This window comes from Pseudarthrobacter sp. NPDC092424, from assembly GCF_044754925.1.
GTDB lineage: Bacteria > Actinomycetota > Actinomycetes > Actinomycetales > Micrococcaceae > Arthrobacter.
Genome location: NZ_JBIVQC010000007.1, coordinates 27,326 through 83,048, shown reverse-complemented (window position 1 = coordinate 83,048; position 55,723 = coordinate 27,326). Strand labels below are relative to the sequence as shown.

The 55,723-nt window shown below is 68.0% G+C and carries 50 protein-coding genes and 1 riboswitch (1 of these 51 only partly in view); of the genes, 24 read left to right on the top strand and 26 right to left on the bottom strand.

Features of this window, described 5'->3' with window-relative positions; all coding sequences use genetic code 11:
* A protein-coding gene (locus tag ACIQCN_RS11580; RefSeq protein ID WP_400611065.1) for a phenylacetate--CoA ligase family protein crosses the window boundary here: on the top strand, positions 1–815 show its 3' portion. 547 nt of this gene lie to the left of the window's left edge; the window shows 815 of its 1,362 coding nt (coding positions 548–1,362); its start codon lies off the left edge, out of view; the stop codon is at positions 813–815.
* Positions 816–836: 21 nt separating this feature from the next.
* On the opposite strand, the gene ACIQCN_RS11575 is transcribed toward ACIQCN_RS11580, so the two are convergent.
* Genes ACIQCN_RS11575 through ACIQCN_RS11550 form a run of 6 tightly spaced genes read right to left on the bottom strand, consistent with a single transcriptional unit; the run spans position 837 to position 7,253 of the window.
* Positions 837–1,640: an HpcH/HpaI aldolase/citrate lyase family protein gene (locus tag ACIQCN_RS11575; RefSeq protein WP_400611063.1), complete on the bottom strand. Its 804-nt coding sequence runs from the start codon at positions 1,638–1,640 to the stop codon at positions 837–839.
* Positions 1,625–2,410: a 2-oxo-hept-4-ene-1,7-dioate hydratase gene (gene hpaH / locus ACIQCN_RS11570; protein WP_400611061.1), complete on the bottom strand. Its 786-nt coding sequence runs from the start codon at positions 2,408–2,410 to the stop codon at positions 1,625–1,627. Before hpaH ends, ACIQCN_RS11575 begins: the two co-directional genes overlap by 16 nt.
* A 2-nt stretch (positions 2,411–2,412) precedes the next feature.
* On the bottom strand, positions 2,413–3,495 hold the full coding sequence (gene hpaD, locus ACIQCN_RS11565) for a 3,4-dihydroxyphenylacetate 2,3-dioxygenase (protein ID WP_400611060.1): 1,083 nt from the start codon (positions 3,493–3,495) through the stop codon (positions 2,413–2,415).
* Positions 3,496–3,549: 54 nt separating this feature from the next.
* On the bottom strand, positions 3,550–5,079 hold the full coding sequence (gene hpaE, locus ACIQCN_RS11560; RefSeq protein ID WP_400611058.1) for a 5-carboxymethyl-2-hydroxymuconate semialdehyde dehydrogenase: 1,530 nt from the start codon (positions 5,077–5,079) through the stop codon (positions 3,550–3,552).
* Between the two features lie 12 nt (positions 5,080–5,091).
* The gene (locus ACIQCN_RS11555; protein ID WP_400605299.1) at positions 5,092–5,775 is read right to left on the bottom strand and encodes a GntR family transcriptional regulator; all 684 of its coding nucleotides are present in this window, start codon (positions 5,773–5,775) and stop codon (positions 5,092–5,094) included.
* Positions 5,775–7,253: a fumarylacetoacetate hydrolase family protein gene (locus tag ACIQCN_RS11550; RefSeq protein WP_400611056.1), complete on the bottom strand. Its 1,479-nt coding sequence runs from the start codon at positions 7,251–7,253 to the stop codon at positions 5,775–5,777. Before ACIQCN_RS11550 ends, ACIQCN_RS11555 begins: the two co-directional genes overlap by 1 nt.
* A gap of 217 nt (positions 7,254–7,470) precedes the next feature.
* On the opposite strand from ACIQCN_RS11550, the gene ACIQCN_RS11545 reads away from it, so the two are divergent.
* Positions 7,471–9,387, top strand: coding sequence for an FAD-binding monooxygenase (locus tag ACIQCN_RS11545; protein WP_400611054.1), 1,917 nt, complete (start codon positions 7,471–7,473; stop codon positions 9,385–9,387).
* On the opposite strand, the gene ACIQCN_RS11540 is transcribed toward ACIQCN_RS11545, so the two are convergent.
* The 3 genes from ACIQCN_RS11540 to ACIQCN_RS11530 all read right to left on the bottom strand — a co-directional run bounded on the left by ACIQCN_RS11540 (position 9,363) and on the right by ACIQCN_RS11530 (position 13,035).
* Positions 9,363–10,214: a prephenate dehydratase gene (locus ACIQCN_RS11540; RefSeq protein ID WP_400611052.1), complete on the bottom strand. Its 852-nt coding sequence runs from the start codon at positions 10,212–10,214 to the stop codon at positions 9,363–9,365. The genes ACIQCN_RS11545 and ACIQCN_RS11540 overlap by 25 nt on opposite strands.
* A gap of 41 nt (positions 10,215–10,255) precedes the next feature.
* Complete coding sequence (locus ACIQCN_RS11535) at positions 10,256–12,154, bottom strand: amylosucrase (RefSeq protein ID WP_400611135.1); 1,899 nt, start codon at positions 12,152–12,154, stop codon at positions 10,256–10,258.
* Between the two features lie 212 nt (positions 12,155–12,366).
* Positions 12,367–13,035 (bottom strand): GntR family transcriptional regulator, encoded by a 669-nt coding sequence (locus ACIQCN_RS11530; RefSeq protein ID WP_400611050.1) that lies wholly within the window; start codon positions 13,033–13,035, stop codon positions 12,367–12,369.
* A gap of 124 nt (positions 13,036–13,159) precedes the next feature.
* Here ACIQCN_RS11530 and glyA point away from each other — a divergent pair, with 124 nt between their 5' ends.
* Genes glyA through purU form a run of 7 tightly spaced genes read left to right on the top strand, consistent with a single transcriptional unit; the run spans position 13,160 to position 21,999 of the window.
* Positions 13,160–14,515, top strand: a complete 1,356-nt coding sequence (glyA, locus tag ACIQCN_RS11525; protein ID WP_400611048.1) for a serine hydroxymethyltransferase — start codon at positions 13,160–13,162, stop codon at positions 14,513–14,515.
* Positions 14,512–15,732: a sarcosine oxidase subunit beta family protein gene (locus ACIQCN_RS11520; RefSeq protein ID WP_400605288.1), complete on the top strand. Its 1,221-nt coding sequence runs from the start codon at positions 14,512–14,514 to the stop codon at positions 15,730–15,732. Before glyA ends, ACIQCN_RS11520 begins: the two co-directional genes overlap by 4 nt.
* 25 nt (positions 15,733–15,757) lie before the next feature.
* Entirely contained in the window at positions 15,758–16,084 is a 327-nt protein-coding gene (locus ACIQCN_RS11515) for a sarcosine oxidase subunit delta (protein ID WP_400605286.1), read from the top strand.
* Positions 16,081–19,041 carry a sarcosine oxidase subunit alpha family protein gene (locus ACIQCN_RS11510; protein WP_400611047.1) on the top strand — a complete coding sequence of 987 codons (2,961 nt, stop codon included), beginning with the start codon at positions 16,081–16,083 and terminating at the stop codon, positions 19,039–19,041. Before ACIQCN_RS11515 ends, ACIQCN_RS11510 begins: the two co-directional genes overlap by 4 nt.
* A complete protein-coding gene (locus tag ACIQCN_RS11505; protein ID WP_400611045.1) occupies positions 19,034–19,684 on the top strand; it encodes a sarcosine oxidase subunit gamma in 651 nt (216 codons plus the stop codon). Before ACIQCN_RS11510 ends, ACIQCN_RS11505 begins: the two co-directional genes overlap by 8 nt.
* Positions 19,684–21,099, top strand: a complete 1,416-nt coding sequence (locus ACIQCN_RS11500; protein ID WP_400605280.1) for an L-serine ammonia-lyase — start codon at positions 19,684–19,686, stop codon at positions 21,097–21,099. Before ACIQCN_RS11505 ends, ACIQCN_RS11500 begins: the two co-directional genes overlap by 1 nt.
* A gap of 3 nt (positions 21,100–21,102) precedes the next feature.
* Positions 21,103–21,999 carry a formyltetrahydrofolate deformylase gene (gene purU, locus ACIQCN_RS11495; protein WP_400611043.1) on the top strand — a complete coding sequence of 299 codons (897 nt, stop codon included), beginning with the start codon at positions 21,103–21,105 and terminating at the stop codon, positions 21,997–21,999.
* A 120-nt stretch (positions 22,000–22,119) separates the two neighbouring features.
* Here the strand turns inward: purU and ACIQCN_RS11490 are convergent, their stop codons facing one another.
* The 3 genes from ACIQCN_RS11490 to ACIQCN_RS11480 form a co-directional block, all read right to left on the bottom strand.
* The gene (locus tag ACIQCN_RS11490) at positions 22,120–25,764 is read right to left on the bottom strand and encodes a PQQ-binding-like beta-propeller repeat protein (protein ID WP_400611041.1); all 3,645 of its coding nucleotides are present in this window, start codon (positions 25,762–25,764) and stop codon (positions 22,120–22,122) included.
* Positions 25,761–26,879 (bottom strand): HupE/UreJ family protein, encoded by a 1,119-nt coding sequence (locus tag ACIQCN_RS11485; RefSeq protein WP_400611040.1) that lies wholly within the window; start codon positions 26,877–26,879, stop codon positions 25,761–25,763. Before ACIQCN_RS11485 ends, ACIQCN_RS11490 begins: the two co-directional genes overlap by 4 nt.
* 383 nt (positions 26,880–27,262) lie before the next feature.
* The gene (locus ACIQCN_RS11480; RefSeq protein ID WP_400611038.1) at positions 27,263–30,727 is read right to left on the bottom strand and encodes an SNF2-related protein; all 3,465 of its coding nucleotides are present in this window, start codon (positions 30,725–30,727) and stop codon (positions 27,263–27,265) included.
* A 262-nt stretch (positions 30,728–30,989) separates the two neighbouring features.
* On the opposite strand from ACIQCN_RS11480, the gene ACIQCN_RS11475 reads away from it, so the two are divergent.
* Positions 30,990–31,853, top strand: coding sequence for a hypothetical protein (locus ACIQCN_RS11475; protein ID WP_400611134.1), 864 nt, complete (start codon positions 30,990–30,992; stop codon positions 31,851–31,853).
* 30 nt (positions 31,854–31,883) lie between these two features.
* On the opposite strand, the gene ACIQCN_RS11470 is transcribed toward ACIQCN_RS11475, so the two are convergent.
* The gene (locus ACIQCN_RS11470) at positions 31,884–32,504 is read right to left on the bottom strand and encodes a DUF5655 domain-containing protein (protein ID WP_400611036.1); all 621 of its coding nucleotides are present in this window, start codon (positions 32,502–32,504) and stop codon (positions 31,884–31,886) included.
* 205 nt (positions 32,505–32,709) lie between these two features.
* Between ACIQCN_RS11470 and ACIQCN_RS11465 the strand changes: the two genes are divergently transcribed.
* From ACIQCN_RS11465 to ACIQCN_RS11455, 3 genes are all read left to right on the top strand, one after another.
* Complete coding sequence (locus ACIQCN_RS11465) at positions 32,710–33,351, top strand: protein tyrosine phosphatase (RefSeq protein WP_400611034.1); 642 nt, start codon at positions 32,710–32,712, stop codon at positions 33,349–33,351.
* 93 nt (positions 33,352–33,444) lie between these two features.
* Entirely contained in the window at positions 33,445–34,023 is a 579-nt protein-coding gene (locus ACIQCN_RS11460; RefSeq protein ID WP_400605266.1) for an RNA polymerase sigma factor, read from the top strand.
* A complete protein-coding gene (locus ACIQCN_RS11455; protein WP_400611032.1) occupies positions 34,016–34,795 on the top strand; it encodes a hypothetical protein in 780 nt (259 codons plus the stop codon). Before ACIQCN_RS11460 ends, ACIQCN_RS11455 begins: the two co-directional genes overlap by 8 nt.
* Positions 34,796–34,817: 22 nt before the next feature.
* Here ACIQCN_RS11455 and ACIQCN_RS11450 read toward each other — a convergent pair whose 3' ends face one another.
* From ACIQCN_RS11450 to ACIQCN_RS11440, 3 genes are all read right to left on the bottom strand, one after another.
* The gene (locus ACIQCN_RS11450; protein ID WP_400605262.1) at positions 34,818–35,663 is read right to left on the bottom strand and encodes a DUF1206 domain-containing protein; all 846 of its coding nucleotides are present in this window, start codon (positions 35,661–35,663) and stop codon (positions 34,818–34,820) included.
* A gap of 82 nt (positions 35,664–35,745) precedes the next feature.
* Positions 35,746–36,669: a tRNA (guanosine(46)-N7)-methyltransferase TrmB gene (gene trmB / locus ACIQCN_RS11445; RefSeq protein ID WP_400611030.1), complete on the bottom strand. Its 924-nt coding sequence runs from the start codon at positions 36,667–36,669 to the stop codon at positions 35,746–35,748.
* A gap of 67 nt (positions 36,670–36,736) precedes the next feature.
* Positions 36,737–37,165 (bottom strand): hypothetical protein, encoded by a 429-nt coding sequence (locus tag ACIQCN_RS11440; RefSeq protein ID WP_400611028.1) that lies wholly within the window; start codon positions 37,163–37,165, stop codon positions 36,737–36,739.
* Between the two features lie 147 nt (positions 37,166–37,312).
* On the opposite strand from ACIQCN_RS11440, the gene ACIQCN_RS11435 reads away from it, so the two are divergent.
* Positions 37,313–38,602 (top strand): MFS transporter, encoded by a 1,290-nt coding sequence (locus ACIQCN_RS11435; RefSeq protein ID WP_400611132.1) that lies wholly within the window; start codon positions 37,313–37,315, stop codon positions 38,600–38,602.
* A gap of 1 nt (position 38,603) precedes the next feature.
* Complete coding sequence (locus ACIQCN_RS11430) at positions 38,604–40,001, top strand: MFS transporter (protein WP_400611131.1); 1,398 nt, start codon at positions 38,604–38,606, stop codon at positions 39,999–40,001.
* Here the strand turns inward: ACIQCN_RS11430 and ACIQCN_RS11425 are convergent.
* Positions 39,998–40,747, bottom strand: a complete 750-nt coding sequence (locus ACIQCN_RS11425) for a class I SAM-dependent methyltransferase (protein WP_400611026.1) — start codon at positions 40,745–40,747, stop codon at positions 39,998–40,000. The two genes, ACIQCN_RS11430 and ACIQCN_RS11425, sit on opposite strands and share 4 nt — an antisense overlap.
* Positions 40,748–41,066: 319 nt before the next feature.
* Here ACIQCN_RS11425 and ACIQCN_RS11420 point away from each other — a divergent pair, with 319 nt between their 5' ends.
* Complete coding sequence (locus tag ACIQCN_RS11420) at positions 41,067–42,968, top strand: DEAD/DEAH box helicase (RefSeq protein WP_400605252.1); 1,902 nt, start codon at positions 41,067–41,069, stop codon at positions 42,966–42,968.
* 86 nt (positions 42,969–43,054) lie between these two features.
* Here ACIQCN_RS11420 and ACIQCN_RS11415 read toward each other — a convergent pair whose 3' ends face one another.
* From ACIQCN_RS11415 to ACIQCN_RS11385, 7 genes are all read right to left on the bottom strand, one after another.
* The gene (locus ACIQCN_RS11415; protein ID WP_400611024.1) at positions 43,055–43,705 is read right to left on the bottom strand and encodes an MBL fold metallo-hydrolase; all 651 of its coding nucleotides are present in this window, start codon (positions 43,703–43,705) and stop codon (positions 43,055–43,057) included.
* Between the two features lie 10 nt (positions 43,706–43,715).
* Positions 43,716–44,708: an aldo/keto reductase gene (locus ACIQCN_RS11410; protein ID WP_400605249.1), complete on the bottom strand. Its 993-nt coding sequence runs from the start codon at positions 44,706–44,708 to the stop codon at positions 43,716–43,718.
* Positions 44,709–44,724: 16 nt separating this feature from the next.
* Positions 44,725–45,348: a nucleoside/nucleotide kinase family protein gene (locus ACIQCN_RS11405; protein ID WP_400611022.1), complete on the bottom strand. Its 624-nt coding sequence runs from the start codon at positions 45,346–45,348 to the stop codon at positions 44,725–44,727.
* 125 nt (positions 45,349–45,473) lie between these two features.
* Positions 45,474–45,815: a DMT family transporter gene (locus ACIQCN_RS11400; RefSeq protein ID WP_400611020.1), complete on the bottom strand. Its 342-nt coding sequence runs from the start codon at positions 45,813–45,815 to the stop codon at positions 45,474–45,476.
* The gene (locus ACIQCN_RS11395) at positions 45,815–46,138 is read right to left on the bottom strand and encodes a DMT family transporter (RefSeq protein ID WP_400611018.1); all 324 of its coding nucleotides are present in this window, start codon (positions 46,136–46,138) and stop codon (positions 45,815–45,817) included. The genes ACIQCN_RS11400 and ACIQCN_RS11395 overlap by 1 nt, the downstream gene beginning before the upstream one ends.
* A gap of 9 nt (positions 46,139–46,147) precedes the next feature.
* Positions 46,148–46,212: riboswitch (guanidine-III (ykkC-III) riboswitch) on the bottom strand.
* Positions 46,213–46,282: 70 nt separating this feature from the next.
* Positions 46,283–46,813 carry a ferritin gene (locus ACIQCN_RS11390; RefSeq protein ID WP_400605243.1) on the bottom strand — a complete coding sequence of 177 codons (531 nt, stop codon included), beginning with the start codon at positions 46,811–46,813 and terminating at the stop codon, positions 46,283–46,285.
* An 86-nt stretch (positions 46,814–46,899) separates the two neighbouring features.
* Positions 46,900–47,475 (bottom strand): HutD family protein, encoded by a 576-nt coding sequence (locus tag ACIQCN_RS11385; protein WP_400611017.1) that lies wholly within the window; start codon positions 47,473–47,475, stop codon positions 46,900–46,902.
* A gap of 90 nt (positions 47,476–47,565) precedes the next feature.
* On the opposite strand from ACIQCN_RS11385, the gene ACIQCN_RS11380 reads away from it, so the two are divergent.
* Both ACIQCN_RS11380 and ACIQCN_RS11375 read left to right on the top strand, forming a co-directional pair.
* Positions 47,566–48,177, top strand: coding sequence for a phosphoribosylanthranilate isomerase (locus ACIQCN_RS11380; protein WP_400611015.1), 612 nt, complete (start codon positions 47,566–47,568; stop codon positions 48,175–48,177).
* 94 nt (positions 48,178–48,271) lie between these two features.
* Positions 48,272–48,673, top strand: a complete 402-nt coding sequence (locus ACIQCN_RS11375; protein ID WP_400605238.1) for a YccF domain-containing protein — start codon at positions 48,272–48,274, stop codon at positions 48,671–48,673.
* 48 nt (positions 48,674–48,721) lie between these two features.
* Here ACIQCN_RS11375 and ACIQCN_RS11370 read toward each other — a convergent pair whose 3' ends face one another.
* Positions 48,722–49,531 carry a 2-phosphosulfolactate phosphatase gene (locus tag ACIQCN_RS11370; protein ID WP_400611013.1) on the bottom strand — a complete coding sequence of 270 codons (810 nt, stop codon included), beginning with the start codon at positions 49,529–49,531 and terminating at the stop codon, positions 48,722–48,724.
* Positions 49,528–50,397, bottom strand: coding sequence for a DUF4031 domain-containing protein (locus tag ACIQCN_RS11365; protein WP_400611011.1), 870 nt, complete (start codon positions 50,395–50,397; stop codon positions 49,528–49,530). The genes ACIQCN_RS11370 and ACIQCN_RS11365 overlap by 4 nt, the downstream gene beginning before the upstream one ends.
* Positions 50,398–50,721: 324 nt before the next feature.
* On the opposite strand from ACIQCN_RS11365, the gene ACIQCN_RS11360 reads away from it, so the two are divergent.
* The 6 genes from ACIQCN_RS11360 to ACIQCN_RS11335 form a co-directional block, all read left to right on the top strand.
* Complete coding sequence (locus ACIQCN_RS11360; protein ID WP_400605233.1) at positions 50,722–51,132, top strand: molybdopterin-binding protein; 411 nt, start codon at positions 50,722–50,724, stop codon at positions 51,130–51,132.
* 50 nt (positions 51,133–51,182) lie between these two features.
* Positions 51,183–51,932, top strand: a complete 750-nt coding sequence (gene modA, locus ACIQCN_RS11355) for a molybdate ABC transporter substrate-binding protein (protein WP_400611129.1) — start codon at positions 51,183–51,185, stop codon at positions 51,930–51,932.
* On the top strand, positions 51,929–52,774 hold the full coding sequence (locus tag ACIQCN_RS11350; RefSeq protein ID WP_400611009.1) for an ABC transporter permease: 846 nt from the start codon (positions 51,929–51,931) through the stop codon (positions 52,772–52,774). Before modA ends, ACIQCN_RS11350 begins: the two co-directional genes overlap by 4 nt.
* Positions 52,771–53,853 carry a sulfate/molybdate ABC transporter ATP-binding protein gene (locus ACIQCN_RS11345; RefSeq protein WP_400611007.1) on the top strand — a complete coding sequence of 361 codons (1,083 nt, stop codon included), beginning with the start codon at positions 52,771–52,773 and terminating at the stop codon, positions 53,851–53,853. The genes ACIQCN_RS11350 and ACIQCN_RS11345 overlap by 4 nt, the downstream gene beginning before the upstream one ends.
* Positions 53,854–54,045: 192 nt before the next feature.
* The gene (locus ACIQCN_RS11340) at positions 54,046–55,029 is read left to right on the top strand and encodes a hypothetical protein (RefSeq protein WP_400611005.1); all 984 of its coding nucleotides are present in this window, start codon (positions 54,046–54,048) and stop codon (positions 55,027–55,029) included.
* Between the two features lie 89 nt (positions 55,030–55,118).
* The coding region (locus tag ACIQCN_RS11335) for a hypothetical protein (RefSeq protein WP_400611003.1) at positions 55,119–55,723 on the top strand (605 nt) is incomplete at its 3' end.

Sequence of the window (55,723 nt, the reverse complement as noted above, 5' to 3'; positions counted from 1 at the left end):
GCCTGGTTCCCACCCTGAGGCTGGATGTGACCGCACCCATGGAGGAGTCCGTTGCGGCGCTCAACCGCTTCCAGCCGAGGGTACTGGTTGGTTACGCCTCGGCCCTCCAGCCACTGGCGGCTGAGCAGCGTTCAGGACGCCTCCGCATTGCACCTGAAGGCGTCATGTCCGCCTCCGAAGTCCTCACCGGGCAGGCGGCGTCGGAGATGCGGGAGGCCTGGGGCAGGACGCCGTTCGACGTGTATGCCGCCACCGAAACGGCGGGGATCGCCTCCCCCTGCGCCCACCGCAACCGCCATGTCTACGAGGACCTTGTCATCGTAGAACCCGTGGATGGAGACGGTAATGGGGTTGAGCCGGGGACCACCGGCGCGAAGCTGCTGGTCACGGTGCTTTTCTCCCGGACCCTGCCGCTCATCCGCTACGAACTGTCCGACACCGTAAGGCTCGGCGGCCGAGGCTGCCCGTGCGGGCGTTCCTTCAGGCTGCTCCAGGACGTCGAGGGCCGCCTCGAAGACGTCCTCCAGCTGCCAGGCAGGACCGGCGCCGTCAGGGTCCACCCCATCCTCTTCCACCACGCGCTGGACTCCGCAGCGGTCTCGGGGTGGCAGGTCATCCAGGAGCCGTCCCGCCTGCGGATCCTGGTCGCGGGCATCAGGCCCGGCTTGTCCGCCGACGGGATCCGCGCTGCCGTGTCGGCCGAACTGACAAAGGCAGGCGTCGCCGGGATCCCCCTGGACGTCCAGGTGGTGGAACGGCTGGAACGGACGCCGCTGGGCAAAGCTCCCTATGTGCGGAGGCTGCCCGGCGGCTGATCCCGGCTTCCGCCATGGCGCTCAGTAGCTGGCGTGCGGGTCGCCGTCGGCCGGCTCGATGTACTGCGCGGCGAGGGCTTCGGAGCCTCGGGCCAGGAGGGCGACGTCGGCTCCGACCAGGATGAAGTCCGCGCCGTTGGCGAGGTAGTGCCGGGCGGTGTCCGGGTTGAAGGCGTTGACGCCCACCGGCTTCCCGGCCGCCTTCGCAGCGGCTAGGCAGCGTTCGACGGCGGCGCGCACCTCGGGGTGTTCCTGCTGGCCCAGCAGGCCCATTGATGCCGCGAGGTCGGAGGGGCCGAGGAAGATGGCGTCCACGCCGTCGACCTTCAGGATGTCCCCGACCGCGTCCACGGCGGCGGTGGATTCAATCTGGACGGTGACGCTGATGATTTCGTTGGCCCGGGCCAGGTAGTCCGGGATCCGGTTCCAGCGGGCGGCGCGGGCCAGGGCCGAGCCGACGCCGCGGACGCCGTGGGGCGGGTAGCGGGTGGCTGCCACGGCGGCCTCGGCTTCAGCCACGGAGTTGACCATGGGGATAAGCAGGTTCTGCACGCCCAAGTCCAGGTACTGCTTGATCACCACGGTGTCGTTGACCGGCGGCCGGACCACGGTGTGGACCGGGTAACCGTGGATCGCCTGGAGCTGGGCGAGGACGGACTCGAGCCCGTTGGGGCTGTGCTCCGCATCCACCAGCAGCCAGTCCAGGCCGGACCCGGCGCAGAGCTCGGCGACAAGCGGGCTGCCGGAGCAGATCCACATCCCGGCCAGCGGCCGCTTGGCCGAAGCCAGCGCGGACCGGAAGGTGTCCTCTATTCGAAGCGGCATGTGACACTCCCCAGGGGTCCGTAGTCAGCGTGGACGGTATCGCCCTTGTACACCCACATCGGGCGGGTGAAGGAGCCGGCCAGGATGATGTCCCCGGCCTTCAGGGAATCACCGTGTGCTGCGATCTTGTTGGCCAGCCAGTGCACGCCGTTGGCCGGGTGGTCCAGGACGCCGGCGGCCACGCCGGTTTCCTCCACGGTCTGGTTCTTATAGAGGATGGCCGGGACCCAGCGCAGGTCCACCGCATCCGGCTTTACCGGGTTCCCGCCGATCACCATGGCGCCCATCGCGGCGTTGTCCGAGATGGTGTCCACGATGGTCCGGCCCTCCATCTCAATCCTGGAATCCAGGATCTCCAGGGCGGGAACAACATAGTCGGTGGCCTTCAGGACATCGAAGATGGTGGCGCCGGGGCCCTTGAGACCGTCCTTGAGAACGAATGCCAGCTCCACCTCCACCCGCGGATGGGTGTACCGATCCCATTCCACCGAGCAGCCGGTTTCCAGCACCATGTCATCGAAGATGGCGCCGTAGTCCGGCTCGGTGATGCCAGTGGCGGCCTGCATTGCCTTGGATGTGAGGCCGATCTTGCGCCCCACGAGGGTCCTGCCGGCTTCCTCGTTACGGCGGCGCCACAGCTGCTGGACCGCGTAGGAATCCTCCACCGTCATGCCCGGGTAGCGGGTTGTCAGGAGGGGAACAGGGGTGCGGGTTCGGCCGGCTTCCAGCAGCTCGTCCGCGATGGCCTTAATCGTCTCGGCGTCCAGCATGACTAGAGCTGCGCCCCCAGCTTGAAGCCTTCAGCCTGCGCGCCCTCGTCCGGTTTGCGGGTGTAGGAGAATCCGTCGGCCCCCACGGTCACCGCCATTTCGCTCTTTTCCTCGCGGACGACCACCGGCTGCGGGTTGCCGTCCAGGTCCAGGACCAGGGAGGCCTCGGTGTACCAGGACGGGACCACCGGGTTGCCCCACCAGTCGCGGCGCTGGTTGTCATGGACGTCCCAGGTGATGGTGGGGTTGTCCGGGTCGCCCGTGTAGTAGTCCTGGGTGTAGATCTCCACGCGGTGGCCGTCCGGATCCAGGATGTAGAGGTAGAACGCGTTGGAGACGCCGTGCCGTCCGGGGCCGCGTTCGATCCGGTCGCTGATGCGCAGGGCGCCCATCTTGTCGCAGATCTGGATGATGTTGTGCTTCTCGTGCGTGGCGAACGCGACGTGGTGCATGCGCGGGCCGTTGCCGCCCGTGAGGGCGGTGTCATGGACTGTCTGCTTGCGGTGCATCCACGCAGCGTACGTGACGCCGTCGGAATCCTTGATGTCCTCGGAGACGCGGAAGCCGAGGTCCTCCAGGTAGGCCCGGCCGCGCGGGACGTCCGGGGTGACCTGGTTGAAGTGGTCCAGGCGGACCAGCTCGCCTGCGGAGTAGAGGTCGTAGCGCTGGGTGAGGCGCTCCACGTGCTCCACTTCGTAGAAGAACTCGTAGGGGAAGCCCAGCGGGTCCTCTACCCTGACCGAATCGCCGATGCCCTTGGTGAAGCCTTCCCTGCGGCGCTCCACCCGGCAGCCGAGTTCGCGGTAGTAGGCCTCGGCGGCGTCCACTTCGGCGGGCGACTTCACCCGGTAGGCGAAGGCGGCGACGGCGGCGATGGGTCCCTTGCGCAGCACCAGGTTGTGGTGGATGAATTCCTCCAGGGAGCGCAGGTAGATCGCGTTTTCGTCTTCCTCGGTGACGTGCAGGCCCAGGACGTCAACGTAGAACTCGCGGGACTTCGCGAGGTCCGTGACCACGATCTCCATGTAGGCGCAGCGGACGATGTCCGGTGCCGGGACCGTGGGGGTGGGGACGAAATTGGTCATGATGGTCTCTCTTCTTTGAAAGGGGTTGTGAAAGTCCGACGGCGGCCGGCCGGCTTACGCGCCGAACTCGGGGGTGTGGCCAAATTTAGGAGTATGCACAGGGCCGAGGGTGATGTGCACGGCCTGCTGGTCGGTGTAGAAGTCGATGGAGCGGTAGCCGCCCTCGTGGCCCAGGCCCGAGGCCTTGACGCCGCCAAACGGGGTGCGCAGGTCGCGGACGTTATGGCTGTTCAGCCACACCATCCCGGCCTCGACGTTCTGCGAGAAGTTGTGGGCCCGGGTGAGGTTCTGGGTCCAGATGTAGGCGGCGAGGCCGTACTTCGTGTTGTTGGCCAGGGCGAGGGCCTCGTCGTCGTTCTCGAACGGGGTGATGGCCACGACGGGTCCGAAGATTTCCTCCTGGAAGATCCGGGCGTCGGGGGCGACGTCGGCGAACACGGTGGGTGCGATGTAGTTGCCTTCGGGCAGGTGGTCGGGGCGGCCGCCGCCGGCCAGGAGCCGTCCCTCGGACTTGCCGATCTCCACGTAGGATGCGACCTTCTCGTAGTGCTCCGGGTGGACCAGGGCGCCCACCTGGGTCTTGGGATCGTGCGGATCTCCCACCACGATGTTCCGGGCCCGGGCGGCGTACTTCTCGCAGAACTCGTCGTAGATCGCGCGCTCCACCAGGATGCGGGACCCGGCCGTGCAGCGCTCGCCGTTCAGGGAAAAGACCCCGAACAGGGCGGAATCTATCGCGGCGTCCAGGTCGGCGTCGGCAAACACGACGCACGGGGACTTGCCGCCGAGCTCCATGGAGAGGCCCTTGAGGCTCGCCGCCGCGTTCCGGAAAATCGTCTGGCCGGTGGTGGTCTCGCCGGTGAAGGAGATCAGCGGAACGTCCGGGTGCTTGACCAGGGCGTCGCCGGCTTCCTCGCCCAGGCCGTTGACCAGGTTGAAGACGCCGTCAGGGAGGCCGGCGTCCTTGAAGATGGTGGCCCAGAGCGAGGCGGAGAGCGGGGTGAACTCGGCCGGCTTCAGGACGACGGTGTTGCCGGTGGCCAGCGCCGGGGCGAGCTTCCAGGACTCCAGCATGAACGGAGTGTTCCACGGCGTGATCAGGCCGGCGACGCCTATCGGCTTGCGGTTCACGTAGTTGATCTGCGAGCCGGGGACCTTCATGGCGTCGTCGAACTGGGCCACGATCAGGTCCGCGAAGAAGCGGAAGTTCTCGGCCGCGCGCAGGGCCTGGCCCTTGGCCTGGGTGATCGGCAGGCCGGTGTCGAAGGTTTCGAGCTCGGCCAGGCGTGCTTCCTGCGCTTCGACGGCGTCCGCAATTTTGTTCAGGACGCGGGCCCGCTCACGGGGCTTCATCTTCGGCCACGGGCCGTTCACGAAAGCTTCGCGGGCGGCGGCGACGGCCAGGTCGATGTCCTCTTTCTGGCCGGCCGCGGCGGTGGCGTAGTTGCGGTTGGACACCGGGTCCAGGACGTCGAAGGTCTTCCCGCCCACGGAGTCAACGAACTCGCCGTTGATGTAGTGCTGGATATGTGCGGGCAGGTCCTTCGGGACGTAGTGCCGGGAGGTTTCTACGGAGGTCGTCATCGTTGATGTCCTTTACTGGTGCTTTGCTTGGGCGAGGTATGCGTCCAGGGTGGCCGCCCGGTGCTGGCGGGCGGCTTTTTCGATGGTGTCCGGATCGGCGCCGGATTCGATGAGCTGCAGCAGCCCTTCGTGCTCCGCCACGGATTCGCGGGCCCGGCCGGGGACGAAGCGGAACGTGGAGGACCGCAGTGCGGCCAGCCGGTTCCAGCCGCGGTGGACCAGGTCCAGGATGTGCGGGTTGGGGCAGTGCTCAAAGAGGACGCTGTGGAAGTCCTGGTTCAGCTGGGTGAACCGGACGGGGTTGAAGTGTTCAAGGCATTCGCGCATTTCCTCGTTCACGGCGCGGGCGCGTGCGATGGCCGCCGCATCGATCAGCGGGGCCGACAGCGCCGTGGCGGCACCCTCCACGATGCTGAGCGTCTGCATGGTGTACAGGTATTCGGTGGGGTCGATGCCGGCTACGGTAGCGCCCACGTTGCGTTCGAACTTCACCAGGCCCTCGGCCTCCAGCCGGCGGATGGCTTCGCGGACCGGGACCACGCTGAAACCGAGGTCCTTGGCGATGGTGCCCAGCACCAGCCGGTACCCGGGGGTGTAGGTGCCCTCGACGATCCGCGCCTTGACGGCCCGGTACGCCTGTTCGGACTTGCTGCCGGGAGCGGCAGCGGGGAGGTCGGTGACGGCTGTTTCAGTCATCAGCTTTTCCTGCTTCCCATTCGTTCCCACTCCGCGTACTTGTTCTGCCATTCGGCGTTCATCGGGTAGAGGCCGTCAACGCTGTTGCCCTGTTTGACCATTTCGAAGATGAAAGCTTCTTCCTTCTCCTGCTGGATGCAGTCGTCCACCAGTTCTTCGGCGATGGCCGGCGGTATGACTAGGATGCCGTCGGCGTCGGCCACGATGATGTCGCCGGGCTGGACCGTGGCACCGCCGCAGGCGATGGTGATGTCCGTGTCCCAGGGGATATGGCGGCGGCCGAGGACCGCGGGGTGCGGGTTGGCGAAGTACGTGGGCATGTCCAACCCCGCCACGGCGGTGAAGTCGCGGACACCGCCGTCGGTGATGATGGCTGCGGCGCCGCGGACCTGGGCGCGAAGGGCCAGGATGTCACCAACAGTGCCCGTGCCCTTCTCGCCGCGGGCCTCCATCACCAGGATTTCGCCCTCGTTGACCGAGTCGATGGCCTTCTTCTGCGCATTGAAACCGCCGCCGTGGGTCTTGAAGAGGTCCTCGCGGTTGGGCACGTAGCGCAGGGTCCTGGCCAGTCCCACCACGCGGCGGTCCGGGCGAGTGCCCTGCAGGCCATCGATGCTGACATTGTTCAGGCCGCGCTTGCGCATCTGCGAGGAGAGGGTGGCGGTGGCCACGGATTCCAGCTTGGCCTTCAGCTCCGGGGACAATGCAGGTCCGACAGCGGCTTCCGCAGCAGGTGCCAGCCCCGCCGCTTCGCGCGAGCCGTACGCTTCCTCCCGCTGCAGGTCATCGACCTTGGGCCCGGCACCAAAGTCCGCGAACGGCGTCGTGCCTTCCACAACGGTGGTGGCCAGCCGGCCCGTGGTGAGGTTGCTGGCGGAGACCTCCACCTCGAGCACATCGCCGGGCTTGGCCACCGACGCGCCGGCCGGGGTGCCGGTCAGGATGATGTCCCCCTCCTCCAGGGTGAGCAGCTGGGACAGGTCCGCCACCAGCCGGGCGAACGGGAAGAGGAGGTCTTCCGTGGTGTCGTCCTGGACCAGGTGGCCGTTGTGCCAGGTGCGGATCCGCAGCTGCGCGGGGTCGACGGCGTCTGCCGGGATCAGTGCCGGGCCCACCGGGGTGAAGCCGTCCCCGCCCTTGGACCGGAGGTTGGACCCCTTGTCCGCCCAGCGCAGGTCGTACACCCCCAGGTCGTTGCTGGCGGTCACGGCGGCAACGTGGCTCCACGCGTCCTCGATGCTGACGCGGCGGGCCGCCTTGCCGATGACCAGGGCGATCTCGCCCTCGTAGCCAAGCAGTTCACAGCCCGCCGGCCGCTCCACGGTGCTGCCGGTCAGTGCCAGGGAGCTGGAGGGCTTGAGGAAGTAGGAGGGCTGGGCGGGGGTGCGGCCGCGCTGGGCCGCCCGGCTGGGGTAGTTGATGTGCACCGCGATCACCTTGCGCGTTGACGCCAGCGTGTCCTCGTTGACCTGCTCCAAAGCTTCTCCTCATCAGGTACGAAATCGTATACGATCACTATGGCGCGTTGCGTCGGGTCCGTCAACCCCTCCCTTCGACGGCGTCCGGGGCGGCCAGGGGCCCCTTGTCGCCCGCGTTACATCCGGCGTAAAGTTGGAAACCAGCCCAGCTATTTCTAATATCGAACCTGATGTTCTGATATAGAACAAAATCCACCACAACGAAGTGAGGAAGCCCGTGCAGTTCCACCACCACGGTTACGTATCCGGTGACCCGCGGGTCCAGCCGGCCGCCGGCGTCGGCATCAACCGCCCTGAAGAACTTCCGGACGAAGTGGATGTGCTGATCGTTGGCACGGGCCCTGCCGGCATGCTTGCAGCCGCACAGCTCTCGATGTTCCCGGACGTCACCACGCGCATCGTTGAGCGGCGCCCGGGACGACTGGCCATCGGCCAGGCGGACGGCATCCAGGCGCGCAGCGTGGAGACGTTCCAGGCCTTCGGGTTCGCTGAGCGGATCACCGCCGAGGCCTACCGGATCACCGAGATGGCGTTCTGGAAGCCGGACCCCGGCAACCGCGCCAACATCGTCCGTGCCGCGCGCGCCGTGGATGACGAAATGGGCATCAGCGAGTTCCCGCACCTGATCGTCAACCAGGCCCGCGTGCTGGACTACTTCGCGGAATTTGCGGCCAACTCGCCGTCACGCCTGAAGCCGGACTACGGCTACGAGTTCCAGGGCCTGGAGGTCGCTTCCCACGGGGAGTACCCGGTCACCGTCAGACTGCTCCGCACCGCCGGGCCGGACGAGGGCCAGGAGCGCGTTGTCCGCGCCAAGTACGTGGTGGGGGCCGACGGCGCACGCAGCAAGGTGCGCCAGGCCATCGGCTGCACCCTCGCCGGCGACCAGGCCAACCACGCCTGGGGTGTCATGGACACGCTCGCGGTGACCGATTTTCCGGACATCCGCACCAAGTGCGCCATCCAGGGTGAAAAAGGCAGCATCCTGCTGATTCCGCGCGAAGGCGGACACCTGTTCCGGATGTACGTGGATTTGGGGGAGGTGGACCCCGCGACCCACCATGCGGTGCGGAACACCGGCATCGACCAAATCATCCACAAGGCGAACGAGATTCTCCACCCCTACACCCTGGACGTCCGCAACGTCGCCTGGCACAGCGTCTACGAGGTGGGCCACCGCCTCACTGACCGGTTCGACGACGTCCTGCCGGAGGACCGCGGCACCCGCACGCCGCGCGTCTTCATCACCGGCGATGCCTGCCACACGCACAGCGCCAAGGCCGGCCAGGGAATGAACGTGTCCATGCAGGACGGCTTCAACATCGCCTGGAAGCTCGGCCATGTCCTGGAGGGCCGCAGCCCGGAGAGCCTGCTGGCCACCTACTCCGCCGAACGCCAGGTGGTGGCGAAGAACCTCATCGACTTCGACAAGGAATGGTCATCCATGATGGCCAAGAAGCCCGAAGAGTTCGAACACCCCTCGGACCTGGAAGATTTCTACGTCCGCACCGCCGAATTCCCGGCGGGGTTCATGACCCAGTACGCCCCGTCCCTGATCGTCGGGACCGACGACCACCAGGGCCTGGCAACCGGCTTCCCCGTGGGCAAACGCTTCAAGTCCGCCCCCGTGGTCCGGGTCGCGGACACCAACCCGATCCACCTGGGCCACCACGCCACCGCGGACGGCCGCTGGCGGATCTACGTGTTTGCCGACCCGGCCCAGCCGGGAACCGGTTCGGCCACCGACATGCTGGCCGAATGGTTCGCCGGCTCGCCGGAATCACCGCTGGCCGCCACCCCGGCCGGGGCCGACCCGGATGCCTGGTTCGACCTGAAGGTCATCTACCAGCAGGGGCACACCGCCGTCGACATCAGCAAGGTTCCCGCGGTGTTCAAGCCGCAGGTGGGCCCGTTCAAGCTGACTGACTACGAGAAGGTCTACGGCACCGACCCCAACGCGGACATCTTCGACGAACGCGGCCTGGACCGGGCCGGCGTGGTGGTTGTTGTCCGTCCTGACCAGTACGTGGCGAATGTCCTGCCGCTGACCGCCACCGCGGAACTCGGGGCGTTTTTCGCCCAATTCCTGAAGCCCGGGCAGCAGCCGCGTCAGGCCGTGGCCGCCGCCCGATAGCCCGCCGCGGGGTACACGCCGAGGATCCGTACCTCGGTGGTGAAGAAGTCCAGCTCCTCGAGGGCCAGCTTCAGCGGCTGGTCCTCGGGGTGGCCTTCGACGTCGGCCATGAACATGGTGGCGGCGAACTCGTTACCCACCATGTAGCTCTCAAGCCGGGTCATGTTGACTCCGTTGGTGGCAAAACCGCCCAGCGCCTTGTACAGCGCGGACGGGACGTTGCGCACGCGGAACACAAAACTGGTGACTGTCGGTCCGGGAAGTTGAACCCTCGCCGGGAGTTCCTTTTCCCGGGCCAGGACCACGAAGCGGGTGGTGTTGGAGGGATCGTCCTCCACCCGGGACGCGAGGACTTCGAGGCCGTAGATCTGCGCGGCCAGTGGAGGAGCGAGGGAGAGCTTTCGGGGATCGTTCCACTCTGCGACTTCCCGCGCGGAACCTGCGGTGTCTCCGGCAATGACGGGTTTGAGGCCATGGTCCCGGATCAGCTTCCGGCATTGGCCCAGGGCGTGGATGTGGCTGTGCACCTCGGTGGCACCCTCGATGGTGCTGCCCGGAATCCCCAGCAGGTCAAAGTGGATGGGCAGGAAGTATTCGCCCACGATCTGCAGCTTGGACTGTGGCAGCAGGATATGGATGTCCGCCACCCGGCCGGCGATGGAGTTCTCGATCGGGATCATGGCCAGCTGGGCCTCGCCGCTGGACACGAGCTCAAACGCGTCCTCAAAGCTCGCGCAGGGCACGCTTTCCATGTCGGGGAACATCTGCTTGCACGCGATATTGGAGTTGGCGCCGGGCTCACCCTGGTACGCAATCTTGGAGGCCATGATCCGTATGGTTTCACGGGCCGACGCCCATTGGGAAAACGCTACAGCGGCGTGACACGCAGCCAGACGTACTGACGGGGCAGCAGGGTGATGCCCTCGTCCAGGTGCAGTGCGGCTTCGGAGAGGAGGTCGACGGCGGCGGGCGCGAACCCTGCGAAGGTTTCGGCGGGCAGGGCCTCGGGGGAGTCGCTGAAGTTGGCGAGGGCCAGCACCGTGCTGCTTTCTCCGGGCCGCTGGTAGCCGAGGACCGCACGGTCGCCGGTGTGGAAGTCCACCAGCCGGGTTCCGGCCAACTCCGGGGTGGCCGCGCGCACCGCAATCATCCGCTTCAGCCCGGCGAAGACTGCGCCCTCGGGAGTGGCCGGATCACTGCGGCGGGCGTAGTGGCGAGCCGGATAGTGGGGCCGGTGCACCCAGCGGCTGTCGGCGTCGTGCCCTTCCTCCAGGGCGTAGTTGTAGTCGTTAAGCTGCGCCACCTCGTCGCCCAGGTACAGCAGGGGAATGCCGCCGGTGCTGAAGGGCACCGAGTGGGCCAGGAGGATTCGCTCCACAGCCTCAGCAGGGTCGACCTCCATGCCGCAGAGGGACGCCGTCGTGCCTGAAATGCGGCAGTCCCCGGTCTTGGGATTGTCCTGGAAGGGGACGCCGCGGGCGAAACTGCCCGGGAAGCGGTTGACGTAGAAGGAGTTCAGGAAGCGGCGGTGGTCGAAGCCGTTGATGCCGAGCTCTGCGGCGTCCTCGTCGGCGAAGGTCCAGCCGATGTCGTCGTGGCTGCGGACGTAGTTCACCCAGGCGGTGCCGTCCGGGATGTTGTGCCGCCGCTCCAGCGCCTGGGCAAGAAGGGAGACGTCGCGGGTGGCCAGGGACTCCCAGATCAGCGCCATCTGGAGGGGGTTGTAGGAGAGCTGGCATTCGGCGGGATCGATGTAACGGGCCACCTCGTCCGGGTGCACGATGGCCTCGGACTTGAACAGCAGCGACGGTGCGGCCAGCCGACAGACGGAATTGAAGGCTTGCAGCAGCGAGTGCGCCTCCGGCAGGTTCTCGCAAGTGGTGCCGAGCTGCTTCCAGATGAAGGCCACAGCGTCCATGCGCAGGATGTCCACGCCCTGGTTGGCCAGGAACAGCATCTCGCCCGCCATCGCGCGGAAGACGTCAGGGTTCGAGTAGTTCAGGTCCCACTGGTACGTGTGGAAGGTGGCCCAGACCCAGCGCCCGTCGGGCATCTGGATGAAGGAGCCGGGGTGGTTCTCCGGGAAGATCTCCCGGACGTTCTGCTCGAAGGCATCCGGCATGGTGCGGTCCGGGAAGATCCAGTAATAGTCGCTGTATTCGGGGTCGCCGGCTGCGGCCTTCCGCGCCCATTCGTGCTCATCCGAGGTGTGGTTGAAGATGAAGTCCACCACCAGGCTGATGCCGTTGCGCCGGAGTTCGGCGGCCAGCGACTTGAGCTGCTCCATGGTGCCCAGCCTCGGGTTGACCTGGCGGTAGCTGGAGACCGCATAACCGCCGTCCGAGTGCGGTTCGGGAGCCAGGAACAGCGGCATGAGGTGCAGGTACGTCAGCCCCAGCTCCTTGAAGTAAGGAATGCGGGCGCGGACCCCCTCCAGGCTTTCGGCGTAGCGGTCCACGTAGCAGACGCCGCCAAGCATGGCGTTGGACTGGAACCAGCCGGTGTTGGTTTCCCTTTCGGCGTCCAGGGCTTTGAGGTCCTCGGGCCGCTCCTGCCAGGACCGGGCGCTCTGGACCACCAGCGCCGCGAGCTGGTCCAGCCAGTCCGGCCGGGATCCGTAAAGGGATTGGAACAGCCCGCGCAGTGTGGGGAAATGTTGGTCCAGGCGGCGGCGGAACGCCGGGTCCGGGGCCAGGCCATCCGCACCGTGCAGGGCGGCCAGGACGTGCTGCCGCGTCTTTTCATCCAGGCTGACGGATTCCTGCATGGCCATGGTCCCTTCCGGCGCGCCGGCGGATCCGGCGGAAACCTGTACCGGCAGTATTTCACGTCACACCGGGGCCGGGCGGGAGCCGTTTTCGACGCGCATATTTGTCGTCGACCCGGACTTGCACCGGCGCACCCCGTATATGGGGCGCGCCAGCGCACACGCGCGTCGGGAATGAGCCTGCGCGTCGAAATGAGGTTGGTCGTCGCGGCTCAGAGCACGCTGCGGATGGCCTCTTCGAAGCTGGTGACATGCTCCAGGGCCAGCGTGGCAGCCCGGTCCGCTTCGCCGTCGGCAATCGCCTCCAGCAGGGCCACATGCTCGGCCACGTGCTCAGCGACGGACGGGACCTTTTCCAGCACCATGCACCAGATGCGGGTGGCCAGGTTGTCGTAGCGGATCAGGACGTCCTCGAGGTGCGTGTTGGCGGCGGCCCGGTAGATCAGGCGGTGGACCTGGATGTCGTACCGCATGAGTTCGTACGGGTCGTCGCCATCCTGCATGCGGGCGATCGCCGCGGCGGTGTCGCGCAGTTCCGCGCGGAGGGCGGGGGTGGCCAGTTTCGCGGCGCGCCGGGCGGCCAGGGGTTCCAGCGCCTCCCGGAGTTCGGAGACGTCCGCGAGTTCGGTGATGTCGACGACGGTGGCGAACGTTCCGCGGCGCGGGTACGAGATCACCAGGTGGTCGGTTTCCAGGCGCTTGAGTGCCTCGCGCAGCGGCGTGCGCCCGATGCCCAGCTCGGCGGCCAGCCTGCCGTCGTTGATCGCTTCGCCGGGGCGGATTTCCAGCATGATGAGCCGGTCGCGCAAAGTGCGGTAGGCCTGCTCGGACAGGGAGGGTTCCGGGATTTCCGTCAGCTGGTTCCCTGGCGCCAGGCTCATGTGCGACTCCCAAAACTTTCTGTTGACTGCTGCGTGATCTACAACATACTATTGCGTCAGTTCTAATATATCAGTCGCGGATCAGTTGTTGATCAGCTCCCGGAAAGCTTCTGTAAGGAGAAACATGCAGAACGTACTCAATGCCCCCCTCGCCACGGTGGACGCAGATGTAGCTGCTGCCGTCGCGCAGGAACTGCACCGGCAGCAGGCCACGCTGGAAATGATCGCCTCGGAGAACTTCGCTCCCTCCGCCGTGATGGAAGCCCAGGGCTCGGTGCTGACCAACAAGTACGCCGAGGGCTACCCGGGCAAGCGCTACTACGGTGGCTGCGAGCACGTCGACGTCATCGAGCAGCTGGCCATCGACCGCGTGAAGGCCCTGTTCGGTGCCGAATACGCCAACGTCCAGCCGCACTCCGGCGCCCAGGCCAACGCCGCCGCCATGTTCGCCCTGCTGAACCCGGGCGACACCATCCTGGGACTCTCCCTGGCCCACGGCGGCCACCTGACCCACGGCATGAAGATCAACTTCTCCGGCAAGCTCTACAACGTGGTTCCGTACCACGTCCGCGAAGAAGACCTCCGCGTCGATATGGCGGAAGTGGAAGCCCTGGCCCTGGAGCACAGGCCCAGGCTCATCGTGGCCGGCTGGTCCGCCTACTCCCGCCAGTTGGACTTCGCCGAGTTCCGACGCATCGCCGACCTGGTGGGCGCCTACCTCATGGTGGACATGGCCCACTTCGCCGGCCTGGTGGCCGCAGGGCTGCACCCCAACCCCGTCCCATTCGCGGACGTGGTGACCACCACCACCCACAAGACCCTGGGCGGCCCCCGCGGCGGGGTCATCCTGGCGAAGGAGGAGTACGCCAAGAAGATCAACAGTGCCGTCTTCCCCGGCCAGCAGGGCGGCCCGCTGGAACACGTCATTGCCGCCAAGGCCGTGGCCTTCAAGCTCGCCGGCACTCCCGAATTCGCGGAACGCCAGGCGCGCGTCCTGCAGGGTGCGCAGCTTCTGGCCGAGCGCCTGCTGCAGCCTGACGTCCAGGGTGCCGGGATCTCCGTGGTCAACGGCGGCACCGACGTGCACCTTGTCCTGGTGGACCTGCGCCACTCCGAACTGGACGGCCAGCAGGCCGAGGACGTCCTGCACCGCATCGGCATCACCGTCAACCGCAATGCCGTCCCCTTCGATCCCCGGCCGCCAATGGTCTCCTCCGGACTCCGGATCGGGACGCCGGCGCTCGCCACCCGCGGCTTCGGTCCCGCCGAGTTCGCCGAAGTGGCGGACATCATCGCGACGGCGCTGGTTTCCGCAGCGGGCACCGGAACCAACGCGGCGGGCTCCCTTCCCGGGGACACCGCCGTCGGACTCCGCGCCCGCGTGACGGCCCTGGCCGGCCGCTTCCCGCTGTACCCGCACCTCAACGACGACGCCGCCCTCGCCGCCGCAGAGGCAGACCTGATTGGAGCCGCCCAGTGAGCACCCAGCACCTTCCGGAACACCCGGAATTCCTCTGGCGGAACCCCGAACCCAAGTCCTCGTACGACGCCGTGATCGTCGGGGGCGGCGGGCACGGCCTGGCCACCGCCTACTTCCTGGCCAAGAACCACGGCATGACCAACATCGCCGTCCTGGAAAAAGGCTGGCTGGCCGGCGGCAACATGGCCCGGAACACCACCATCATCCGCTCCAACTACCTCTGGGACGAGAGCGCCGCCATCTATGAGCACGCCCTCAAGCTCTGGGAAATCCTGCCCGAGGAGCTCGAGTACGACTTCCTCTTCAGCCAGCGCGGCGTGATGAACCTGGCCCACACGCTGGGCGACGTCCGTGAAAGCATCCGGCGGGTGGGGGCCAACAAACTCAACGGCGTGGACGCGGAATGGCTGGACCCGCAGCAGGTCAAGGAACTCTGCCCCATCCTGAACATCAGCGACAACATCCGCTACCCCGTCATGGGCGCCACCTACCAGCCCCGCGCGGGCATCGCCAAGCACGACCACGTGGCCTGGGCCTTCGCCCGCAAGTGCGACGAATTGGGCGTGGACATCATCCAGAACTGCGAAGTCACCGGCTTCATCAAGGACGGCAACCGCGTCACTGGAGTCAAGACCAGCCGCGGCACCATCAACACCGAAAAGGTGGGGCTCTGCGCGGCCGGACACAGTTCGGTCCTGGCCGAGATGGCCGGATTCGAACTGCCCATCCAGTCCCACCCGCTGCAGGCCCTGGTCTCCGAACTGCACGAGCCGGTCCACCCCACGGTGGTCATGTCCAACCACGTGCACGTCTATGTTTCCCAGGCCCATAAGGGCGAACTGGTCATGGGTGCCGGCGTCGATTCCTACAACGGCTACGGCCAGCGCGGCTCCTTCCATGTGATCGAGCAGCAGATGGCCGCCGCCGTCGAACTCTTCCCCATCTTCGCCCGTGCGCACGTGCTCCGGACCTGGGGCGGCATCGTGGACACCACCCTGGACGCGTCCCCGATCGTGGGTACCACTCCGGTGGAGAACATGTTCGTGAACTGCGGCTGGGGTACCGGCGGATTCAAGGGCACGCCCGCCGCCGGTGTCACCTTCGCCCACACCATCGCCACCGGGGCCCCGCACAAGCTGAACCAGCCGTTCTCGCTGGAGCGCTTCGAAACCGGCGCCCTCATCGACGAACACGGCGCCGCCGCCGTGGCCCACTAGCCGGCACCAGAAAAGGACTACGCACATGCTGCTGATCTCATGCCCCAACTGCGGCCCCCGGGATGAAACCGAATTCCACTATGGCGGCCAGGCCCACGTTGCCTACCCGGAAAACCCGGACGAACTGAACGACACGGAGTGGTCCCGCTACCTCTTCTACCGTGCAAACCCGAAGGGCACTTTCGCTGAGCGCTGGGTCCACAGCACCGGCTGCCGCCAGTGGTTCAACATGCTGCGCGACACCGCCAGCTATGACATCAAGGCCGTGTACCGCATGGGCACGCCCCGCCCCGACGCCGGCGGTTCCCGCACGGACACCACCCCCGCAGCCCCGGAAGGAGCAACCCGATGACTTCCCACAACCCCGCGACTTCCCAGAACGCCCGCCTGTCCACCGGCGGCCGCATCGACCGCACCATTTCCTGGCGTTTCACCGTTGACGGCGAGGAATTCACCGGCCACCCCGGTGACACGCTGGCCTCCGCACTGATCGCCAGCGGCCGCGTCGCCGTCGGCAGCTCCCTCTACGAGGACCGCCCCCGCGGCATCCTGGCCGCCGGCGTGGAGGAACCCAACGCCCTGGTCAAGATCGCTCCCCGCTTCCCGGGCCACGTGGCCGAGTCCATGCTCCCCGCCACCACCGTGTCCCTGGTGGACGGCCTGAAGGCTGAACTGCTGAACGGACTGGGCCGGCTGGATCCCGACGAGGACCGCGCCGAGTACGACAAGAAGTACGTCCACACCGACGTCCTGGTGATTGGCGGCGGCCCCGCCGGCCTGGCCGCTGCCCGTGAAGCCGTCCGCACCGGCGCCCGCGTCATGCTGCTGGACGACCAGCCCGAGCTGGGCGGCTCGTTGCTCTCCGGCTCCACGTCGCCGGAGCTTGCCGAGACCATCGAGGGCAAGCCCGCACTGGAATGGGTCGCGGACCTGGAAGCCGAGCTGGTCTCCACCGAGGACTGCACGGTCCTGAACCGCACCACGGCGTTCGGCGCGTACGACGCCAACTACGTCATTGCCGTGCAGAACCGCACCGACCACCTCCCCAGCCCCGCCGCTCCCGGCGTGTCCCGCCAGCGGATTTGGCACATCCGTGCCAAGCAGGTGGTGGTGGCCCCCGGCGCCCACGAGCGTCCGCTGGTGTTCGAGAACAACGACCGCCCGGGCATCATGCTCGCCTCGGCCGTCCGCAGCTACCTGAACCGCTACGCAGTGGCCGCCGGCCAGCGCGTGGTCATCAGCACCACCAATGACAGCGCCTACGCCCTGGCCACCGACCTCCAGGCTGCCGGCGTCAAGGTGGCCGCCGTCGTGGACGCCCGGCCGCAGATCTCCCCGGCGGCAGCCGCCGCCGTCGAGGCAGGCACCCGGGTGCTGATCGGCAGCGCCGTTGCCAACACCTCGGCAGATGCGGACGGCCGCCTCAACGGCGTCACCATCCGTAGCATCAACGACGACGGCGAGCTCACCTCGGGCGTCGAGCAGATGGCCTGCGACCTGCTGGCCGTGTCCGGCGGCTGGAGCCCGCTGGTGCACCTGCACTCCCAGCGCCAGGGCAAGCTGCGCTGGGACGAGGACCTGGCCGCGTTCGTGCCGGGCACAGTGGTCCCCAACCAGCAGACCATTGGCTCCGGCCGCGGCTCCTTCGCCACCCAGGACTGCCTCGCCGAAGGGATTTCCGCGGGCGCGTCCGCAGCCATCGCCGCCGGCTTCAGCTCAGCGGTCGAGCCGTCCCCGCTGGGCGAACCGAAGGCCGCCGCACCCACCCGCCAGCTGTGGCTGGTCCCGGGCGAGAACGGCACCCCGGATGACTGGCACCACCACTTCGTGGACTTCCAGCGCGACCAGTCCGTGGCGGACGTCCTGCGCTCCACCGGAGCCGGCATGCGCTCGGTGGAGCACATCAAGCGATACACCTCCATCAGCACCGCCAACGACCAGGGCAAGACCTCCGGCGTCAACGCGATCGGCGTGATCGCCGCGGCGCTTCGCACGGCCGGCGAAGCCTCCCGGGGCATCGGTGAGATCGGCACCACCACCTACCGCGCCCCGTTCACGCCCGTGGCCTTCGCCGCGCTGGCAGGGCGCCAGCGCGGCGAGCTCTTCGACCCCGCCCGCATCACCTCCATCCACCCGTGGCACGTAGCCAAAGGCGCGCTGTTCGAGGATGTGGGGCAGTGGAAGCGGCCCTGGTACTACCCGCAGGCCGGGGAAGACATGGACGCAGCCGTCCTGCGCGAGTGCGCCGCCGTCCGCGAGTCCGTGGGCTTCATGGACGCCACCACGCTGGGCAAGATCGAGATCCGCGGCAAGGATGCGGGGGAGTTCCTGAACCGGGTCTACACCAACGCGTTCAAGAAGCTCGCCCCCGGCTCCGCCCGTTACGGTGTCATGTGCCTGGCTGACGGCATGATTTTCGACGACGGCGTGACCCTCCGCCTGGACGAGGACACCTACTTCATGACCACCACCACCGGCGGCGCCGCCAAGGTGCTGGACCACCTGGAGGAGTGGCTGCAGACCGAGTGGCCGGAACTCGACGTGCACTGCACCTCGGTGACGGAACAGTGGAACACCATTGCCGTCGTCGGGCCCAAATCCCGTGAGGTACTCGCCAAGGTGGCACCGGAACTGGCGGCCAACGGCGGACTGGAGGCTGAGGCGTTCCCGTTCATGACGTTCCGGGAAACCACGCTGGCCTCCGGGGTCCGTGCCCGGGTCTGCCGGATTTCGTTCTCCGGTGAGCTGGCGTACGAAATCAACGTCCCGGCCTGGTACGGGCTCAACACCTGGGAGGCGGTTGCGGCCGCGGGTGCCGAATTCAACATCACCCCTTACGGCACCGAAACCATGCACGTGCTGCGTGCCGAAAAGGGCTACCCGATCGTGGGGCAGGACACTGACGGCACCATAACCCCGCAGGATGCAGGCATGGAATGGATCATCTCCAAGGCCAAGGATTTCATCGGCAAGCGCTCCTACTCCCGGTTGGACACCCGGCGCGCAGACCGCAAACACCTGGTCAGCGTCCTTCCCGTGGACGGCGCGCTCCGCCTCCCGGAAGGCACCCAGCTCGTGGAAAAGGGGCGCTCCACCAACCCGGCCTACGGGCCGGTACCCATGGAGGGCTTCGTCACCTCCAGCTACCACAGTGCAGCGCTGGGCCGGTCGTTCGGCCTGGCCCTGATCAAGAACGGCCGCAACCGCATCGGCGAGACCCTGGTGGCCGCCGCGGGTGACCAGCTGGTTGACGTTGTCGTGGCAGAAACCGTGCTTTTTGACCCTGAAGGGACCCGCAAAGATGGCTGAGACAGCAGCATCCCCCACTGCCCCGCAGAACTCGGCAGACAAGAACCTGGCCGCCCGCGTAAGCCCGGCTGGCAGCCTGAAGGACGCCTTCACGGCAGGCTCCCTGGCGGGAACCGTGGAAATTAGGGAACTGCCCTACCTGACCATGGCGGGCCTCCGGGCCGACGTCCGCAGCGACACCGCGCAGCGGCTGGCGGCTGTCACGGGAGGACTGCCGGCCGGCTCCGGTTCCGTGGTGGTTCACGGTGACACCGCGGTGTTATGGCTGGGACCGGCCGAATTCCTGGTGGTGGCTCCCACCGAGGCGCACGAGTCCCTGGGCGGGGACCTCCTTCCCGCCCTGCGGGAAGCGCTGGGCGGGGACGCGGGCCAGGTGGTGGACCTCTCCGCCAACCGCACCACATTCGAACTGACCGGCCCCCGGGCCCGGGCAGTGCTGGAAAAGGGATGCTCGCTGGATCTGCACCCGCGGGTGTTCAAGGCCGGGACCGCCTTCTCCACGGAAATCGCGAACATCCCCGCGATCCTGTGGAAGACCGGCGAGGAAACGTTCCGGATCTTCCCGCGGGCTTCGTTCGCCGAGTTCCTGGGCCGCTGGCTCCTGGACGCCATGCGGGAGTATGCCTCACCAGAGGTTCCCTGATGGCCCTTAGCGTCCTGGACCTGTTTTCCGTCGGCATCGGGCCCTCGTCCTCGCACACGGTGGGCCCGATGCGGGCGGCGAAGCTTTTCGCCGACGGCCTCAAGGCGGACGGACTGCTGGCCGCCACGGCCAGGGTGCAGTCGGAGCTCTTCGGGTCCCTGGGCGCCACCGGCCGCGGGCACGGTTCCGACAAGGCCGTGGTCCTGGGGCTGCAGGGCCTGGAGCCGGAGACCGTGAACACCTTTACGGCCGATGACCAGGTGGCGGCCGCAGCTTTGGACGCCGAACTCCACATCGCCGGCACGCACCGGGTGGACTTCAACTGGGAAGAGGACGTGGTGCTGCATCGGCGCAAGTCCCTCCCGGCCCACCCGAACGGCATGACCTTCCGGGCGCTGGACCACGCCGGCGCCGTGCTGGCCGAGCGGAGCTTCTACTCCATCGGCGGCGGTTTCGTGGTGGACGGCGACGCTGAAGGGGCGGACAAGGTGGTGGCCGATGACACCGTGCTGCCCTATCCCTTCTCCACGGCGGACGAACTGCTGGAGGTGTGCCGCCGCGAGGGCATGTCCATTTCCGACGTCATGCTGGCCAACGAACTCACCTGGCGCAGTGAAGCGGAACTCCGGAAGGAGCTGCTGGGGCTCTGGGCCGTGATGCGCCAATGCGTGGAGAACGGCTGCAACGCGGAGGGCATCCTGCCCGGTGGCTTGAAAGTGACCAGGCGCGCACCCGCGCTGTTCCGCACCCTGGCGGCCTCGGCCGCCACCGCGGAAGCCGCGGCAGCATCGCCGTCGCCCGTTAGAGCGCCGGCCGATCCGCTGCTGGCGATGGAATGGGTGAACCTGTTCGCGCTCGCCGTCAACGAGGAAAATGCGGCCGGCGGGCGGATCGTCACCGCCCCCACCAACGGTGCGGCAGGGATCGTTCCTGCCGTCCTGCACTACTACGTGAAGTTTGTTCCCGGAGCGGACGACGACGGCGTGGTCCGCTTCCTCCTGGCGGCGGCCGCCGTCGGGATTCTTTTCAAGACGAATGCCTCCATCTCGGGCGCCGAGGTGGGGTGCCAGGGCGAAGTGGGGTCCGCCTGCTCGATGGCTGCGGCCGGGCTCTGCGAAGTGCTCGGCGGGACGCCAGCGCAGGTGGAGAACGCCGCCGAGGTGGGGATTGAGCACAACCTGGGCCTCACCTGCGATCCCGTGGGCGGGCTGGTACAGATTCCCTGCATCGAGCGGAACGCCATCGCCAGCGTCAAGGCGATCAACGCGGCCCGGCTGGCCCTGCACGGGGACGGCAGCCACAAGGTATCCCTGGATAAAGCCATCAAGACCATGCGCGACACAGGAGCTGACATGAAAACCAAGTACAAGGAAACCTCCCGGGGCGGCCTGGCCGTGAATGTGATCGAGTGCTGAGCCATGACTGTTACTGAAACCTCCATCCCCGCACCCAAGGCCCCTACCACCGTGGAGCACGTCCTGACCCTGGACTGCCCGGAAGGGCCGGGCATCGTGCACGCGGTCTCCGGCTTCCTGCTGGAACACGGCTGCGACATCATCGACAACAAACAGTTCGGGGAGCGCTCCGAAGGGCACTTTTTCATGCGCGTGCATTTCGCGTCCGAAGGAGACGAATCCACCCTGGACGTCCTCCGTGACTCCTTTGCCCCGGTGGCGGAGCGCTTCGGCATGCGTTGGCAGCTGGAACGGCAAGGGTCCAAGCGCCGCGTGCTGATCATGGTCTCCAAGTTCGGGCATTGCCTGAACGACCTGCTGTTTCGGGCCCGGATCGGCGAGCTGCCCGTGGACGTGGTGGCCGTGGTTTCCAACCACCGGGACCACCAGGCCCTGGTGGAATGGCACGGCATCCCGTTCCACCACGTCCCGGTCACGGCGGAGACCAAGCCGGCGGCGGAAGCTGCGCTGATGGCCCTGGTGGACGGGCTGGACGTTGAGCTGGTGGTGTTGGCGCGCTACATGCAGGTGCTCAGCGACAACCTGACCCGGAAGCTGGATGGCCGGGCCATCAACATCCACCACTCGTTCCTGCCGAGCTTCAAGGGCGCCAAGCCCTACCACCAGGCCTACGCGCGCGGGGTCAAGACCGTCGGCGCCACCGCCCACTACGTCAATGCGGAACTCGATGAGGGGCCAATCATTTCCCAGCAGGTGGTGGACGTGGACCACACGTACGGGCCTGAGGACCTGGTGGCCGCCGGCCGCGACACCGAGTGCAAGGCCCTCTCCAACGCCGTCCGATGGCACTGCGAGGGCCGGGTCATCCTGCGGGGCAGCCGCACTGTGGTGCTGCGGTAGGTTGGCGGACTCGCAAAGGGACTGCGGCTACGGAAACGGTCCGGGGACACGTGGATCCACGCGTCCCCGGACCGTTTGCGCGTCCGGTTACGAAAGCTGACGCTGGGAGCGTCGGACTGGCTACTGCCCGGCGAGCTGATCCAGTACCGCGAACGGGTTCTGGGTCCCGCTGTTCGCTGCCACCACGATCCTGCGTTCCAGGACATGGCTGCCGCCGGCCGGGATCTCCACCTGGAACTTGCTCATGATCCAGTTACGGAAGCCGTACCCGGTGAAGGATCCGCTTTCAGCCGTGTAGACGAGGCCGTAGGTTTGCTGGTCCGCGCCTGTGCCGGTTTGGCCGATCCACCGGCCGTTGGGCTCGTAGGCCGCGGCGGTGCCCGTGTCGATGACCGGGTGGCCCGCCACTCCGCTGCGCTGTCCGGTGCCGTCATGGTCCATGGCGTCACCAACCCAGAGCGGGAGCGCAGCCCCGGATGTGTTTCGGAATTCCGATTTCGCGGTGATCCACTGGTCCTCTGCATTGGCCGAGTAGGTGGTGGTCAACAAGAGTCCCGGGTGCTCGGCGGACGTGCCCGAGGCCCGTACAACGGCCCGTTCGCCGGTGTTCTCGACGATCTCCACGGACTCTGTCCGGACCTGGGTCTGTGCCCACGCGTTCCCGCCGGTTGGCTCCGACGATGTCACGTAGGGCAGGTTGATCCAGTCCAGTTGGTCGGGCTGCCCGGTGAGGGCCATGTCCAGCGGCTTGCCCGTGGTGGACTGGTCCAGCTGGGGGTCGTTGAAGACCTTGGAGATGGCGAGGGCCAACTTCCTGTTCTCGATCACGATGTCCTGGACGCCGCCTTCAACGAGGCCGCCGGCCAGTCGTTTCCCTGTGCCGGCGTCCACGCTGACCGGCCGCATTTCGAGGTCGACGGTGGGGGATTGCCCCGCCGCGACATCGATCTGCTTGGCGGCCGTGGCTGAACCGAACCTGGCTGCCTGCACAGTGTATGTTCCGACGCCCTTTTCAAGGCCCAGCCGGTACGTTCCGTCAGTTGCCGTGGTGGTGGTGCCGGCAAGGGCGCCGTCTCGGAGTACTTGCACTCCCACCCCGGCCGCCGGCTGCCCGGTGGCAGCGTCGGTAACGGTTCCCGAAACGGAGGACCAGCGCGTTGCGGCCGTCCCGCCGGGGGTGAAGGCGTAGAGGTTGCCGTCCAGGGCGCCTGCCACCACCGTGTTCCCGCTGACTGCGGGGCCTGCGGCGACCCAGGTGCCGATGTTGTGCTGCCAGAGCGGCTGTCCCGTCCGGGAGTCCAGTGCGTAGAAGTTGCCGTTGTTGGCTCCGACGAAGAGGGTATCGCCGCTCAGTGCGGGAGAGGTGTGCACGCCGCCGCGGTACTTTTCCCCTGGCAGCAACCGGTCCCAGAGCACAGCGCCGGTGGTGGCGTCCAGTGCGGTCACGGCACCGGAGGGGAAACCCATGTAGACAGTGTTTCCGGCAATGGTCGGCGCCGCCGGGGTGGCGTTGCCGTTGACCAGCGAGGGGTGCTGGCTCCGATAGGTCCAAAGGGTCTGGCCCGTAGCGCCGTCCCGGGCAATGATCCCGTTGCCGGAGCCGATGTAGACGCGGCCGCCGGCCGCTGAAGGGATGCCGTCCTGCCAGCCGCCGAGGGTCGCGGCGCCGGTCCACAGTGCCTTGCCTGTGGCGAGGTCGTAGGCCATGACGCGGTCAGCGGTCTGGTTGCCCACATACACGCGGCCGTCAGCCACTGCGGGCGTCCCGTCACTCATGGTGCTGCCACTCATCGGCGAAGCCCATACGCGGTTGCCGGTCTTCACGTCCAGCGCGATCAGCAGCCCCTGCTTCGCCTCGCCGTGGCGGGTCTGGTAGGGGTAGAGGACCTTGCCGTCGGCCACGGTGACGCCGTAGTAGCCGTACGTGCGCTGGTTGTAGTTTTCGGGTGCAGGCTCGGGATCGTGCTGCCACATCAGCTGCCCGGACGCAGCGTCGACGGCGAAGAGGCTGCCGCGGAGAGTGGGAACGAAAACCAGGCCCTCGGACACGGCGATGCTTCCGTGCACCGATGACGGCACCTTATAGGTCCAAAGCTGCTTGCCCGTGGCCTGGTCCACCGCGTGGACGGCGCTGTTGCCGTCCCCGTTTTCGTCGCGGGTACCGGCGTAGACCACGCCGTTGACGATGGCGGGTGAACCTGTCAGGAAGGTCCCTTCCGTCCGGTAGGACCACGCGAGCCGCTGCCCGGCAGCGATGCGGTCTGCCGCCACGCCCGTGTGCCCCTGGTCGCCGTGGTGCTGCGACCAGTCGGCGCCCTTCACGGGAATGACCGCCTTGTCGGCAGTGAAGGTGAAGGTTGAGGTCTTGGTCCAGGACGCGCCGGTGGCGTCTGTGGCCCGTACCTCGACCGTGTGTTTGCCGGCGTTCCTCAGGTCGCCCTGCAGGTCGGAGTGCCAGGTGAATTGGCCCGTTGCTGCCAGCGGGCGCCAGTTGCCGCCGTCGAGCCTGAACTCGGCTTTCACTGGGGCATCCGTCGTGTCATAGGCGTTGGCCTGGATTCCCGGGAACTTGTCCAGCGGGATGCTGCTGCCGTCCGCCGGGCTGGTGATGGTCAGGTCCTTTTCCGCACCATACATGCGGAAGGGATTCTCGAAGGACTCGTCCGTCATGGAAATGTAGCGGAAACCGCGGGGCGAGTTATCGATGGAGTACGAGCTCGACGTCGTCTGGATGTGCTTCGCCGTGCCTGCGAAGGCACTGTCCGGCTCGACGTCGTTGGAGTGTTCATGGCCAACGAGGATGAGCTGCGCCTTGTACTGCTCCAGCAGGGCGCCGTACTGGTCGTAGATGTTCTGCGAGCCGAAGGGAACGTTCATCGGCTGGTGGGTCAGGACCACCAGCTCCTTGTCCCCGACGTTCTTCGCCAGGTCTTCCTTTGCCCACGCGAGCTGCTCGTCGAAGGGTGCGCTGCCGTTGTTTTCCAGCACGATGAAGTGGCGGTTCCCGTAGTCGAAGGAGTACCACTCCGGGCCCACATGGTTCCGGTAGTTGTTGATGCGGTTGGCGTACCCCGTTCCGGCGGAGTATTCATGGTTGCCGACGGCGGGCCATACCGGAACCTTGGACAGGGATGTTGCCGCCTTGAACGCTTTGAATTCCGCGTCCGTTGCGTTATTCGTGAGGTCACCGCTGACCTGGATAAAACCAACGTCCTGACCGGTGGCGTTGATTTCCTGGATCTGCTCCGGCAGATCGGCATTGACGTGGGGATCGGCGATGTTGCCGAAAGTGAAGTTGCTGCGCGCCGCGTCCGCGTCCTTCGTCAGGGCGAAGTCTGCAGTTTTCTGCTCATCGGCGGCAAGCGTGCCGAGGTTGCGGTAGAAGCGGGGCGCCATGAATTCGTCGGTACCCACGGAGTATCCGGCGGGCTGGCTGACGAACACCAGGTCCGTGTTCCGGCGCTCAGTACGGGTTTCGAGGCGATACCGGCCCTCCGCGTCCGTCACCACGATGGTGGCACCGTCCGATACCGAGACGCCCGGGAGAACAGGCTCGCCCGGGTCGAAGGCGTCGTTTCCGTTGCGGTCCTCGAAGACCGTACCGGAAACTACGGCGGTGGCAGGATTGAGGGCTTCGTCGACGGCGGAGCTCACCGGGGCGGCGACGACCAGGCCGCCAAGGGCGGCTGTGCCGGCATACAGGGCCAGCCGCAAGCGGCGCGTGCCGGAACCCATGCGGGAGGGCGCCGGGGGTGTGGGTTTCATGCGAGTAAGAACCTTTCAATGAACCAGAAGAGGCCAACAGCTGCGACCGTGGCGGTCGCCCCACGCAACACCGGGACCGACCAGCGGAGTCGGCGTGCGAGCAGGATCAGGGGAAAAGCGGCGAGGAGCAGCAGCGCCTGTCCAGCCTCGATACCGATGTTGAAGCTGAGCAGGGACGTGACCAGGCTCCAGCTGAACTCATCGGTGACACGGAGGGAGCCGGCGAACCCCAGCCCGTGCAGCAGGCCGAAGACAAACACCGCCGGCAGCCTTCGGCGTGTGGCACCCAGCAGGTTTTCGGCGGCGACGAACGCGATGGATAACGCAATCAACGGCTCTACGACTTCGGCCGGGAGGCGGATCCAACCGAGGAGGGCGCTGATCAGGGTGATGCTGTGCGCCAGGGTGAACATGGAGACCACTCCGAGCAGGCTCCGCACGTTGGCGGCGCCCAGGGCCAGGGCGACAACGAACAGCACGTGGTCCAGGCCGGACAGGATATGTTCCACGCCCATGGCGCCGAACCGGGCAGCTGCCGCTGCCGCTGATCCCTCGCCGACAGCGAGTTCAGCGTTGCTGCCATCCAGGACCGCCTGGCCTTCGACGCCGCCCAGGCGGTAGTTCACGATGTTTGAATGGTCGTCCGCCACCGCATCCGTTTCCCGGAAGACGCCGTACTTAATCAGGTAGGAACCAGCGGAGGCCCCGCAGCTGTACTCCAGCTTCAGTTCGGCGTAGGGAACGCCGTCCCGGTTTTTGATGTCGGTGCCGGCCAGGTCCGGCTGGCACGCCGCCCCGTCGAGGAAGAGGGTTATTCGGTCGGCCAGGTAGGCCTCGAGATTGCCTCTGCCTGCTGTCAGGGCAGCCTTTTGCCGCGGCGCATCGCTGGCGGAGACCGCATCCGGGCCGAGGTCGACTGCGCGCGCCAGCATCGCGTATTCGAGGCTGAGGTCGTAGGAAACTGACGGCCCGTCGGCGGTGACGCGTGAATACCCGGTTGAGTCCCGGACGTGGGCCGACGCGGGTAGGACCCCGGTCCCCAGGAACACAACGATCAACAGCAGGAGTCCGGCGCTTTGGCGCAGCAGCGGCAGGGGTGACACGGGGATGCTCAATTCGCGGGGCAGGGTGATGGGTATGCCCAGTCCATACCTGTTGGTTAACCGGCCTCCGAATACGGGGTGAACTCCAGGGAACCGGCCACGAAAGCATGGCCGCGTTTAGTCCCCGAGCGGGCGCGCAGGCTTACGGGGCCACCACACTGACCAACGTCTACCCGGGCGAAGTGCTGCCAACGGAGATCCGGGGCATCGGAACCGGCTTCGCTGTAGCGTCAGCCGCGTGGGTACGCGCACTGACCCGCGTCCGCTGCGTTTTCGACGCGCATATCCATTCCGGACCGGGAACGGCACTGGCGCACCTCATATCTGGGGTGCGCCAGTGCCGATGCGCATCGAAAACAAGTTTGCGCGTCGAATAGGCGAACAGGGGCGCCGCGCTACTCCTTGAACAGCCCCGCCAGGTCCTCGGCCGTGATGGCACCGCCGGCCAGGGCATCGCCCTCCATCACGTCCGCGAACAGCTGCGACTTGCGGGCTTTGAGTGCCATGACTTTCTCTTCGATGGTGTCTTTGGCAACCAGCCGGTACACCATCACGTTCCGGGCCTGCCCGATCCGGTGCGTCCGGTCCACGGCCTGCGCCTCGGATGCCGGGTTCCACCAAGGGTCCAGCAGGAACACATAGTCCGCTTCAGTGAGGTTGAGCCCGAACCCGCCGGCCTTCAGCGAGATCAGGAACACCGGGGCGGAACCATTCTTAAACTCGCTCACCACGTCAGCGCGGTTGCGGGTGCTGCCATCCAGGTAGCAGTACTCCACGTTCTCGGCGTCCAGCCGCTCGCGGACCTTGCCCAGGAACCCAGTGAACTGGCTGAAAATCAAGGCGCGGTGCCCCTCGGCCACCAGATCCTCGAGCTGCTCGAACAGCACGTCCAGTTTCGACGAGCGCACCGCGGACAGCGCAGGATCCACCAGCGAAACGTCCAGGCTGAGCTGCCGCAGCAGGGTCAGCGACTGGAAGATGGTGAACCGGTTCTTGTTCACATCCTCGATCAGCCCCAGGATCTTCTGCCGTTCCCGCTGCAGGTGCGTCTGGTAGACCTTCTGGTGCCGAGGGTTCAGCACTACCTCCAGGATCTGCTCCTGCTTGGGCGGCAGGTCCTTGATCACCTGGTCCTTGGTGCGGCGCATCATCAGCGGGCGGACCCTACGGCGAAGCTTCTCCAGCTGCCCCTTGTCGCCGTTCTTTTCCACCGGCTTCTGGTAGTACTCGGCGAACCGTTTGGGGCTGGCGAACAGGCCCGGCGCCACGATGGACGTCAGCGCCCAGAACTCCATCAGGTTGTTCTCCAGGGGGGTGCCGGTGATGGCCAGTTTGAAGGCGGCCGGCAGTTTCCGGGCGCACTGGTAGGCCTTGGACTGGTGGTTCTTCACGAACTGGGCCTCGTCCAGCACCAGCCCGGACCAGGCGTGGGTGGCGTACGAGTCGTAGTCGATCCGGAACAGCGCGTAGGACGTGATCACCACATCCACACCGGCCAGCACCTCCGCAGGGTCCTGCCGGCTCTTGGCGAACGTCTCGCCCACCGCACGCACCGTCAGGCCCGGCGCAAAGCGGGCAGCCTCCGCGGCCCAGTTCCCCACCACGCTGGTGGGTGCAACCACCAGGAAAGGCGCGACGGCGGCCGGCCGGGAGGCGGGTGAAGGCACCGTGGCGGCGGCAGCAGCGCCGTCGGCCGCGGCGCTGCTGGCCGCTTCAGCGAGCTCCTTTGCCGCGCACATCAGGGCGAGCGCCTGCACGGTCTTGCCCAGGCCCATGTCGTCGGCCAGGACGCCGCCCAGGCTGTGCCGGTAGAGGAACGTGAGCCAGTTGAAGCCCTCCAGCTGGTACGGGCGCAGCTCGGCGTTGAGGGAAGCCGGCAGCGGCAGCCCGTCCACGCCGCCCTCCAGCAGCCCGCCCACGGCGGACCGCCACGCCGCAGCCTGCTCGTCCACGATCCCCAGCTGCGCCAGCTCGTCCCACAGCCCGGCCTGGAAGCGGCTGATCTGCAGCGGCGCGTCCTTGTTGTCCTGCAGGGACCGGGCTTCCTCGATCAGCGCCCGCAGCTGGTGCAGCTCCGGCAGGTCCAGGGAGAAGTAGGCTCCGCTGGGCAGCAGCATCTTGGTCTGGCCAGCCGCGAGCGCGGAGAAGACGGCGGCGAAAGAGACCGGCTGGCCCTCGAGGGAGATCTGGATACCCAGGTCGAACCAGTCCCGCTGCTCGGTGGCCTTGGTGGAGATCGAGACGACGGGCGCTTCCTCCGCCTCGCGGTAGTCCGCGATCTCGCCGGTGGTGTCCACGTCCACGTCCGGCGTCCGGCGCAGCTGCGGCAGCACCTCTTCGGTGAACGCGAGGGTGTCCAGGCCGGTGAGCTCGGCGGTGGCCGCCAGCCGCGGGGTGCCCCACCCGTCCGTGGCCGATTCGGCCAGTGCCGTCACCGTTTCCCACGGCCGTCCGACGCCCTCCAGGATGCGGGCCTCGGCGGCGTCGTCCCGGTAGCCGGGATCGCCCGGGTGGCGCCACAGCGGCTGGGCGGTCACCAGGCTGCCCGACTTGTAATGCCATTCCCAGTGCAGCCGGACGCGGTGGTCCGCGCCGTAGTTGGCCAGCAGGGACAGCGTGGGGACGGCCAACGAGGGCAGCTCCACGGACTCGTCCCGCGCGGTGACCCGGGCCGTCTGCTTGAGCTTGGGGTAGAAGCCGGTGAGGAAGCGGGATTCGTCCCTGGCCGGGATGTGCAGCGTGCTGCCCGCGGTCACGAACGCCAGCAGCTCCTCGCTCAGGCCCTCTTCCAGCGGCGCCAGGGTGATGACGTCCGGGTCGCCGGCACCCGCGAGTGTGTCGCCGGTGCCGGTGAAGAAGATGCCGTGCGCGGGGCGGCCGATCGTCCCCACCGTACCCGGGCTGACCTCAGTACCCTGCACGGTGATGGTGGGCGCGAGCTCCAGCCCGCCGTCGTCGGCCGCCTGCCCGGTGCTTTCTGCAGCAGGCGCTCCGTAGCGCCCCAGGTTAAGCCCGACGGCGGCGGGAGACTCCGCGAGCCGCACCGGTTCGCTGCCACGCGTGTGGACCAGGGCGAGCCCGATCTTCTTGGCCTCCGCCAGCAGCCGCCACAGGTCCTTGCCGGCATAGGAATTGAGGCCCAGCCACATGAGGCCCGAGGGGTTGTAGGTCCGGCCGCCGGACGCTGAGAACCCCGAGAGGAAGTCCTGGAGCCAGCGGACATGCTCCTCGTTGCAGTCACGCCGGAAGCCCATGTAGCTGAGAGTGTTCCAGGTGACGTCGCCGCGGATCCACTTGCCCCGGGCGCCCATTATCACCGGCCGGGCCTTGAGCTGCCGGACGCCGCGGACAGGGTCGCGCCGGCCTGTGTACGAAAAGTGCGGCGCCGGTTCCTCCACCTCGAACTGGAGCGCCAGGGGAGTGCCGCCGGATTTCTGCGCCGGGTCCGGGCGTGAGATCAGCGGGCTGAGGGCCTGCTCCCAGTCGGCGAGGGCGGCCGCAGGTTCGCGGGAGAGCTGCGGCGCCATGCCGGGGGAGAGAAGCTGGACGCGGATGGCCGGGTTGTCCTCGGCCGCGAACAGGAGGGCGGCGACGTGCTTGCAGTCCTTCCGGACCGGGCAGCTGCAAACGCCCACCGTGCAGCTCCAGCCTCCGCCGCGGCGCACCAGCTTCGCCGTGGTGGAGTAGGGCACTTCCGCGCCGCCCCGGACCTTGCCGAGCATGAGCCCGGTGCCGGCGTCGAACGATATCCCGGACACGCGGCTTCCCATGGCATACGCCAGTCCGGCCGCCAGGGAGCGGTCGTTGATGGCTGGGGTCTGGATCGCCAGGTCCGCACTCTCGTCCGGTTGGGATGGCATGGGGGCGCTACTTTCAGCAGGCCGCGGCGGGGCCGGGTCCGGTGGGTGGTTATCTAATCCATCTTAGTTCCGGCATGGGACCGGTCCGAACCGGCAGGACCGTGCAGAACCCGGGGCGGCAGGCCGCCGTCGGCCGTTCCCCGAACTTCGCGGCCCTGAAAACTTCGCTTGACGTTCACTTCCTCCTCGGCGGACCCGATGCCTGCCCCACGTAGCGTGAAAAGTGTTCCCCACCCTCCACTACAAGAACAGCGAGGATCCCATGATCACCACCCCGCAGCCTGTCGTCCTGACCAGCACGAGCATTGATGGCACCGATGAGGAGGTGGTGGAGTCGAACGTCAGCATTGTCGATGCCATGCACACAGCCCTGCTCCGGGCCGAGGAGATGTCGCCCGTTGCCATCCGCAGCTACTATGTGGACTTCTACCTCACGCAGGCGCTGGAAGGCGGCTTCGCGCAGTACGTCTTCATGACCCTGGACCGCGGACAGACCGACGCCCTGATCCGTGAGGGCATGACCGGTATGGGTGCCACGGCGCACCTGGACCTGTTCAACCGTGCCGCCGCCGCGTTCGACGCCCTCTCCGGGGAGGACAGCGGGCACTACCTGGACGGCGCCCTGGACGACACGGAGGAAACTCCCGAAGCCGTCCTGCACATGGAAGAGCTCGACGGTGAATTCGAGGAACTGCTGGAGCGCGAAAACATCACTGCCCTCAACGCTGCCTGGCTTCGCGGCCAGGACGACCTGCTGGTACTCAACGACGAGGACGTCGCCGGCCACATTAAGGAGCTCGTGGCCCGGGTTCCGGACCTGCCCGAGCGCCAGGCACAGGCCGACGCCGAGGCGCTCGCCGACGCCCCCGACTTCGAGGTCATCATCCGCGAACTCTGCGACATCGCCGGCTACAGCCTCGAAAAGATCACCATGGGCGACCCCAACTACATGCACGACGGCGAAAAGACCCTCGCCTGGCACTTCAGCACCGACCACGGCGATTTCCTCATGGTCGAGGAAGAGGACGAGGCGTTCATGATCAATCCGGAAACCCTGGAGATCGTGGCGGCAGTGGAGTTCGAGGAAGAGGACGAGTTCGAGGAAGCCCAGCTGGCGCGCCGGTAGCGGATATGCCCGGCCGGCCGAAGCGCCGGCTCAGCTGTTCCGGGCCAACGCGTCCGCCAGGATGGCCAGGAGTTCGTCGTCCACCTGGTCGGGGGAGGTCAGCCGGACCCGCAGCGTGAACGGATCGTCCGGCCGGGTCCGCACCTGTTCCAGCCTTCCGCCGGCGGGGGCGTCCAGGCGCAGGATCACATCCACGGCACTGTTGGTGGTGCGGGTGACCTGCGCGAACTTGCGGCGTGGGCCCTGGAGTGAAACGAAGCCCTTGCGCAGCTGGACGGACACGCCGTCGGTGGCTGCGGCCCAGGCAAGGAGGGCGTCGGCGATGGGCCGGAGGTTCGGATGGGATGCGTACTGCCCGTCCAGCAGTTCGTCGGCGTCGCGCAGCATGAAGTCCGGGTAGCCGAACATCTCCCAGGACACCGCATACTGTGCGTAGCCCGTCACGCCGAAACCGTCGCGCATCCAGTCGCGGAGCCCGGCGTCGCTTTCCACTCCGGCCGCGCGTGCCTGCTCCACCCAGTGGTGCACGTCCTGACCGGTCTTCCGCAGCAGGAGCGCCTGGTTGCCGGCCACCATGGACTGCCACGTGCCGGCCCCCTGCGGCGCGCCGGAATGTGGGCGGGAGGCGGGAGCCGTGTCTGATGTGGGCATGCACCGATCGTAGCGGCAGCCGTCACGACGGCGGCAACCACCCCGTCGGCGCGGGCCCGGGCGCACGGCGGGCCCCGTGGAACGCCCCATGAAAAGAATTTTGGCGCCAGCGTAACTTTCCCGGCGGCCCGGGCGATGTAGGAGGTGATGGGCCCGCCCGGCGGGCCTGATCGGACCAGTCTTCTACGCAATCTGGAGTTCCTTTATGTCTTTCTTCACTGTCCTCGCCACCAGCAAAGTCGCCGCCGGAGTCCTGGCCGCAGGTACCCTCGCCGCCGGCGGAACCGGTGTTGCTGCCGCTTCCGGCGTCCTCCCCGGCCAGGCCCAGCAGACCGCCCACGAGGTCTTCGGCGCACCGGCTCCGAAGCCGGCCGAGGTTTCTGACGTGCAGTCCGCCGTGGCCGCTGACGCTTCCGCGGACGCCGAGGCTGCCGGGACCGCTGAAGTTTCCGACAGCAAGGTTGCAGCCCAGGCTTCCGCTTCCGGCGAGGCCGCGGGCGCTGTCGACGCTGCCGGCGCTGCTGCCCTGGGCCTCTGCACCGCCTACACCAGCGGTGGCCTGAACGCCTCCTCCGAGGGCTTCTCCTCGCTGGTCATCGCCGCCGAAGGCGAAGCCAACATCGAGAGCTTCTGCACCGACGTTGCCGCCCAGGCGGACGCAGCTGCCGAGGCCCGCGGCGAAGCCGCAGGCTCGGGAGCCATCGAGGTTGAGCTGCCGGAGGCCCCCGAAGCGCCGGCCGCCCCCGCTGTTTCTGAGGTCGACGGCGAATCCGCCGTTCCGGCTGTTCCCGCAGTTCCCGCCGCAGGCGCCGACGCCGTGGAGTCTGCCGCGGTTTCCGTTCGCTAAGCGGACTTAGCTAGTCTGGACGACTGGCTTACCTGCGGGGCCGGCCCGGGCCGGCCCCGCAGGCAACCTGCCGCCTTCCGGAAGGAACCGCTGGTGCTGGACACTTTGGCCCAGGAAGAGACCGACATATTCGACGACGCAGCCGGGACGGATCCGGCCGCGCTCTTCGCTGTTGCCTACCGGTCCTTCGCCGGCCCGGTGCTCGGCTACCTTAGAGCCCGCGGCGTGGACGACCCCGAAGCGGTCACCCAGGACGTCTTCATGGCGTTCTACCCGATGGTGGAGGAACTCACCGGCGGGCTGCAGGGCGCCAAATCGCTCATTTTCTCGATCGCGCACGCGCGGCTGGTGGACCATTACCGGCGCGTGGACCGGCGGCCACGGCTCAGTCCGTACGATCCTCAGGACGACCACCGCACCTCGCCCTCGGCCGAAGAGCAGGCGGTGGACCCGGGCGGCGGCGCATCGGCACTGCTGGAAGGGCTCAGCCGGGAACACCAGGAAGTGCTGGCCCTGCGCGTAGTGGCGGACCTGTCCATCGAGCAGGTCGCCGGCATCATGGGCAAGAGCACCGGAGCCATCAAACAGCTCCAGCGGAGGGCCCTCCAGAACCTCAAAGAACAAACACTGACTGATCAAACGCTGACAAGAAACCGGGCGAACCATGAGTGACACCGCAGGAAACCACCACGACCGCGTGGTGGACCAGCTGCTGCTGGAAGCAGGGCTGGACGACGACGGCCAGCTCCGCCCCGCGCTGCTGGAGCTCCGCGCCCTCGCCGGTGCCGCACCTGAACCGTCCGCGGCGATCGCCGCGCTGATGGCCGGCCATGCGCCCCAGGCGCGCACCGCCACTGCCGTACCTGCGCACCAAAGCCGGCATGCCGGCGTCGTCCCTTCCGCAGCGGCCGGGGACGATTTCCCCGTCCGTGAACCGGCGGTGGAGGAACCGCCGGTGGACGAACTGGCCGCCCGCCGCCGGTTCAAGCGCCGCGCCACCCTCACCGCGCTGTCCGTCGCCGTTTCGCTGACCGCCGGGGGAGCAGTGGCCGCCGCATCGGACCAGGGAATCCGCCAGTCCATCAGCGACCTGAACGTCGCGGTCACGGCCTTTGTGACCGGCGGCAAGCCGGCCGGGGACGCGCCGGAGGTCCCCGGCGGCCAGGATGTGCCGCTTCCCGCAGGGCCCGCGCCGACGCCGGCAGCTCCGTCCCCCGCGCCCGACGGCGGCACCCCCTCAGCGCCGGCCGTCCCGGGAGCCGGCACTACAGCACCCGGGAAGGACCCCGGCACCGGGACTGGCGGGGGCCCGCCGGAGCGGATCCTGCCGTCCGAACTCCCCGGCGGGCTTACCGGCGGAGTGGAGCAGCCGCCGAAGGTTCCCGTCGATGGATACCCGGACGTTCCGCTGCCCGACGCGCTTCCGGAGCCCCCGCTGCCTTAAGCGCAGGTTACCTGTGGCCCGCCTAGTCCATCCGGGCGAGGCGTGCCCGGACCATCATGTACACCCCGTAGCAGACCAGGCCTGCGCCCACGGCTGCCAGCAGGTAGACGCCGAACGGCTGGTCGCGGAGGGCGCGGAGCCCGCCGTCCAGGCCGGTGGAATCTTCCGGATGGGCCTGCAGGGTGGCCACCACGATCAACAGCCCGGCGAGCAGCAGGACGGTTCCCTTGGCCACGTAGCCGGCAATCCCGAGGGCCCGGACGGCCTTGCGCATGCGGTCGTTGGAGGGCATCACCAGGTGTTTCTCGAAGGACTTCCGCAGGCCGCGGATGCCGTAGGCCACGCCAGTGACGGCGATGCCGGCTCCGAGCAGCACCAGCAGGGCAATGCCTCCGGGGGCCTGCATCATCTTGATGGTGAAATCAGAGGCGCTGCGCTGGTTGTCCGCGCCGGAGCCGGTTCCCATGGCGAAGGAGAAGAGGGTCAGGGCAAGTCCTGCATACACGATGGCCTGCGCGGCGGCTTTGCCTTTCCTTGCGGCTTTCTTCCTGGTCGGTAGCCGGTTGTAGTCAAAGATTGCGTCGCTTGCCTGCCACAGCGCCAGCGCGGCACAGGCGACGAAGCTGGCCCAGAGCAGGAACGGCCCGGCCGGTTGGGTGGACAACTCCGCCACCGCGCCGCTGAAATCCGCGTTGCCGGTGCCGCCCATCGCGAGCCGGACAGCGATCGCCCCGACCAGCAGGTGCAGGATCCCGCTCGCAGCGAAGCCCGCCCTGGCCAGCACTTCCATGGTCCGTGAGTTCGTCACGTTCTCCGCCGCGGCGGCGGCCTGCTTCAGTTCTCTTTTGATGACTCGTCCTTTACGCAAAGCGCACACTGCGCGGGTGCCGGTTTCCCCCACCCAAGCCCATCGTGCCACTACTGCCCTGCGAAGGACAGCAGGGCAGCTGTCAGCGCCTGCGGTAGCAGAGATCGAAGATCAGTCGGCCGGCCTCATGCGCCTTCGCTTCGAAACTGGTGCGGATCCGCCCCTCGAAGCGGGGTGCCCAGCCGCCGGTCTCGTCCACACCCTCGTTGGGGCCCGTGTGTTCGGTGCTGACCGGGGCGCGGCCCTCGCGCACCGGGGCGCCGCCCACCACGGTTTCGACGCCGGTCTGCCACACCTGGGTCAGGGGGCTTTCCGGGCCGCGGCGTTCGCCGGTGTGCAGGTTCTCGAAGTCGGGAGAGCCGGCCAGGACATCGCGGACGTGGACGGCGTAGTTGGACCAGTCCGTGGCGATCCGCCAGAGCCCGCCCGGCTTCAGCGCGCGGGCTGCGAGGGCGGCGAATTCGGGCTGGATGAGGCGCCGCTTGTGATGGCGGGACTTGTGCCACGGGTCCGGGAAGAACACCCAGAGCTCGCTGACTGATCCCTCGGGGAGCATTGTGGCCAGGACCTCGGGGGCGTTGGCTTCCACCACCCGCACGTTCTTCAGGCCGCGGCTGTTGATCTTGATGATGGTGTTCGCCAGGCCCGGGGTATAGACCTCCACGGCCAGGAAGTCGGTATCCGGGTTCTGCTCAGCGGCGTGGCAGATGGCGTCCCCAAGCCCTGAGCCGATTTCCACCACGAGGGGAGCCTTGCGCCCAAACTCCGCTTCGGCGTCGAACGTGTATTCCGGATGAACGGAGGTGTTGGCGACGTGCCGCGGGACGTCAACCGCCCACCGTTCGGCGTGCTCCTCCCAGGCAGCCTGCCGGCGGCCCTGCAGGCGCGTGCCGCGGCGGACGAAACTGACCGGACGGCCGCCGTACGTGCCGAACGATGCCTGGGTCCCGGGCGTGACGGGCCTCGGGACATGCGGCTGCTGGGGGTCTTCTGGGGATTCGCTCATCCCTCCAAGGATAACGGGGCCCAACCGGCGGACAATCAGGGTTTCCACCAGCCCAACGCGCACGCGGTCAGTACAGCCCCAGGAGGCGCAGGCCCGTGACCAGCGCGAGGACCACCACGAGGCCGCAAATACACATGGCCGCGACTGCCGCTTTCCAGTCCCCGGACCTTCGCGGGGAACCTCTTACCGCGCGTATGGCAAGCACAACCGATATCACGGCAAAAAGTACGGGAGCGCTGTAAAACAGCAGCGCAACCAGCCATGGAAAAGCAGGCGGGCCGTTGTGGGGAGTGGTCATGAACATCAGGATCATTGCGCCCGGTGCAGTGAAGTTCATGCTGGCCACGCACAGGCACGCCACAATCAGGCTGGACAGGCCATTTGCACCCAGTGGACCTCCGGAATGCTTCTTTTTGCCGCCGGCAGCTTCACCGTCGGACGAGCTTCCCCGGGTGGCGTCAGGATGTTGGCGTTCCGGAAGCGGTGTCGGTCCCATTTTTCTCCTGGACGTGTTGAAGGCGTGCAGTACGGCTGGTCGGGTCTCCACCTTATGAAGGCCCCGGCGGGACGGTCGAGGGCATTCCCGCCCTTTGTGGATAACCCTGCAGCTGTCCCTGCCTGACAGAATGGCCGGATGAGGGAAATGACAAGGGCACGGGCAGGGAGGCGCCGAAACGCAGGAACGGAAGTCCGGCAATCCCTGCCCGGCACCCTGGTGGACGCGGAAGTCGATGAGGTGCCGGTGCCGGCACCCACGCAGGTGGAAAGCCGGCGGCAGCTCGCTTTCCTGGGCGTCTGCCTGGTGCTCATCGGGCTCAACCTCCGGACCGTCTTCTCCAGCTTCTCCGCGGTACTGCCCGAAATCCGGGCAGAGGCTGCCCTGCCCGGCTGGGCTGTGGTGGTACTGACCACTCTGCCCGTGACACTGCTCGGCGTGTTCGCGCCGCTGGCGCCCGCCCTGGCCCGCAGGTTCGGTGCGGAACGGGTCCTGCTCGGCGCCATGGCTGTCCTGACGGCAGGGCTCCTGCTGCGCCCCGCGGACCTGGGCGGACACCTTCCCGCGCTCCTGGCCGGGACGGCCGCCTGCGGCGCTGCCATCGCGCTCTGCAACGTCCTGCTTCCCGGCCTGGTGAAGCGTGACTTCCCCCATCGGCTGGGCCTGATGGGAGGGCTGTACACCACGGCCATCTGCGCGTCCGCGGCCCTCGGGGCGGGCTTTACCTACCCCGTCTACGCGGCCACGGGAGAGTGGACCCTGGCCCTGTGGCTCTGGGCGGCGCCTGCCGCCGTCGTACTTTTCCTGTTCCTGCCCGTCGCGGTCCGGCAGCGCTCTGTACGGCACCGCGCCATCCACGAAGGCGTGAATGTCTGGCGCTCCGCGGTGGCGTGGCAGGTGACCCTGTTCATGGTGCTGCAGGCCATGATGTCCTTCAGCGTGTTCGCCTGGCTGGCGCCGATCCTGCGCGAACGCGGCGTGGACGGCGCGACTGCGGGCCTGATCGTGTCAGCCAGCATCGTGCTGCAGATGCTCGGTTCCCTGTTTGCACCGGCCCTCGCGGCCCGGTTCCGCGACCAGCGCGCCATCAATACGGTGGTGGCGCTGATGACCGGTGCGGGTTTTGCGCTCAGCATCTTCGGTCCGCTGGAGCTGGTGTGGGTGTGGGCCGGGCTGCTGGGACTTGGCCAGGGCAGCCTCACCGCAGTGGCGCTGACCATGATCATGCTGCGCACCCGGGACGGGCATACTGCCGCGCACCTGTCCGGCATGATGCAGGGCCTGGGCTATGGGCTCGGCTCCACGGGGACGCTCCTGGTCGGGCAGCTGCATCAGGGAACGGGTTCCTTCGCTGCCGCCGGAATCCTGTTCCTGGTGGTCGGGGCCCTGGCGGCAGTGTTCGGCTACCGTGCAGGGCGGGACCGCTTCGTTGGCTGAGGTGCGGGCGGACCCCGCCACCCGGCCCGGCGGCAGCGTCCTCCGGCGTCCCTTCCTCTGGGTGACCATCGGGACGTGCGCGCTGGTGTTCCTCGCAGCATTCGAATCCCTCGCGGTGACCACCATCATGCCCCTGGTCAGCCGCGAACTCGACGGCGCCGGCCTGTACGCCCTCGCGTTCGCCGGGCCCATGGCCACTGGTGTGATCGGCATGGTGGGCGCGGGCAACTGGTCCGACCGGCGCGGCCCCGCCGCCCCGCTCTACGCTTCGGTGGCACTCTTCGCGCTGGGCCTGCTGATCGCGGGCACCGCCGCCAGCATGCCGCTGCTGGTGGCCGGCCGGCTGGTGCAGGGCCTCGGAGGCGGAGCGCTGACCGTTGCCCTGTACGTGCTGGTGGCCCGGATCTACCCGCCCCAGCTGCACCCGAAGATCTTCGCTGCGTTCTCGGCCGCCTGGGTCATCCCGTCCCTGGTGGGACCCTTCGCCGCGGGCATCGTGGCGCAGGTGTTCAGCTGGCACTGGGTGTTCCTCGGCGTGGTGGGGCTCATCGTCCCGGCGCTGGCCATGGTGGCGCCGGTGCTGCGCGGCCATGGCCCGGCCTCGGCGGAGGGCCCGGGGGAATCCCCGAGCACCTCGTGGGCTCCGGACAGGCTCGCCTGGGCTGCGCTGGCCGCAGTCGCGGTCCTCGGGCTGAACCTCTCCGCAGAAGTCCGCATCCCGGGATTCCCGCCCGCCACCGTGCTCCTGGCCGTTGCCGCCGTCGTCCTTGCCCTCGCGGCAGTCCGCCCGCTTGTCCCCCGGGGCACCCTCACGGCCCGCCGCGGCCTGCCCAGCGTGATCCTGTCGCGCGGCATGGTTTCGGCGGCGTTCTTCGGCGCGGAGGTGTATCTGCCGTACCTGCTGATCGAGGAGTACGCTTTTTCACCCACCTTCGCGGGGCTGACGCTGACCCTGGGGGCGCTGGCGTGGGCTGCTGCAGCCGCTCTGCAGGGGCGGCTGGGCGACCGGCTTTCCCACCGCACCGCCGTGCGCGCCGGGTCGCTCATGGTCCTGGGCGCAGTGATCCTTGCCCTGGCGACGGCCGCGCTGTACTTGCCCGCCGCCGTCGTGATTTCCGGCTGGGTGTTCGCCGGCGGCGGCATGGGGATGCTCTACCCGCGCCTGAGCGTCATGACGCTGGCGCTCTCCAGCAAGGACGACGAAGGGTTCAACAGCTCCGCCATGTCCATCGCTGATTCCCTCGGCGGGGCGCTGGCGCTCGCCGCCACGGGCATCGTCTTCGCGGCGTTTACGACGACGGCGGCATCCTTCGCCGGGGTCTTCGCGCTGACCGCCCTGGTTGCCTTCGCCGCCGCCTTCGTCACGCCGCGGGTCGCGTCCCCGCTTGACGGGGCTTAGGGCAGCCTGGTGGCGCGGACCACGACGTCGGCGATGACCGCCTCCTGGCCGTCCGGTCCGGTAACGGGACGCTCGCGGCTCGTCTCCACTTCGAGCTGCCACCCCCGGCCGTCCAGTTCCAGCCCGCGGACCAGTTCGTCGCCCGTGTAGAACATCTCGCGGTGGTTGTGATGGCCGGCGCCCCACGGCGGAAGCCGGTCCGGATGATGCCCCACCACCAGCAGGGTTCCACCGGGCTTGACCGCCGCAGCAGCGGCCCGCAGCGGCCCTTGCCAGCCCAGTTCCTGCGAGTGCAGGAACTGGGAGGTCACCAGGTCGAAATGCCCTTCGGGCCGCCAATGCTCCAGGTCGGCCTGCTGCCAGGTGATCCGGCTGGCAATGGCGCCATCGGCCGCGTGCACGCTTTCCCTCGCCAGGACAGCCTTCTCATGCGACTGCGCGCGTTCCAGCGCGACGGCAGAAACGTCCACGGCCGTCACCGTCCAGCCCTGCTGCGCCAGCCAGATGGCGTCGGCGCCCTCGCCGCAGCCAAGGTCCAGCGCCTTGCCCGGCCGCAGTCCGCCCGCCTCCCGTACCAGCTGCGGGTTGGGCCTGCCGCTCCATATCTGTGGCTTGGTCCGGTATCTTTCGTCCCAGATCGACGCGGCATCGTCACCGCGGATCCCGCTGCCGATGCCGCCGTCGCCCCCGTCCGGGGAGGCACCGCCGTCGTGCGTGCCATGGTGGTGTGCCGCCTGTTCGCTCATGCCTCAACACTGCCCCGCCGTGGCGCCTGAGGCAACGCCTCAGGCCTGCCGCGGCGGGGGGAAGCTGCGAAGGATGCTAGACTGGTGGAACTTGATGTGCAGTGATGCCCGGGTTTCCCTTCATAAAAGGGTCTGGGCTTTTTTCATGTGAGAGGCACATCCTGCGTCGATGAACGCGTTCCATTTGGTCCCGGCCGCCGCTTTGCATAAGCGGCAGCAGGCTGGTGTGACCACCTGACTTTTCTTCGGCGAACCCTTGAGCCAACCGGCATCGGGGGCCGATGTCCGCACGGACACCGCCAGAAAGACCTTTGACTTAATGACTACTTTTGCTGCCCTCGGCACGCCCAAGGCCCTTGCCGACACCCTCACCGCGCAGGGAATCGAAACCCCGTTCCCCATCCAGGTGAAGACCCTCCCGGACACCCTCGCAGGACGCGACGTCCTGGGCCGCGGCCGCACCGGCTCCGGCAAGACCATCGCGTTCGCCATCCCGCTGGTGGCACGCCTCGCCGAGCGCGAAGCACCGTACTTCCGCAAGCCCGGCCGCCCCATGGGCCTGGTCCTGGCACCCACCCGCGAACTGGCCACCCAGATCAACGCCACCATCGAGCCGCTGGCCAAGGCTGCCGGCCTGAACACCACGGTGATCTACGGCGGCATCTCCCAGGCGCGGCAGGAAAAGGCCCTGCGCGCCGGCGTCGACATTGTCATCGCCTGCCCGGGCCGCCTTGAAGACCTGATCCGCCAGCGCATCCTCACCCTGGAAGCCGTGGAAATCACGGTCCTGGACGAGGCCGACCACATGGCTGACCTCGGCTTCCTGCCCGTGGTGAAGAAGCTCATGGACATGACCCCCAGCCAGGGCCAGCGCCTGCTGTTCTCCGCCACGCTCGACAACGGCGTGGACAAGATCGTCCAGCGCTACCTGTCCAACCCGCTGACCCACTCCGTGGACGATCCGCAGGCCGCGGTGACCACCATGGAGCACCACGTGCTGGTGGTCAACGACCAGACCGTCAAGAAGCAGCTGATCGTTGAGCTCGCCTCCGGCGCCGGCCGCCGCGTCCTCTTCATGCGGACCAAGCACCACGCCCGCAAGCTGGCCAAGACCCTGACCGACGCCGGGATCCCCGCCGTGGACCTGCACGGCAACCTGTCGCAGAACGCCCGCGACCGCAACCTCGCCGAGTTCTCCAACGGTGACGTCCGCGTCCTGGTGGCCACCGACGTCGCAGCCCGCGGCGTGCACGTGGACGACGTCGAACTGGTGATCCACGTTGATCCGCCCACCGAGCACAAGGCCTACCTGCACCGCTCGGGCCGTACCGCCCGCGCCGGTTCCGACGGCACCGTGGTCACCCTGACGCTCCCCGAGCAGCAGACCGACGTCAAGAAGCTCATGAAGGCCGCCGGCGTGGACGTCAGCTTTGAGCGCGTCACCGCCAACTCGCCGATCGTGGCCGAACTGGTGGGCGAGATCGCAGACAAGGTTGACCCCCGCACCCGCGCTGCGCTGCTGGCCGCCAAGGCTGCCAAGCAGGGCGGCGGCACCTCCACGGGCGCCAACGCCGAGCGCAAGCGGGCCCGCCGCCAGGCTGCACCGACCACCGGTGGACGCGGTGGCCGTGGCGGCCGCGGCAAGGTCTCGGCTGAGCCGGTCCGCACCGACGTCCCCCGCGCCGAGCGCCGGGCGGCAGCCTTCGAGGGCCGCACCGAAGCCCGCGCAGCCTTCGACCGTGTGGCTGAGCAGAATGAGGACCGTGCCATTGCGGCAGCTGCGGCCCGCCGCAATGGCCGTGGCCGCGGCATCGCCGGCACCCACCGCAACGACGTCCCCGCAGCAGGTGGCCGCTCATCGGCCGGCCGCGGTTCGGACGGGCGCGCCGCTGAAGGCCGCACGGATTCACGCATCACCCGCAGCGACGCCCCCCGCGGCGGAACCGGACGTCCGGCTTCCTCCGGCGGACAGCGCAGCGGACGCCCGGCAACCGGCCAGCGCGCCGCGGCAGGCGCAGGCGCCCGCACCGGCGGCCAGCGTTCCGGCGAGCAGCGCTCGGGCGGGCAGCGGACCGGCAACGGCGGCAGCAAAGCTGTCTGGTCCTCCACCACCGGCGGAACCTCGGGCGGCTCGTTCGCAGGCGGCGGCTCCGGCCGTCCGGCCCGCAGCGGCCCGCGCCGTGCATCAGCTCCGGCGTCGAACGAACGCCGCAGCCGCTAACGTTACGGATTTCCGCTACTGAAACGGACAGCCGCTACCCGGATCACGGGCGCGGCTGTCCGAATCTGTAGCTGAAACCCAGGGCTTCACCAGCCCCGGGCGCGCCACTCATCCAGGTGCGGGCGTTCGGCACCGAGCGTCGTCGGCTTTCCATGGCCGGGATGTACGACGGCGGCATCTGGGTACGTGCCGAACAGCCGGTCAGTGACGTCGGCCAGCAGTGAGTTGAACCGTTCCGGGTCCTTTTGCGTGTTGCCCACACCGCCGGGGAACAGCGAATCACCGGAGAAGATGTGCGGCGGCCCGTCCGGGTCGCGGTACACGAAGGCGATGGAACCTGGGGTGTGCCCGCGTAGGTGGACAGCCTCGAGCTGGAACCCGTCCACGGCTACCGTGTCCCCGTGCGCCAGGCGGCGGTCCACCGGAACGGGCAGCGCATCGGCGTCGTCCGCTCCCGCAGCGGTGGGCGCACCGGTCGCGGCAACCAGCTCCGGGAGCGCACGGACGTGGTCCCAGTGCTGGTGGGTGGTGGCGATCAGTGCGAGCCGGGGCGCGGCGGACGTGTCCGCGGCGGCGTCTGCGAGCAGCTGCCGGATGGCTGAAAGGTTGTCCGCGGCATCGATCAACACCTGTTCCCCGCTGGCTTTGGCCGTCAGCAGGTATACGTTGTTGTCCATCTCGCTGACCGAAATCCGGCGGATGGTCAGGGCAGGCAGGTCGTAGACCAGCGAATCCATGGTCCCCGCCCTATTCCCGCCCCTGCGACACCCAGTTGGGATCGGCGGACCGGGAGCCGACGACGGCGGCCGAGGCTGAGTCCAAGGCGTCCAGTTGCGCGGGGGTCAGCTCCAGGGCAAGCGCGCCAAGGTTTTCGTCGATCCGGGCCGCCTTGCGGGTGCCGGGGATGGGGACCACCGGAAGGTCCAGCCGCTTGCCCTGCGCCAGCAGCCAGGCCAGGGCGACCTGCGCCGGGGTGGCGCCCAGCTGCTCCGCAACGGCCTGCACGGCATCCACCACGGCCTGGTTGGCGCTGGCGGCCTCCGGCGCGAACCGCGGAATCTTGCGGCGGAAGTCGTCGGAACCCAGTGCAGAGGCGTCAACGGTGCCGGTAAGGAATCCCCGGCCCAGGGGTGAGTAGGGCACGAAGCCCACACCCAGGGCGGCTGCGGCAGGAACAACGTTGCGTTCCACGTCGCGGCTCCAGATGGACCACTCGCTCTGGACGGCCGCAATGGGATGGACGGCACAGGCTTCTTCGAGTTCCTGCGCCGTCACCTCGGACAGGCCAAGGTGCCGGACCTTCCCCTGCTGCACCAGCTCTGCCATGGCCTCCACGGTTTCCACAATCGGAACGCGGAGGTCACGGCGGTGCATGTAGTAGAGGTCGATCACGTCCGTGCCCAGCCGCTGGAGGCTGCGGTCCACTGCCTGCCGGACGTAGGCGGCGTCGCCCCGGATGTCCGTGTACCCGTCCGTGGGCGTGCCCACCAGCGCGAACTTTGTGGCCAGCTGGACCTCGTCCCGCCGCTCCTTCAGCAGCCGGGAAATGAGTTCCTCGTTGCTGCCCCCGCCGTAGATATCCGCGGTGTCGATGAAGCTGACACCGGAATCCACCGCGTGGTGCAGCGTCTCCAGGGCCTCTGCCGGATCCACCTCGCCGTAAACGGGGGTCAGGGCCATGCCGCCGAAGCCGAGCGGGCTGACGTTGAATCCGTCTCCCAGGGGGACTGAAGGGGTCATCAGGGTTCTCCTCGTTTTACCAGTTGATGATGCGGTCTGCGCTGGCCTTGGTGGCCATAATGATGCGGGCGTTGGCTTCGTCGGGTCCGGCGGCCCATGCCTGCGCCGCCCGGGGCTCCATGCCGAACCCGATGTGCCGGGCCACCAGCCGGCTCATCCGGAGATCCTGCGGCGTGTCCACGAACCAGGCCTCGTCCAGCTGGGCCCGGATGTCCTTCCACGGTCCCTGCTCCACCAGCAGGTAGTTGCCTTCCGTGATGACCAGCGGCACCGCGGCAGGCACGGCGATCGACGCGGCCACGGGTTCGTCGATGGTGCGCCGGAACTCCGGTGCGTACACCACTTCCTCGTCCCGGCTCACCAGGCGCCGGAGCAGTGCCAGGTACCCGCCGGCGTCGAACGTGTCCATGGCTCCTTTGCGCTGCCGCAGCGGCGTGCCGTCAATGATGGCGTTGGCCAGGTGGAAGCCGTCCATGGGCACCACCACGGCGGAACCGGGCCCGAACTGCTGCTGCAGCCATGCCGCGAACGTCGATTTCCCCGAGCCCGGTGCGCCGGCGATGCCCAGGATGATGCGGCGGCCGTCCGCGAGCCGCCCGCGCAGGGCGTCGACGGCCTCGGTGATCTCGGGGGAGTCCATGGCAAAAGCCTAAACCGGACGGGGAAGCTCCGACGCCGGGTTCCCCCGCCTTTGGTAGTCGGAAGGCCGCGTACGACGGCGTTTCGCCGGGACGCACCGTCAGGTGGCGGCAAAGGTGGGGAGAGTCAGCGGGGGCTGGCCGGGAGCCTCTTCAAACCGGCGGCGCAACCCACAATCCCGGCGATAAACAGCAGTTTGAGGACGCTGAACGGCTCCGCGCCGGTGGCCATCGCCCAGCCCACCGTGAGTGCCGCGCCGATGCCCACCCACACGGCGTAGGCAGTGCCCAACGGGATGTGGCGGGTGGCGTAGCCGAGGCCCCCGAGGCTCAGGCCGGCGGCGACAAGAAAGACCTGGGTGGGAAGCGGCTCGGTGAAGCCGTTGGACAGGCCCAGGGCTGTTGCCCAGACGGCTTCGAGGACCGCGGAAACCAGCAGCACCGGCCAGGCGAGGCGACCCGCACGCATCACGCCACCACCTTCAGCCCGGCCACGCACGCCGCTATTCCCGCGAGCAGGAGGAGGCGGGCCGCCGTCGGGCGCTCCACCTTGGTGGCGATCGCGTACGCGGACGTCAGCACCACGCCGACGCCCACCCACACGGCGTACGCCGTGCCGGTGGGGATGGATTGCATCGCGAAGGCCAGGCCGCCCGTGCTCGCTGCCGCTGCCGCCAGGAAGAGCGCCGCCGGCGCGATGCGGCGCCGGCCCGGCAGTGTGGAGGCGCGGTGTAGGGCGGCAGCCCAGACGGCTTCCAGCGCGCCGGAAAAAATCAGGACTAACCACGACATAGGAGCTCCTGTGGCCAGTCTTGTCGCGTGCCGGGTACTGAACCGTCGTCCGGAGGCCTGGGAGAGGCCTTGGTCCCAGCGTAGCAACGCCCGACGGCGGGTGGCCGGGTTGGTGGCGAACCTCACCGGTCCGCCCTGCCAGGGTTAGAGCGTGCCGCCGGCCGCTTCGGGTGCCGCGGCATCCCGGCCGCCATCACCGATGGTTTCGCGGGCGATGAAGTTCTCGATGTCGAACAGGTTGTCAGCGCGCTCGGCGATGTTCACCAGCGTGGTCATGGACGCTACCTCCTCCACCTGCTCCTTGAGGAACCAGAGCATGAACTGCTCGCCCAGGGCATCGTTTTCGCCGCGGGCCGCACGGAAGAGGTCCTCGATGTTGCGCGTGACTTCCTTTTCCTGTTCGAGCGCAAGGGCCAGCGGTTCCGTCACGGAGCCGAAGTCGTTCCGGACGGCGGGAACGCCCGGAATCGTGAAGGGGATGTCCCGGTCCAGCATGTACTGGACCATCATCATGGCGTGGTTCCGTTCCTCCACGGACTGCCGGTAGAAGTACCGGGCCAGCTGCGGGAGGTCCTGGTTGGCGAACCACGTGGCCACCGCGATGTACTGCTGCGAGGCCGTGAATTCGTTACCGATCTGGGTGGACAGAAGCGAGTTGAACGATGAAGTGGTCATAGCCTGAGTCTAGGAGCGCCCACCGGCAACAGCCAGTGTGGAAAGGCTCCGCTTGGCGAGGGAAGGCTGGCCTGACCCGGCTGTCGCTAGCCGGCTACTGCGTCGATGGAGACCACGGCCAGGAAGCCCCGGCCCAGGATCTCGGGGGTTTCGGCGTCAGAACCTGTGACGGCGTCATACCGGTCCAGTGCCTCGGCGCCCGGAGAAACTGCCGCCTGCCCCTGCAGCAGGATCCCGAACTGCCCCGCAAACAGCGGGTGGGCGCGCTTCTTGGACAGTTCGATGATGGACGTGTAGCCCTTGAAAGCACCGGTGCGGGTGATGACGTTCAGGTCACGGACGTCCCCCGTCGGCAGGGCGCCGGCCGTGGCCGCGCCGCCGGAAAAGCGGAACGGCCGGAACTTCTCCAAGGGATGTTCCACCCCGTCCACGGTGAGGAGGAACAGCTCTCCGTCGATCACCGTGAGGACCCGCTCCATGCCGGGGAAGGCCGAGAATTCGCCTGCTTTGCCCACCTCCGCAATGCTGACCCGCCAGTCCCAAGCGGCTGAACTCCCGGCAGTACCGCCGTCATCCGCAACGCCGCGGGCGATTTCCCGCGTAACGCCGCCGCCGTTGCGCCACGGTTCGGCCTTCAGGTCTGCATACCGGATGATCTCCATCTGCCCAGCCTAGTGTTCCGGCAATGCCACCGGCCCCCGGACCCTGCTACTGTCCTGCGGGGGACACCTACAAACCTGAAGGAGCCGGGAATGTTCATCAAAGTGTGCGGTCTCAGCACGCCCGAATCGGTATGCGAGGCTGTGAACGCCGGAGCGGACGCCGTGGGGTTCGTCCTGACCGCCAGCCCACGGGTCGTCTCGCCCGGCCAGGCGCGTGCCCTGTTGGCGGACGTCCCCGAAGGAGTGGTGGCGATCGGCGTCTTCCGCGACGAGCCCGTGGCCGACGCCGTGGCCATCGCCCGCGCGGCAGGCCTCGAATGGATCCAGCTGCACGGCCAGCGCTCCCGGGAGGACGTCGCGACCGCGCACGACGCCGGCATGAAGCTGGTCAGGGCCGTCACCATGGGTGCCGCGCCGGCTGAGTTCGAGGACTGGGGCGAGGACCTCCTCCTCATCGACGCCGCCGTGCCCGGCTCGGGTGAGGAGTGGGACTACGCCTCCATGGCCGGGATCCCCGGGCTGCAGGGCCGCAACTGGCTGCTTGCCGGCGGGCTTCATCCGGAGAACGTCGGTCCGGCAGCGGCGGCGGCCCAGGCCTGGGGTGTGGACGTATCATCCGGCGTTGAGTCCTCCCGCGGGGTCAAGGACCTGGCCAAAATCCGGGCCTTCGTGCACGCGGCGAGGTTTGCCGCCACGGTCTGATTTCCCATGTAAACGGTTTAGGCCGGCCTGGGTAGGGGTCGGTTCAGGGGATTCCCCGAGCCTTTTTGGCGGACATCCGCTGCACAATGGATGGATGAAGACACTCCTCAACATCATCTGGCTGGTTTTCGGCGGCTTCTGGCTTGCGCTGGGATACTTCGCCGCCGGCGTCATCTGCTGCCTGCTGATCGTCACCATTCCCTGGGGCATCGCGTCCTTCCGGATCGCGGCCTACACGCTGTGGCCGTTTGGCCGGATGGTGGTGGATAAACCGGGCGGCACCGGAGTCTTTCCCATGTTGGGCAATGTCATCTGGCTGGTGGTGGCCGGTATCTGGATCGCCATCGGCCATGTCATGACCGCGGTGGCCATGGCCATGACCATCATCGGGATCCCGCTGGCCATCGCCAACCTGAAGCTCATTCCGGTGTCCCTGATGCCGCTGGGCAAGCAGATCGTGCCCACGGACACGCCCTTCGTCAGCACCTACCGCTGATAACACCGCCGGCTGCTGGTCTAGGGCGGACGGATCAGAGCGGCCCCGTCAGAGCGGGCGGAAGCTGCCGTCCCTGAGGAGTGCCACGGAGTCGCTGTCGTCGAGTTCGGCGGCGATGTCCACATCTCCGGCGTAGCCCGCGCCGGCGAGTTCCCGCCCGCTGGAGCAGCCGTGCAGCATCTCGCGCAGGCGCGGCTCGGCGGCCTCGAACACGGCGGCCGCCGCCAGCGCTTCGGGGGAGTAGGCAGGCTTGCCGTCCTCGGCCTCATACCCGCCCCGGCCCGCGGCCAGCAGTCCGGCGATGAAGGCGCCGGCGCCGATCTGGTCTTCGACAGCCGGGCGCAGCGTCCCGTCCGGCCAGCGCTCTCCGGCGGCAACTGCTGCGATCACGGCGTCCTCCGGCAGGTTGGCGGCCACCCAGTCCGCCGTCGCTGCGGCGTTGCGGAGAGACACCGCGGCCACCAGGGGCGCCTCTCCGGCCAGCAGGTGGCACAGCGCCGAACCGTTCGGCGAGGGCAGCACCACCCGTTCCAGCGCTGGCGCGCTCCGGAATGACATCGGGGACAGGCTCAGCCCGCCGCCGCCCCGGGGACCCGCGAGCTCGGCCCGCCGGCCGGCAGCGAACGACTCCGCGCGCGTGTCCTTCCAGGGAAACGGGAACACCTCTGCGCCGCGGTCCAGGGCGACGCTGACGCAGGTGCCGAACGAGAAGACGTCGACCACCACCACGAGGTCCGCACCCGGCGCTACCGTCCTGCCGCCGTCGGCCCCCCATTCGAACCGGACCGCGTAAGGAACCTGCCGATGCGCGGCGCCGGCGGTGCGCAGGTGCGTCACCTTCGGATCGGGGGCGTTCATGCCAGCTCACCCTGCAGGTTCCGCCGCGCCGCGGAAAGCCACAGTTCGCGGGCCCTCGCGGTGTGGAAGAGGGGCTCGAGTTCCAGCAGGCGGCGGACGACGGCGGCGCGTCCGGCTGCGAAGTCAGCGTCGCCGATGTGCGCGTAATCTTTCCGGACGGCGGCAACGTACCGGGAGTATTCGTCCGGCTCGCCGCCGAGGACGGAGAGGTCGGCGTCGCAGAGGAGAGCGCCGTCGTCGTCCCCCGGCCCCGGCCGGTGGTCCGAGGTAAGCCGTACCAGGCGCGCCACTTCCGCCACCTCACCCTCCGGAAGGCCCGCAGCGGTGAGCCGTTCCTCGGCCAGTCGCGCCGACTCCTCCTCATCCTGGCCCGCGATGCCGCGGTAGACGGCGTCGTGGAACCAGGCGGCCAGGAGCACGGTCCGCGGCGGCTCGGCCGGATCGGTGAGCAGGTCCAGGGATTCCAGTACCGAGAGCAGATGGGTGCAGCCGTGGTAGTGGCGGTGGTCCTCGCTCCAGCGGTCCAGGAGGTCAAGGAACAGGGCATCGTGGCCCGGCAGGATGGTGTTCCAGCGGTTCAGCAGCGGAACTTTGAGGGACTTGTTCCGCTGCCGGGCGGGGATACGCAGGCCGCTGGCGATCAGCTTCCGGACCAGTACCCGGCCCTCCACCTGGATTGCGCCGGCGGCCACCAGGTCCGGGATGCGGCGCTCGGGGACGTCGTAGTGGTCGCCGTCGAACGCACGGTCCGGGATGCCGGCGGCCGCGGCAAACGCATGGAGCTCCTCGAGGGACGTGTCCGAGACCATGTGCGAGAAGTGCGTTCCGTGCGCAGGCCAGAGCGGCGGGTCCAGGTAGATGGCCATGGTGGAAGTCTAGTGCCGGAGGTACGCCGCCCCACTTGTGACGCTCTCTCACCTAATGCCGCCCAAACCCGGACGCTCTCGCACTTAATGCGCCTTAAACGTCAACCCTCTCTCACCTTGCCGCAGAACGGTGGTGGGAAGTGAGAGAGCGTCGGCCGGGGACTGGCGTTAAGTGAGAGAGCGTCGGCCGGGGACCGGCGTTAAGTGAGAGAGCGTCACGTGGGGGGAATGCGTGGAGGGCCGGTTTGGACTCCGCACGGCTAGCCGTGCGGAGGGGATAGGTTATCTGGCGCGAGAACCGCATTTGCGGATTAGGATGGCTAAATGGCACTCATCCGCGTCTCTGAAGCTGCCCGTTTTCTGGGCGTTAGTGACGATACCGTCCGCCGCTGGACGGAGAACGGGTCCCTCACGCCGAAGAAGGACGATTCGGGGCGGCTCGCCGTGGACGGCCTGGAACTGGCGCAGCACGCCCAGCGCCTGGCGCAGCTGCCGGATGATCCGCACCGCACCGGGAGTTCCGCGCGGAACAGGTTCGTGGGCCTGGTCACCGCCATTACCGCGGACAAGGTCATGGCCCAGGTGGAGCTCCAGTGCGGGCCGTTCCGGGTGGTGTCCCTGATGAGCAGCGAGGCCGTCCGCGAGTTGGGCCTGGAGCCGGGGTCGGTCGCCACTGCCGTGGTCAAGGCGACCACCGTGATCATCGAAACGCCGCAGGGCAAGGGAGCGGCGTGAAGCGGGGGAGCGGCCGGCCCGCATCGCGGCGCTCGCGCGCTATCCAGGCGATGGCCGCCGTCGTGCTCCTGCTGGGGCTTGCGGCGTGTGCGCCTGCCGCCGGCTCCGGCGGAACCCTGACCGTGTTCGCGGCCGCTTCCCTGAAAGCCAGCTTCACCGAGCTCGCGGCAAGTTTCGAGGAACAGCACCCCGGAATGCATGTACAGCTGAGCTTCGCCGGCTCGTCGGACCTCGCCACCCAGATCAGCCAGGGCGCACCCGCGGACGTGTTCGCCTCCGCGGATACGGCCACAATGGAGCGGGTCACTCAGGCAGGAATGGCCGACGGCGGCACCCGGGTTTTCGCGGTGAACACCCTGGCGCTCGCGGTTCCGCCGGGAAACCCGGCCGGCATCCGCACTTTCGCGGACCTGGCCCGGCCCGGGACGCGGCTCGTTGCCTGTGCACCGCAGGTGCCGTGCGGGGCGGCGGCCGCCGCAGTGGCCCGGCGGACCGGCACGGACCTGAAGCCCGTCAGCGAGGAAAACTCCGTCACGGACGTCCTGGGCAAGGTGATCTCCGGGGAGGCTGACGCCGGGCTGGTGTACCGGACAGACGTCCGCGCCGCCGTCGGGAAAGTGGACAGCGTGCCGTTCCCGGAGGCTGCGGACGCACCCGCCACCTATCCCATCGCGACGCTGGCCGGAGCAGGGGACAAGGCCGCGGCCGATGCGTTCATTCAGCTCGTCACCGGCCCGGAAGGCCAGCGTGTCCTGGAGGAGGCGGGTTTCCGGACCGGCGGGGAAGCGGGCGGCTCATGACCCGCCAGGCCTACACCGGCATGCCGCGCTGGATTCCCGGCGTGGCGGTCCTCGCTGCCCTGGTAGTGGTCCTGCCGCTGGCCGCGATGGTGGCCCGGGTGGACTGGGCCAACTTCGTTCCGCTGGTCACGTCGCCGTCCGCGCTGGACGCCCTGGGCCTGAGCTTGCGGACGTCCGCGGCGAGCACCGTGCTCTGCGTCCTGCTCGGCGTGCCGCTGGCGCTGGTCCTGGCCCGGGGAAGGTTCCCCTTGCAGGGGCTGCTGCGGTCGCTGGTGCTGTTGCCGCTGGTGCTGCCGCCGGTGGTGGGTGGCATCGCGCTGCTGTATACGTTCGGCCGCCAGGGGTTGCTGGGCGGTGCCCTGGAGGTTCTGGGCCTTCAGGTGGCGTTTTCCACGGCCGCGGTGGTTCTGGCCCAGACCTTCGTGGCGCTGCCGTTCCTGGTGGTGAGCCTCGAGGGGGCGCTGCGCACCGGCGGCCAGCGGTACGAGGCCGTGGCCGCGACCCTCGGCGCCGCCCCCGGCGTCGTCTTCCGGCGGGTCACGCTTCCGCTGGTCCTGCCGGGGCTCGCGTCGGGCGCGGTACTCGCCTTTGCGCGCAGCCTCGGCGAGTTTGGCGCCACCCTCACGTTCGCCGGCAGCCTGCAGGGGGTAACCCGGACCTTGCCGCTGGAAATCTACCTGCAGCGGGAGACCGACCCGGACGCCGCCGTCGCGCTTTCCCTGGTGCTGGTTGCCGTGGCGGTCGCCGTGGTGGCGCTCGCGTATCGGCGCCCGGGTTCAGGTCCGCGCATCTCCGTGGGGCGTACGACGCCGGAGCCCGCCCCGAGCGGGAGCGTCCAGTGACGTTCCGGGTCGAGGCAGCCGTGGCCGGGCGGGGCCTGGACGTGGCACTTCGCGTGGGGGCCGCGGAAACTGTGGCGGTGATGGGGCCAAACGGGGCGGGGAAGTCGACGCTGCTGGATGTGATCGCCGGGCTGCTGCGGCCGGAGCATGGGGAGGCCGAGCTCAACGGCCGGTCGCTGTTCCATACGGCTGATGGAACCTGGCTGCCGCCGCATCAGCGCGGGACGGCGCTGCTGGCGCAGGAGCCCTTGCTGTTCCCGCACCTCAGTGTGGTGGACAATGTGGCGTTCGGGCCCCGGAGTGCTGGTTTGGCGCGGAGCGCGGCCCGGGAGCAGGCAATGCGGTGGCTGGCCGAGGTGGAAGCGGCGGACCTTGCGGACCGCCGGCCGGCTGAACTCTCCGGCGGCCAGGCGCAGCGCGTGGCGGTGGCCCGGGCGCTCGCGGCCGATCCCGCCCTGCTCCTTCTCGACGAGCCGATGGCCGCGCTGGATGTCCGGTCGGCACCGCTGCTGCGCCGCCTGCTCAAGCGCGTCCTGGCAGACCGGCCGGCCATCATCATTACGCACGACGCCCTCGACGCGCTGATGCTCGCGGACCGGGTGGTGGTCCTGGACAATGGCCGCATTGTCGAGGAAGGGCCGACCCGGGAGGTGCTGGAAAAGCCGCGGAGCGCGTTCGCCGCCGGGCTCGCCGGGCTGAACTTCGTGCCCGGAACCCTGCGGGGGGACGGGGTCCTCGCGGGTGAACTGGTCATCCACGGGCCGGGGGACGGACTGGCGCACCCGGAGCTGAAGGATGCCGAGCTGAAGCACCCCGAGCTGAAGCCGGACCGGCCCGGCGTGGCCGTGTTCCCGCCGTCGGCCGTTTCCGTGTATCTGACGGACGCGCACGGCAGCCCGCGCAATTCCTTCCCGGTGACCATCACGGACCTGGAGCCGCACGGCGACGGCATCCGGGTGCGCGGCGGGGGCCTGGCGGCGGATATTACGACGGCGGCGTCCGCGGACCTGGGCCTGGCGCCGGGAGTGCGGGTGTACTTCGTGGTCAAGGCTTCTGCAGTGGCGATCTACCCCGCGTGACTCTTTCGAAGGCACCGCGATTGGACTCTCGTGACTGGCCCGACCGGCCAGCTCCGACCGTGAGGCGGCTGTGGTGATGTTCAGATTCTTTTTGATTCGGTACCCATCCGCGCCCCGGGACAGAACGAACAGCTGTTGAGTTCTCTTTCGAGCACACCGTGACTGCAGAATGTCAGATCTGGAGGTGAGGCAATGGGCGTCAGTCTGCCATGGCTTCGCTCCGGCCTGCGTACTCTTGTTCTCGGAACACTCCTAGCCGCTGGCTGGATCATTTTCGGCGCGGCATCAGCGCACGCCTTCGAACCGCTTCCCCCGGTCACGGACGCCGTTCACAAAATCACCGGCAGTGAGACTGCGTCCGGTTCGATAGCCGAGGCCCCTGTGATCACCGAGGAAGAACCCAGACGGGCTGAGGCTCCTGTAGCGGCACTCCTTGAACCGGCCATCGTTGGTGCCGAGCCCCTGATTCCAGCAGCGCGCCAGATCGTTGACCCGGTACTGGCTCCCGTGGAGGCGGCCGTGGCCCCGGTTGCAGCACCGGTAACCTCCGTGGATGGTCAAGTCGCGGAGGTTGCCGGACCGCTGACCGGGTTTGCCACTGATGTGCTCACACCGGTCACATCGACGGTCGCTGATCTCACAGCACCTGTTACCGGCACCCTCGCCCACGTGGTGGCACCTGTTACAGCATCCGTCGCATCAACCATCAGTCCGGTCGCAGTAGTCGTGGGCGAAGATCCCACCGCAGCGGCAGTTTCTCCCTCCGCGGCATCTGAGGCGATAAATGGGTCCTCGAACGATGCGCCGGGCGGGGACGCTGCAAGCGGGGCCCCTGTTCTGTCAGGGGGCCCGTCAGTTCGCTTCGACGCCGGCAATGTGCCCCCGCTTCGCCAAGACCAGTCAGCCTTCCCGGTATCCACAGCTGGTGGTGAGACGTCGGAGATCCAGACGCAGAACCCGGGTCCTGACCTCCCCAATAGGCCCGGTTCGCCGGCCACGGCCCCGACAGGTTCAGGGTCAACCTTCCGCTCAGCCAGCGAAGCCGGCTCCGCTTTCGCGGATGGACTGGCAGTCTTCCAGCTTTCCTTGACGCACACCTTACTTACCGATGTCTTCCGCCGCTCTGACGAGCTCCCGGGTTCCATCAGCCTCGAGCACGGCTTCTCGCCCGACTAGTGATGCCGCTCCGCGCCACGATGCGCGGACGACAATCCAGCCAGCATCAACTGGTGCATGGCCCCCATCACTAAGAAGGAATATCAACCATGAAATCTTTCGTACGTACAACTTTGTGCAGCGCCGTCTTCGCCGGAGGAATACTCATCCTCGGCGCAGGTGCAGCCTCCGCTTCCGACACCACTACCAGCTCCGGTTTGGGCCTCGGCTCGGGAACCCACATTGGCCTGAACCTGAACTTGGACGCTGAAACCCGGACAGTCACGGAATCCTCGATCACTGGTGGGGACAGCATTCTGGGCGAGGGCGGCACCAGCGGCGAGCTTGTTTCGGACCTGAACGCCGGTCTCGGTGTGAACCTGGACGCTGAAACGAACCTGGACGCTGCGACGAACCTGGATGCAGCAACCCGGACAGTCACGGAATCCTCCACCAGCACCGGTGGGGACAGCATTCTGGGTGAGGGCAACACCAGCGGCGAGCTTGTTTCGGATCTGAACGCCGGTCTCGGTGTGAACCTGGACGCTGAAACGAACCTCGACGCTGAAACGAACCTGGATGCAGCAACCCGGACAGTCACGGAGTCCTCCACCAGCTCCGGTGGGGACAGCATTCTGGGTGAGGGCAACACCAGCGGCGAGCTTGTTTCGGATCTGAACGCCGGTCTCGGTGTGAACCTGGACGCTGAAACGAA

Excerpts from the sequence above, each read along its gene's own strand:
- ACIQCN_RS11575 (WP_400611063.1), bottom strand. The coding sequence starts at position 1,640 with ATGCCGCTTCGAATAGAGGACACCTTCCGGTCCGCGCTGGCTTCGGCC.
- hpaH (WP_400611061.1), bottom strand. The coding sequence starts at position 2,410 with ATGCTGGACGCCGAGACGATTAAGGCCATCGCGGACGAGCTGCTGGAA.
- hpaD (WP_400611060.1), bottom strand. The coding sequence starts at position 3,495 with ATGACCAATTTCGTCCCCACCCCCACGGTCCCGGCACCGGACATCGTC.
- hpaE (WP_400611058.1), bottom strand. The coding sequence starts at position 5,079 with ATGACGACCTCCGTAGAAACCTCCCGGCACTACGTCCCGAAGGACCTG.
- ACIQCN_RS11555 (WP_400605299.1), bottom strand. The coding sequence starts at position 5,775 with ATGACTGAAACAGCCGTCACCGACCTCCCCGCTGCCGCTCCCGGCAGC.
- ACIQCN_RS11540 (WP_400611052.1), bottom strand. The coding sequence starts at position 10,214 with ATGGCCTCCAAGATTGCGTACCAGGGTGAGCCCGGCGCCAACTCCAAT.
- ACIQCN_RS11535 (WP_400611135.1), bottom strand. The coding sequence starts at position 12,154 with ATGCAGGAATCCGTCAGCCTGGATGAAAAGACGCGGCAGCACGTCCTG.
- ACIQCN_RS11530 (WP_400611050.1), bottom strand. The coding sequence starts at position 13,035 with ATGAGCCTGGCGCCAGGGAACCAGCTGACGGAAATCCCGGAACCCTCC.
- glyA (WP_400611048.1), top strand. The coding sequence starts at position 13,160 with ATGCAGAACGTACTCAATGCCCCCCTCGCCACGGTGGACGCAGATGTA.
- ACIQCN_RS11515 (WP_400605286.1), top strand. The coding sequence starts at position 15,758 with ATGCTGCTGATCTCATGCCCCAACTGCGGCCCCCGGGATGAAACCGAA.
- ACIQCN_RS11510 (WP_400611047.1), top strand. The coding sequence starts at position 16,081 with ATGACTTCCCACAACCCCGCGACTTCCCAGAACGCCCGCCTGTCCACC.
- ACIQCN_RS11505 (WP_400611045.1), top strand. The coding sequence starts at position 19,034 with ATGGCTGAGACAGCAGCATCCCCCACTGCCCCGCAGAACTCGGCAGAC.
- ACIQCN_RS11500 (WP_400605280.1), top strand. The coding sequence starts at position 19,684 with ATGGCCCTTAGCGTCCTGGACCTGTTTTCCGTCGGCATCGGGCCCTCG.
- purU (WP_400611043.1), top strand. The coding sequence starts at position 21,103 with ATGACTGTTACTGAAACCTCCATCCCCGCACCCAAGGCCCCTACCACC.
- ACIQCN_RS11490 (WP_400611041.1), bottom strand. The coding sequence starts at position 25,764 with ATGAAACCCACACCCCCGGCGCCCTCCCGCATGGGTTCCGGCACGCGC.
- ACIQCN_RS11480 (WP_400611038.1), bottom strand. The coding sequence starts at position 30,727 with ATGCCATCCCAACCGGACGAGAGTGCGGACCTGGCGATCCAGACCCCA.
- ACIQCN_RS11475 (WP_400611134.1), top strand. The coding sequence starts at position 30,990 with ATGATCACCACCCCGCAGCCTGTCGTCCTGACCAGCACGAGCATTGAT.
- ACIQCN_RS11470 (WP_400611036.1), bottom strand. The coding sequence starts at position 32,504 with ATGCCCACATCAGACACGGCTCCCGCCTCCCGCCCACATTCCGGCGCG.
- ACIQCN_RS11465 (WP_400611034.1), top strand. The coding sequence starts at position 32,710 with ATGTCTTTCTTCACTGTCCTCGCCACCAGCAAAGTCGCCGCCGGAGTC.
- ACIQCN_RS11455 (WP_400611032.1), top strand. The coding sequence starts at position 34,016 with ATGAGTGACACCGCAGGAAACCACCACGACCGCGTGGTGGACCAGCTG.
- trmB (WP_400611030.1), bottom strand. The coding sequence starts at position 36,669 with ATGAGCGAATCCCCAGAAGACCCCCAGCAGCCGCATGTCCCGAGGCCC.
- ACIQCN_RS11440 (WP_400611028.1), bottom strand. The coding sequence starts at position 37,165 with ATGGGACCGACACCGCTTCCGGAACGCCAACATCCTGACGCCACCCGG.
- ACIQCN_RS11435 (WP_400611132.1), top strand. The coding sequence starts at position 37,313 with ATGACAAGGGCACGGGCAGGGAGGCGCCGAAACGCAGGAACGGAAGTC.
- ACIQCN_RS11425 (WP_400611026.1), bottom strand. The coding sequence starts at position 40,747 with ATGAGCGAACAGGCGGCACACCACCATGGCACGCACGACGGCGGTGCC.
- ACIQCN_RS11420 (WP_400605252.1), top strand. The coding sequence starts at position 41,067 with ATGACTACTTTTGCTGCCCTCGGCACGCCCAAGGCCCTTGCCGACACC.
- ACIQCN_RS11415 (WP_400611024.1), bottom strand. The coding sequence starts at position 43,705 with ATGGATTCGCTGGTCTACGACCTGCCTGCCCTGACCATCCGCCGGATT.
- ACIQCN_RS11410 (WP_400605249.1), bottom strand. The coding sequence starts at position 44,708 with ATGACCCCTTCAGTCCCCCTGGGAGACGGATTCAACGTCAGCCCGCTC.
- ACIQCN_RS11405 (WP_400611022.1), bottom strand. The coding sequence starts at position 45,348 with ATGGACTCCCCCGAGATCACCGAGGCCGTCGACGCCCTGCGCGGGCGG.
- ACIQCN_RS11400 (WP_400611020.1), bottom strand. The coding sequence starts at position 45,815 with ATGCGTGCGGGTCGCCTCGCCTGGCCGGTGCTGCTGGTTTCCGCGGTC.
- ACIQCN_RS11395 (WP_400611018.1), bottom strand. The coding sequence starts at position 46,138 with ATGTCGTGGTTAGTCCTGATTTTTTCCGGCGCGCTGGAAGCCGTCTGG.
- ACIQCN_RS11390 (WP_400605243.1), bottom strand. The coding sequence starts at position 46,813 with ATGACCACTTCATCGTTCAACTCGCTTCTGTCCACCCAGATCGGTAAC.
- ACIQCN_RS11385 (WP_400611017.1), bottom strand. The coding sequence starts at position 47,475 with ATGGAGATCATCCGGTATGCAGACCTGAAGGCCGAACCGTGGCGCAAC.
- ACIQCN_RS11380 (WP_400611015.1), top strand. The coding sequence starts at position 47,566 with ATGTTCATCAAAGTGTGCGGTCTCAGCACGCCCGAATCGGTATGCGAG.
- ACIQCN_RS11375 (WP_400605238.1), top strand. The coding sequence starts at position 48,272 with ATGAAGACACTCCTCAACATCATCTGGCTGGTTTTCGGCGGCTTCTGG.
- ACIQCN_RS11370 (WP_400611013.1), bottom strand. The coding sequence starts at position 49,531 with ATGAACGCCCCCGATCCGAAGGTGACGCACCTGCGCACCGCCGGCGCC.
- ACIQCN_RS11365 (WP_400611011.1), bottom strand. The coding sequence starts at position 50,397 with ATGGCCATCTACCTGGACCCGCCGCTCTGGCCTGCGCACGGAACGCAC.
- ACIQCN_RS11360 (WP_400605233.1), top strand. The coding sequence starts at position 50,722 with ATGGCACTCATCCGCGTCTCTGAAGCTGCCCGTTTTCTGGGCGTTAGT.
- modA (WP_400611129.1), top strand. The coding sequence starts at position 51,183 with ATGGCCGCCGTCGTGCTCCTGCTGGGGCTTGCGGCGTGTGCGCCTGCC.
- ACIQCN_RS11350 (WP_400611009.1), top strand. The coding sequence starts at position 51,929 with ATGACCCGCCAGGCCTACACCGGCATGCCGCGCTGGATTCCCGGCGTG.
- ACIQCN_RS11340 (WP_400611005.1), top strand. The coding sequence starts at position 54,046 with ATGGGCGTCAGTCTGCCATGGCTTCGCTCCGGCCTGCGTACTCTTGTT.